The 57671-nt window shown below is 48.6% G+C and carries 50 protein-coding genes and 1 pseudogene (2 of these 51 cut by a window edge); 19 read left to right on the forward strand and 32 right to left on the reverse strand.

The window, feature by feature from the left end:
- Positions 1-19 carry the end of an alpha-amylase family glycosyl hydrolase gene (locus KDW_RS26150; RefSeq protein WP_198925561.1) on the forward strand. 2051 nt of this gene lie to the left of the window's left edge, so 19 of the gene's 2070 nt are visible here — the last part of the coding sequence; the start codon falls outside the window, past its left edge; it ends in the stop codon at positions 17-19.
- Positions 20-65: 46 nt separating this feature from the next.
- On the opposite strand, the gene KDW_RS26155 is transcribed toward KDW_RS26150, so the two are convergent.
- Positions 66-2366 (reverse strand): PAS domain-containing sensor histidine kinase, encoded by a 2301-nt coding sequence (locus tag KDW_RS26155; protein WP_162005622.1) that lies wholly within the window; start codon positions 2364-2366, stop codon positions 66-68.
- A 338-nt stretch (positions 2367-2704) separates the two neighbouring features.
- On the opposite strand from KDW_RS26155, the gene KDW_RS26160 reads away from it, so the two are divergent.
- A complete protein-coding gene (locus KDW_RS26160) occupies positions 2705-4696 on the forward strand; it encodes a YjhG/YagF family D-xylonate dehydratase (protein WP_151758864.1) in 1992 nt (663 codons plus the stop codon).
- A gap of 23 nt (positions 4697-4719) precedes the next feature.
- Here KDW_RS26160 and KDW_RS26165 read toward each other — a convergent pair whose 3' ends face one another.
- The 4 genes from KDW_RS26165 to KDW_RS26180 all read right to left on the reverse strand — a co-directional run bounded on the left by KDW_RS26165 (position 4720) and on the right by KDW_RS26180 (position 8284).
- Entirely contained in the window at positions 4720-5187 is a 468-nt protein-coding gene (locus tag KDW_RS26165) for a hypothetical protein (RefSeq protein WP_151758865.1), read from the reverse strand.
- A gap of 162 nt (positions 5188-5349) precedes the next feature.
- Positions 5350-6864, reverse strand: a complete 1515-nt coding sequence (locus KDW_RS26170; RefSeq protein WP_151758866.1) for a zinc ribbon domain-containing protein — start codon at positions 6862-6864, stop codon at positions 5350-5352.
- A gap of 26 nt (positions 6865-6890) precedes the next feature.
- Positions 6891-7301, reverse strand: a complete 411-nt coding sequence (gene tnpA / locus KDW_RS26175; RefSeq protein ID WP_151755659.1) for an IS200/IS605 family transposase — start codon at positions 7299-7301, stop codon at positions 6891-6893.
- Between the two features lie 344 nt (positions 7302-7645).
- Positions 7646-8284 carry a hypothetical protein gene (locus tag KDW_RS26180; protein WP_151758867.1) on the reverse strand — a complete coding sequence of 213 codons (639 nt, stop codon included), beginning with the start codon at positions 8282-8284 and terminating at the stop codon, positions 7646-7648.
- A 532-nt stretch (positions 8285-8816) separates the two neighbouring features.
- On the opposite strand from KDW_RS26180, the gene KDW_RS26185 reads away from it, so the two are divergent.
- A complete protein-coding gene (locus KDW_RS26185) occupies positions 8817-9962 on the forward strand; it encodes a hypothetical protein (protein ID WP_151758868.1) in 1146 nt (381 codons plus the stop codon).
- Between the two features lie 112 nt (positions 9963-10074).
- On the opposite strand, the gene KDW_RS26190 is transcribed toward KDW_RS26185, so the two are convergent.
- Positions 10075-10581, reverse strand: coding sequence for a nitroreductase family protein (locus KDW_RS26190; protein WP_151758869.1), 507 nt, complete (start codon positions 10579-10581; stop codon positions 10075-10077).
- A 402-nt stretch (positions 10582-10983) separates the two neighbouring features.
- On the opposite strand from KDW_RS26190, the gene KDW_RS26195 reads away from it, so the two are divergent.
- On the forward strand, positions 10984-11256 hold the full coding sequence (locus KDW_RS26195; RefSeq protein WP_151758870.1) for an alpha/beta fold hydrolase: 273 nt from the start codon (positions 10984-10986) through the stop codon (positions 11254-11256).
- A 245-nt stretch (positions 11257-11501) separates the two neighbouring features.
- On the opposite strand, the gene KDW_RS32010 is transcribed toward KDW_RS26195, so the two are convergent.
- Together KDW_RS32010 and KDW_RS26205 are read right to left on the reverse strand one after the other, a co-directional pair.
- Positions 11502-11765 carry a hypothetical protein gene (locus tag KDW_RS32010; protein ID WP_162005623.1) on the reverse strand — a complete coding sequence of 88 codons (264 nt, stop codon included), beginning with the start codon at positions 11763-11765 and terminating at the stop codon, positions 11502-11504.
- A 282-nt stretch (positions 11766-12047) separates the two neighbouring features.
- Positions 12048-12623, reverse strand: coding sequence for a GNAT family N-acetyltransferase (locus tag KDW_RS26205; RefSeq protein WP_151758872.1), 576 nt, complete (start codon positions 12621-12623; stop codon positions 12048-12050).
- 179 nt (positions 12624-12802) lie between these two features.
- Between KDW_RS26205 and KDW_RS26210 the strand changes: the two genes are divergently transcribed.
- The 3 genes from KDW_RS26210 (at position 12803) to KDW_RS26220 (ending at position 17398) form a co-directional block, all read left to right on the forward strand.
- Positions 12803-15769: an ATP-binding protein gene (locus tag KDW_RS26210; protein ID WP_151758873.1), complete on the forward strand. Its 2967-nt coding sequence runs from the start codon at positions 12803-12805 to the stop codon at positions 15767-15769.
- A gap of 176 nt (positions 15770-15945) precedes the next feature.
- A complete protein-coding gene (locus KDW_RS26215) occupies positions 15946-16272 on the forward strand; it encodes a hypothetical protein (RefSeq protein ID WP_151758874.1) in 327 nt (108 codons plus the stop codon).
- A gap of 262 nt (positions 16273-16534) precedes the next feature.
- On the forward strand, positions 16535-17398 hold the full coding sequence (locus KDW_RS26220; protein WP_151758875.1) for an SDR family oxidoreductase: 864 nt from the start codon (positions 16535-16537) through the stop codon (positions 17396-17398).
- A gap of 152 nt (positions 17399-17550) precedes the next feature.
- Here the strand turns inward: KDW_RS26220 and KDW_RS26225 are convergent, their stop codons facing one another.
- On the reverse strand, positions 17551-18507 hold the full coding sequence (locus KDW_RS26225) for a CHAP domain-containing protein (protein WP_151758876.1): 957 nt from the start codon (positions 18505-18507) through the stop codon (positions 17551-17553).
- A gap of 372 nt (positions 18508-18879) precedes the next feature.
- Between KDW_RS26225 and KDW_RS26230 the strand changes: the two genes are divergently transcribed.
- The gene (locus tag KDW_RS26230) at positions 18880-20046 is read left to right on the forward strand and encodes a permease (RefSeq protein ID WP_151758877.1); all 1167 of its coding nucleotides are present in this window, start codon (positions 18880-18882) and stop codon (positions 20044-20046) included.
- Between the two features lie 370 nt (positions 20047-20416).
- The gene (locus tag KDW_RS26235) at positions 20417-21331 is read left to right on the forward strand and encodes an aminoglycoside phosphotransferase family protein (RefSeq protein WP_162005624.1); all 915 of its coding nucleotides are present in this window, start codon (positions 20417-20419) and stop codon (positions 21329-21331) included.
- A 48-nt stretch (positions 21332-21379) separates the two neighbouring features.
- Here KDW_RS26235 and KDW_RS26240 read toward each other — a convergent pair whose 3' ends face one another.
- Positions 21380-23194, reverse strand: coding sequence for an ATP-binding protein (locus tag KDW_RS26240; RefSeq protein WP_151758879.1), 1815 nt, complete (start codon positions 23192-23194; stop codon positions 21380-21382).
- 552 nt (positions 23195-23746) lie between these two features.
- Here KDW_RS26240 and KDW_RS26245 point away from each other — a divergent pair.
- Together KDW_RS26245 and KDW_RS26250 are read left to right on the forward strand one after the other, a co-directional pair.
- Positions 23747-26515 carry a S53 family peptidase gene (locus tag KDW_RS26245; protein WP_151758880.1) on the forward strand — a complete coding sequence of 923 codons (2769 nt, stop codon included), beginning with the start codon at positions 23747-23749 and terminating at the stop codon, positions 26513-26515.
- A 176-nt stretch (positions 26516-26691) separates the two neighbouring features.
- On the forward strand, positions 26692-27225 hold the full coding sequence (locus tag KDW_RS26250; protein ID WP_151758881.1) for a P-loop nucleotide/nucleoside kinase family protein: 534 nt from the start codon (positions 26692-26694) through the stop codon (positions 27223-27225).
- Here KDW_RS26250 and KDW_RS26255 read toward each other — a convergent pair.
- Both KDW_RS26255 and KDW_RS26265 read right to left on the reverse strand, forming a co-directional pair.
- Positions 27213-27758: a phosphotransferase-like protein gene (locus KDW_RS26255; protein ID WP_151758882.1), complete on the reverse strand. Its 546-nt coding sequence runs from the start codon at positions 27756-27758 to the stop codon at positions 27213-27215. The two genes, KDW_RS26250 and KDW_RS26255, sit on opposite strands and share 13 nt — an antisense overlap.
- A 158-nt stretch (positions 27759-27916) precedes the next feature.
- Positions 27917-28335 (reverse strand): annotated as a pseudogene (locus tag KDW_RS26265) (Uma2 family endonuclease).
- 308 nt (positions 28336-28643) lie between these two features.
- Between KDW_RS26265 and KDW_RS26270 the strand changes: the two are divergent.
- Positions 28644-29495 (forward strand): metallophosphoesterase family protein, encoded by an 852-nt coding sequence (locus KDW_RS26270; RefSeq protein ID WP_151758885.1) that lies wholly within the window; start codon positions 28644-28646, stop codon positions 29493-29495.
- Between the two features lie 67 nt (positions 29496-29562).
- Positions 29563-30312: a 4'-phosphopantetheinyl transferase family protein gene (locus KDW_RS26275; RefSeq protein WP_151758886.1), complete on the forward strand. Its 750-nt coding sequence runs from the start codon at positions 29563-29565 to the stop codon at positions 30310-30312.
- A 137-nt stretch (positions 30313-30449) separates the two neighbouring features.
- Here KDW_RS26275 and KDW_RS26280 read toward each other — a convergent pair whose 3' ends face one another.
- The 5 genes from KDW_RS26280 to KDW_RS26300 all read right to left on the reverse strand — a co-directional run bounded on the left by KDW_RS26280 (position 30450) and on the right by KDW_RS26300 (position 38277).
- Positions 30450-30815, reverse strand: coding sequence for a VOC family protein (locus KDW_RS26280; RefSeq protein WP_151758887.1), 366 nt, complete (start codon positions 30813-30815; stop codon positions 30450-30452).
- 26 nt (positions 30816-30841) lie between these two features.
- On the reverse strand, positions 30842-32122 hold the full coding sequence (locus KDW_RS26285) for an MFS transporter (RefSeq protein WP_151758888.1): 1281 nt from the start codon (positions 32120-32122) through the stop codon (positions 30842-30844).
- Positions 32123-32228: 106 nt separating this feature from the next.
- On the reverse strand, positions 32229-35366 hold the full coding sequence (locus KDW_RS26290; protein ID WP_151758889.1) for a winged helix-turn-helix domain-containing protein: 3138 nt from the start codon (positions 35364-35366) through the stop codon (positions 32229-32231).
- Positions 35367-35535: 169 nt separating this feature from the next.
- Positions 35536-35925 (reverse strand): PPOX class F420-dependent oxidoreductase, encoded by a 390-nt coding sequence (locus tag KDW_RS26295; protein WP_151758890.1) that lies wholly within the window; start codon positions 35923-35925, stop codon positions 35536-35538.
- A 171-nt stretch (positions 35926-36096) separates the two neighbouring features.
- Positions 36097-38277, reverse strand: a complete 2181-nt coding sequence (locus KDW_RS26300) for a serine/threonine-protein kinase (RefSeq protein WP_151758891.1) — start codon at positions 38275-38277, stop codon at positions 36097-36099.
- Positions 38278-38509: 232 nt separating this feature from the next.
- On the opposite strand from KDW_RS26300, the gene KDW_RS26305 reads away from it, so the two are divergent.
- Positions 38510-38788, forward strand: a complete 279-nt coding sequence (locus KDW_RS26305) for a hypothetical protein (RefSeq protein WP_151758892.1) — start codon at positions 38510-38512, stop codon at positions 38786-38788.
- Between the two features lie 547 nt (positions 38789-39335).
- Here the strand turns inward: KDW_RS26305 and KDW_RS26310 are convergent.
- The gene (locus tag KDW_RS26310) at positions 39336-40067 is read right to left on the reverse strand and encodes a DUF1361 domain-containing protein (RefSeq protein ID WP_151758893.1); all 732 of its coding nucleotides are present in this window, start codon (positions 40065-40067) and stop codon (positions 39336-39338) included.
- Between the two features lie 441 nt (positions 40068-40508).
- Between KDW_RS26310 and KDW_RS26315 the strand changes: the two genes are divergently transcribed.
- On the forward strand, positions 40509-42497 hold the full coding sequence (locus KDW_RS26315) for an NAD(+) synthase (RefSeq protein WP_233097915.1): 1989 nt from the start codon (positions 40509-40511) through the stop codon (positions 42495-42497).
- A gap of 87 nt (positions 42498-42584) precedes the next feature.
- Positions 42585-43208 (forward strand): Chromate resistance protein ChrB, encoded by a 624-nt coding sequence (locus KDW_RS26320; protein WP_151758895.1) that lies wholly within the window; start codon positions 42585-42587, stop codon positions 43206-43208.
- Between the two features lie 128 nt (positions 43209-43336).
- Here KDW_RS26320 and KDW_RS26325 read toward each other — a convergent pair whose 3' ends face one another.
- From KDW_RS26325 to KDW_RS26340, 4 genes are all read right to left on the reverse strand, one after another.
- Entirely contained in the window at positions 43337-43543 is a 207-nt protein-coding gene (locus KDW_RS26325) for a hypothetical protein (protein ID WP_151758896.1), read from the reverse strand.
- Between the two features lie 29 nt (positions 43544-43572).
- Positions 43573-44352 (reverse strand): COG4280 domain-containing protein, encoded by a 780-nt coding sequence (locus KDW_RS26330; RefSeq protein ID WP_151758897.1) that lies wholly within the window; start codon positions 44350-44352, stop codon positions 43573-43575.
- A gap of 294 nt (positions 44353-44646) precedes the next feature.
- A complete protein-coding gene (locus KDW_RS26335) occupies positions 44647-45183 on the reverse strand; it encodes an NADPH-dependent FMN reductase (protein ID WP_151758898.1) in 537 nt (178 codons plus the stop codon).
- A gap of 253 nt (positions 45184-45436) precedes the next feature.
- Positions 45437-46006, reverse strand: a complete 570-nt coding sequence (locus tag KDW_RS26340) for a DUF1326 domain-containing protein (protein ID WP_151758899.1) — start codon at positions 46004-46006, stop codon at positions 45437-45439.
- Between the two features lie 290 nt (positions 46007-46296).
- Between KDW_RS26340 and KDW_RS26345 the strand changes: the two genes are divergently transcribed.
- On the forward strand, positions 46297-46539 hold the full coding sequence (locus KDW_RS26345) for a heavy-metal-associated domain-containing protein (RefSeq protein WP_151758900.1): 243 nt from the start codon (positions 46297-46299) through the stop codon (positions 46537-46539).
- Positions 46540-46615: 76 nt separating this feature from the next.
- On the opposite strand, the gene KDW_RS26350 is transcribed toward KDW_RS26345, so the two are convergent.
- From KDW_RS26350 to KDW_RS26380, 7 genes are all read right to left on the reverse strand, one after another.
- Positions 46616-47500 carry an RDD family protein gene (locus KDW_RS26350; RefSeq protein WP_162005626.1) on the reverse strand — a complete coding sequence of 295 codons (885 nt, stop codon included), beginning with the start codon at positions 47498-47500 and terminating at the stop codon, positions 46616-46618.
- Between the two features lie 224 nt (positions 47501-47724).
- Entirely contained in the window at positions 47725-48555 is an 831-nt protein-coding gene (locus KDW_RS26355; RefSeq protein ID WP_151758902.1) for a YIP1 family protein, read from the reverse strand.
- Between the two features lie 126 nt (positions 48556-48681).
- Complete coding sequence (gene uvsE, locus KDW_RS26360; RefSeq protein ID WP_162005627.1) at positions 48682-49614, reverse strand: UV DNA damage repair endonuclease UvsE; 933 nt, start codon at positions 49612-49614, stop codon at positions 48682-48684.
- A gap of 87 nt (positions 49615-49701) precedes the next feature.
- Positions 49702-50727 carry an endonuclease/exonuclease/phosphatase family protein gene (locus KDW_RS26365; RefSeq protein ID WP_151758904.1) on the reverse strand — a complete coding sequence of 342 codons (1026 nt, stop codon included), beginning with the start codon at positions 50725-50727 and terminating at the stop codon, positions 49702-49704.
- A gap of 277 nt (positions 50728-51004) precedes the next feature.
- On the reverse strand, positions 51005-51601 hold the full coding sequence (locus KDW_RS26370) for a DNA-3-methyladenine glycosylase I (protein WP_151758905.1): 597 nt from the start codon (positions 51599-51601) through the stop codon (positions 51005-51007).
- A gap of 125 nt (positions 51602-51726) precedes the next feature.
- Positions 51727-52179, reverse strand: a complete 453-nt coding sequence (locus tag KDW_RS26375) for a UPF0158 family protein (RefSeq protein ID WP_151758906.1) — start codon at positions 52177-52179, stop codon at positions 51727-51729.
- A gap of 175 nt (positions 52180-52354) precedes the next feature.
- Positions 52355-54148, reverse strand: coding sequence for an ArnT family glycosyltransferase (locus tag KDW_RS26380; RefSeq protein WP_151758907.1), 1794 nt, complete (start codon positions 54146-54148; stop codon positions 52355-52357).
- A gap of 153 nt (positions 54149-54301) precedes the next feature.
- Between KDW_RS26380 and KDW_RS26385 the strand changes: the two genes are divergently transcribed.
- Positions 54302-54643 (forward strand): GNAT family N-acetyltransferase, encoded by a 342-nt coding sequence (locus KDW_RS26385; protein ID WP_233097916.1) that lies wholly within the window; start codon positions 54302-54304, stop codon positions 54641-54643.
- Here KDW_RS26385 and KDW_RS26390 read toward each other — a convergent pair.
- The 3 genes from KDW_RS26390 to KDW_RS26400 all read right to left on the reverse strand — a co-directional run bounded on the left by KDW_RS26390 (position 54620) and on the right by KDW_RS26400 (position 56710).
- The gene (locus tag KDW_RS26390) at positions 54620-55435 is read right to left on the reverse strand and encodes an SDR family NAD(P)-dependent oxidoreductase (RefSeq protein WP_151758909.1); all 816 of its coding nucleotides are present in this window, start codon (positions 55433-55435) and stop codon (positions 54620-54622) included. The genes KDW_RS26385 and KDW_RS26390 overlap by 24 nt on opposite strands.
- 193 nt (positions 55436-55628) lie before the next feature.
- The gene (locus KDW_RS26395) at positions 55629-56030 is read right to left on the reverse strand and encodes a nitroreductase/quinone reductase family protein (protein ID WP_162005628.1); all 402 of its coding nucleotides are present in this window, start codon (positions 56028-56030) and stop codon (positions 55629-55631) included.
- Positions 56031-56080: 50 nt separating this feature from the next.
- Positions 56081-56710, reverse strand: a complete 630-nt coding sequence (locus KDW_RS26400) for a TetR/AcrR family transcriptional regulator (RefSeq protein WP_151758911.1) — start codon at positions 56708-56710, stop codon at positions 56081-56083.
- 505 nt (positions 56711-57215) lie between these two features.
- On the opposite strand from KDW_RS26400, the gene KDW_RS26405 reads away from it, so the two are divergent.
- Positions 57216-57671, forward strand: the 5' portion of a protein-coding gene (locus tag KDW_RS26405) for a metallophosphoesterase family protein (protein WP_151758912.1). Its footprint extends 303 nt past the window's final position; 456 of the gene's 759 nt are visible here — the first part of the coding sequence; it begins with the start codon at positions 57216-57218; its stop codon lies off the right edge, out of view.

Genomic DNA, 57671 nt, shown 5'->3' on the forward strand with positions numbered 1-57671 from the left:
AGTCTACGCCGTAGTCTAGTAATTGCATGTGTCTCATCCGCGACTATGTGGATGGGACACATTTTTTAGTGAGCCAATGGGAGGGTGAACCAGAAGGTTGATCCTTGCTTTAATACACTCTCAACCCCGATCTGTCCTCCATGGCGAGCAATGATCGTCTGGCAGATGTAGAGCCCGAGCCCTAATCCCACCCCTGAGCCAGTTTGGATACTCACGCCTGGTTCCTGATAGAAGCGCTCCCATACATGCTTTTGAGCTTCAGCAGATAAGCCAGGACCATGATCCTGCACCCAGATGCGTGCTTGCTGATCCTGCACTGTTAAGCCAACGGTGATTAGTTGATCTTTGTTGGAGTATCTGATGGCATTGTTGAGATAGTTGCTAATGACCTGTTCAATGCGCCCCTGATCTGCCCGGACAATGACAGGTTCTGTTACCTGCATTTCCAGTGTGATTGTTCGTGTGGGGGTATTAGTACGCTGATCCTCTACGCTTTCATGTACAAGGTTTTTCAGGTCACATTCTTCGATGGAGAGGGTTAGTTTGTTGGCTGTGATACGTGAGACATCCAATAAATCGTTGATCAAGCGCTGCTGCAGTCCTACTTGATGAAGCGAACGTGCCAACCGTTTCTGAATCGTCTGGAGTTCAGTTCGTACCTGGAGTATGGATGGTTCCTGTCTATCTGACAGAAGTTTGTTTACCTGCCGATCAGCCAGTTGCAGGTTGCCTTTGAGTGCTGTAAGCGGAGTACGCAATTCATGACCCGCGATACTGATAAATGCATCTTTGCGTAACTCCTGTTCTTTAAGCTCTGTAATGTCATAGGTAATCACCAGAATAGAGATCATTTTCTGATCACCGTCATATTCAGGGATTAAATTCGATTGATACTGGCGCATCCGACCATCAATTGGAAAGTTGTATTCCACCGTGAATGGCAGGCCAGCCTCTACTACCTTTGTGAGTTGTTGTTCAAAAAAGAGACACTGTTCTTCTGGTATGCCCAATTTGCGTGAAGTCTTACCAGGAAAAGCCTCTGGTGGTAGGCCGGTGGCGCGTGTAACTGCGGCATTGGCATAGAGGTAGCGGAACGTGGTGGTATCATGGCGAGTGATGATGTCTGGCACATGATCGGCCAGCATTTGAAATGCATGTGCCGCGCGTACCAGCTCATCATTGATCCTTTTCTGCTCCGAGAGATCCATCACGAAGCAGATCCACTGCAAAGGATTTTGCTGTACGGCTGCCGCACCAATAAGAATTGGTATCCGGCTCCCGTCTTTGCGGATGTATTCTTTTTCAAATGGCGCACAAGAGCCTCGCGACTGAAGTTGCTGGAGAGTGTGCTCATCAAGTGAGGCATATTCTGGCGGCGTCATTGTTGCCCAGTCGATGCGCTGCGCCTGTACATCTGCTTGCTGGTAGCCGACTATTTGTAGAAATGCATCATTGGCTTCAATGATGCGGGTGCCTTCTGCAAAAACAATGCCGATAATATTGGCATCGGATAAGCGTTGGCTCCGGGCTTCACTGCGCTTTAGTTTTTCCTGTGTTTGCCGTAGATCTGTCACATCGCGTGCTACAGCCTGTACAGCAACGATGTTACCGGACTGATCTCGCTCTGGCGTTAGCTTTGACTGATACCAGTGCACACCGTCGGGTGTTGGAAAGGAGAATTCAATAGTTCCTACTTCACCGGTGGCAAAGACTGCCTGCAAAGCCTTATCCCAGATCTCAACCTGAGCGTCTGGCATTCCCATCTCGCGATTTGTCTTGCCTATAAAGTCAGCTGCTGCCAGGCCTGTGACTCTGGTTGCAGTATGATTGACAGAGAGATGGCGCAGTTCGTGATCAAAGCGCGCAATGATATCGGGGGCGTTATTGATAATCCGTTGCAAGAGCTCATTCTGCTGCTGAAGGTTTTTTTCCAGGCATTTGCGCTGGCTGATATCCTCAATGACAGAAATGAAATATTGTGGCGTTCCATCGTCGGCGCACACCAGCGAAACCGTCAAATTGATCCAGATGAGAGATCCATTCTGGTGGATATAGCGCTTTTCCATGGTATAGGTTGTGCGTTCACCGGCTAAAAGTTGCTCGACAAAGGCTATATCGACGGATAGGTCGTCTGGATAAGTGATCTCTTGAAAGGTGTGCTGGAGTAATTCTGTGTGTGTATAGCCTACTATCGAGCAGAATTTTTGATTGATCGTCAGAAAATGACCATCAGGAGCCACATGCGCCATGCCGACCGCTGCCTGTTCAAAGGTCGCCTGGAAGCGCCGCTCCATCTCCTGGGGTGTACCGGATAGTCGAGTATTTGGTTCAGCTTGTTCCTCTTGTTCTGGTGGATGTTTTCCCATCGGAGCTCTCTCTTTCTGCAGATATCCTTCTGTTGGTTGTATATTTGTCATGGAGCGGGCTCGCTATATCCAGTAACTGGAGAAAGAAGACCGATGGTATTTACTGCTCAGTATTGCCACACGTTTAGCATACGTGATTCTGCCAGAAAAAACAATCCTGTGCAAGATAGATAGCTATTTTGTAGCATATTGGTAATAAACAGGTTTGTAATAATTCATTGTGAACGCTGCGAAAGCTTCATTCCCTGTAACGTTTGTATATTGATAATGGCGGATCTGCCGGGTATACTTTTTTTATTCAATTATTTGACGAGTGCTCAACCAAAGGCGGTAAAAATATGGATGAACTTGATGCTTTATCAACACTTTTTCGTGTGCAGCAACCCGAGCTATACTATAATATTCCAACTCACGCCCAGGGTCCACAGGGTGAGCTACCGCTAACACCAAAGATGTTACGTGAGTGGGCCAGCGGAGATTTGTTTGGCTTATCGCAAAACGTCGGTATGGGCTGGGAGCCTGCGAAAGTTTTGGGTAAACATATTTTGATGATGAGTACGCAGGGTGGAATTCGCGCGGAAGATGGCTCACCGATTGCTCTGGGTTATCATACCGGACATTGGGAAGTCGGGCGCTTGCTACGTGCTGCTGCCGGTGAGTTTAAGCGTTCTGGTATGGTTCCTTATGCCGCCTATGTGAGTGATCCCTGTGATGGTCGCACGCAGGGGACGACTGGTATGTTTGATTCCTTGCCCTATCGTAATGATGCTTCGATGGTGATGCGCCGCCTGATCCGTTCTTTGCCTACGCGTAAGGCGGTTATGGGCGTAGCTACCTGTGATAAAGGCTTGCCCGCTACCTTGATGGCGCTGGCCTCACTCAGACATCTGCCTGGTATCCTGGTGCCTGGCGGCGTAACTCTACCTGCTGAAAATGGTGAGGATGCGGGAAAAATACAGTCGATTGGAGCGCGTTACACACATGGCGAGATTACATTGCAGCAGGCTGCCGAGATGGGCTGTCGGGCGTGCGCGACCCCTGGTGGTGGTTGTCAATTCCTGGGAACGGCCGCGACCGCGCAGGTTGTGGCTGAGGCGCTCGGGATGGCCATTCCCCACTCGGCTCTTGCTCCCTCTGGCGAACCGATCTGGGAAGCGCTCGCGACCCAATCTGCCCGCGCATTGATGCAGCAGATCCAACTGGGCCGGGGCATGCAGGATATTCTCACTGATGCCTCGATCCGCAACGCTATGGTTGTGCACGCCGCCTTTGGGGGCTCCACCAACCTGCTCCTGCACATTCCCGCTATCGCCTACGCCGCAGGACTGCGTATTCCTGACGTCGCGGATTGGCAGGAAGTGAATCGTCAGGTGCCGCGTCTGGTTAGCGTCCTACCAAACGGACCTGTAGACCATCCGACCGTTCGTGTATTTCTGGCTGGTGGCGTGCCCGAAGTCATGCTCCATCTGCGCCGTAAGGGCTTACTGGATACCAGTGTACATACCTGTAGTGGACAGACCCTCGATCAAGTTCTCAACTGGTGGGAAGAATCTGAGCGCCGCCAGCATGTGCGTGCGCGCTTGTTAGCGGCAGACAATATTCATCCTGACGAAGTCATCATGGATCCAGAGACGGCCCATGCCCGTGGACTTACCTCCACCGTGATGTTTCCGCTGGGCAATCTGGCTCCCGAGGGTGCTGTCATCAAATCCACCGCCATCGACCCATCCGTGGTAGACGAAGATGGTGTTTATCGTCATACGGGACCGGCTCGTGTCTTTACCAGTGAGCACGCTGCTATCGAAGCCATCAAAGGCGGCCAGATCAAGGCTGGCGATATTATGGTTCTGATGGGACGTGGACCAGCTGGCACCGGTATGGAAGAGACCTATGAACTGACTGCTGCCCTGAAGCATTTGCCCTTTGGCAAACATGTTGCCCTCATCACTGACGCCCGCTTTTCTGGCGTCTCAACCGGAGCCTGTATAGGCCATGTTGGTCCTGAAGCCCTCACAGGCGGGCCGATAGGGAAAGTGCGCGATGGTGATATCATCGAGATCATCATTGATCGCATCAACCTGCATGGGCAGCTCAACCTCATCGGTGACGGCGTCAGAAGCTTCACACCTGAAGAAGGAGCTATCCTCCTCAAAGGACGTACTGCCCATCCAGATCTCGCTCCTGATCCTCATCTACCCGATGACACACGTCTCTGGGCCGCATTGCAATCTGCCAGCGGTGGCGTCTGGCGAGGCTCCATCTATGATGTAGACCGTATCATTGCTGTCATCGAAGCTGGTAAAAAAGCTCTCGTTAACGAAAAGCCATAGATACGAGCAGAATATGTGCTTGTTCAAGCAGGTTGCATAATATGATGAGCAGTGGTTTTGTAAGTAGATTTTTTGTGCATGAGGATACGTGAGCCGCAGAAGATATTGCGGCGTGTAAAAGGGGTCGGGGTATCGCGTTCATAGCGTTCACGGACCGCTGGATTGTGCAGAGCGGTTGGCACAAAAAACCAGGGCTCGCTTAAGGCTGTATCGTACATCGGAGCATGCACCCATGCCGGACAGTCCAGTCCGTATTGCTGGCAGAGATATTCGACCGAGGCAGCGCAGAAGAGGGCCCACTGCCAGTGCTCTGGTGGTGGTTGCGCGGCGACAACGATCGGATCAGCGAGCAAGCTCTGGCGCTCATCTGCGTGATAATCAAAGAAATCATTAAGGAAAGCACCCACAGCATAGCGAGGGTCGTCTCCTTGAGAAATCCCTTGATAGATATCTTTGATAGTATGTAGTTCATTTGTGAAAGTAAGTATCATATTCATCCTGGCTCATTACCCGTCCTTAAGAGGCTTTCCTTTTTAGTATACCATTACCACCTTGCAGTAGCAGTAAAGGTGAGAGTGACACTCCGCACGCCCTGAAGGGGCGGCGGCTTCTTCCACTCCTGCGTACGCCACTGTTCGAGATAGATAGCGTTGCTATGACTCACTGAACAGAGGTAATGGGCGAGGAATAGCTGAGGGCGCCACCATCCTGGCGTGATCCTCATGGGTGGTGCCATACCCCTTGCCCGTTCCATGCCTTCGTGCTCGGCGGCGTGATGGGCCACCTTCGCTGTTGGCATCTTGGGAACGAACAACACCTGATGATTTCTCATCCCTCTCTCCTGGATCCAGGAGAGGAGCGCGAGGCTTTTCCTGATGATGAACCCGTGTACGCAAACGCTGACCAATGACCACGCTCGCATTGCGATCGGCATGGCCCTTCATGCCACACGCAGGACACCAGGCCAATGGTGCCCCAGGGGTGTAGCCTGCTGGCTCGGGCCCCTGCTTGGCATGGTAGCGCACAATCAGGCCATGACAACGGGCGCATTCGCGGCTCGTGTTGCGCGGGTTCACCCGACTCGTGATCATGCCCTCGTTCCACGCTTTATATTTGGCATTGGTGAATATACGCCCCTTCATCCAGAAGGCTCGTTTGCTGTTCCCTCGGCGACTGTAGCGGCCTTTTTGCGGCTTCAGCTTGCCCAGATGTTCAAATACCAGCACACTCGCCTGATGCTGACGAGCAAAGTGGACAATGCGCGCACTGATCAGGTGCGCGACCTGCTCGTCCACATGACGGATTTTCTCCCATAATGCCACATTATCGGGTTCGTTTTCGGCCAGGATACCCGTCTTACGACGGTTGCGGGCGATCCGTCCAAGCAGCCACTTCCTACGGCCATTTACGCGTTTGCCGCCACTGAGAAAGGTGGTGGCAACGGTCGAGCCGTCGGCTGTTTGGATGGTACAGACCGCCAGATGATGGTCGAGATTGAGATCAATGGCACAGATGCGTGTCTGGGCATGAGCCAGTTGCACAGCCACCTTCCCCGGACTGGTGAAGGTCTTTTCGACCGGGGTATGCAACCGCCAATGTGAGCCATGGCGAACCAGCGACGGACTCCCCGGCTCATAGCCATCGGGCAAGTCACGGCTCAAGAGCCGAACGTTGACCCAGATCCACCTCGCCCCTGTCCAGAGCTTGAGAAGAATGGAGGACGCAGTGCGCCCTTTCCACTGGCCCTTGTAGAACGTCGGCGACCGATTCCAGGTCCGCGGGGGAACCGGTGGGTGCTCGGTGAAACGCTTCTTTTTGAGGGCCGCTTTCTCTTTGCGCGCACGCCACTTCTGCAAGCTCGTCTCAAAGGCATGGGCGGAGCCAAGAGCTGCGTGAATAGCGGCACGGCGAAAGAGGGCAGGAACCTGAGGAGCAATGGCATCGAGCGGCATCACCGGATCGGGGTTTTCTTCCGTCGCATGGGTCAATGTCTCAAGGGCATGCAAGGCTCTGTGTGAGGAAAGCAACAGCACCTGCTCGTGAGCTGTGATGACCTCAAAGTAGAAGGAAGCCACTGTGTTGAACAATGCCTGGGTGGTCGTAAACCAGGCAGCATACCGGGATGGATACTGCATTGCTTGTGTGATGGTTTTCGTTGCCTTTGCCATGCGATGACTCCCTCCCTTCCTCCCCGCTAGATTCCTTTTTGCGCATTGATATAGTGTTGAATGGTCTCAGCACTCACTGCACCAGCCGTGCTGGCAAAATAGGAACGGGTCCAGGTCGAAGGCATTTTCTTCATGATAGGGGCGAACTCCCTTCGTAAATGAAAGGACGTGATGCCCTTAAGTTCTTTCACCACATCAGCGGCACTTTCAGAAGGCCAGACGCGGATAAAAAGATGAATATGGTCAGGTTGAATCGCCAGGGTGAGAATACTCCACCCTTTTTCCAGACATTTCTCTTCGAGTATCTGTTGACACCGTTCTTTGATGGGACCCGTAAGAATGGCTTTGCGACGACGAGGACACCAGATGAGATGATACACAATAAGATGGACGCGGTGCTCGTCACGCTGATACTGCAATGTACTCGTCTTTTCCATTGTTGCAGTATACAGGAGAAAAGACGATATTGCAACAAGCGAGGGCTAAAGCCCACGAGAAACCCGCCTATCCGCCTGGGTTCAAACCACAGCGGCTTGCGGCGGGTTACGCTTATGTCAAGAGCATGCTGATCAATCGTGTAAGCGGAGCTAGTACATTGTCAAACTTCGTGTGATGAGTTGTGCGCCCGCTACGCGGGCGGCATGAGGGGGGGAGAGATGCCGGGGCACAGCCCCCGATCCCCCAGTCAAGGCTCGCCGCCCCTGGCATCCCCGCCTCCCCATCACATGATGTCTGACAGATTACTAGCCGCGAGGAATGAGGTTTAGGATTGATCGATATCTCATCCAAATAGATCCATCAGTGTCTCATCAACCAGATTTTCTTCCTGCCAGGCAGTGGGAACATAGCGATCAAGGATGGCCTGGGCCTCTTCGGCGCTGGTGACATTGAGGGCCTGACAGAGATGGAGGGTATCATCCATATCTTGTAATGGCCGGAAGGCCGTTAATTTAAGGGCCAGCATACAGGCGAGTTCGGGTAGCCAGATTTCCAGCATCTGGAAGGTCTTCCAACGGACCAACTCACCTTTTTGAATAATCTCTTCGACAAAGAGCGCGCCATCATCATTGATCCAGTTGCGCGGCAGATTGTGACGGGACGCGACGGCATTGCTGGCCTGCTTGAAAATCTTTTGTCGTCTTGTTTCCTGCTGAGGATCAGTGCTGCTTGCGAGCGGAACGATATCTACATCATGGGTTGAGAGGCGATTGCCAATCTGCATCAACATATAGACGCCACCAAACACAATAATCTGGACCGGTGAATCAATGCCGCGCTCGGCCAGTTCGGCTCCTAGCTCCTCCAGCAGCGTCAACACCTCGTCCCGTTGCAGCTTTACTTCGGGCATTTCAGCGCTCTCCTCTTCATACAATAGTATTGATTGTACCACATGTTGATAATACTTTTGCTCGCTATTCATACATACACTATAATCTTTTTCACAGATCATCAAAAATTACTCATAAGATAGTGTTTGATTGCTATGAAACTCGTGATCCGCCTGGCGTTATTTTCGCGCCTTTGGCACTCCAAGGGTTTTAAGTGTGATGTAAATTTTGCGCGAGGCGCAAAATTTACATCACACTTAAAAGAAGTATGGGCGCTTTAGTGCCCGAGTGTGGTCCTGAGCTATCCAGACACCTATTTTTGCTGAAATAAGGGCGTGGAAATATTTATTTATGGTTATGTAACCTAGCAAAAAATTCCCTACTTGTTTACCTCTCATTATGGTTATGATATGCTATTTTATAGCCCACTCATAATATAGCTTTAGAAAAGTATTTGCCCAGAGTTAATCATCTGAAGTGTTTTATCCTATGTATTTGGTTTCCTACATAGTATATCTCCTCTTTGAGCTCTGACAACGTAATCTGGAGCTATGTTATCTCCTGCTTGAAAAATCATTCTGTATTTGGCCCGTTGTATCCAATGAGAAAGGGATATCCATAATTATGTTATTTGGCCAGGGTAAGCCATCATCCAGTAAGCCTTCTGATGTGTTAAAAAGTGCGCAAGAACATGTCCTTTTAATCATTGATACAAATGAGGTTCGTTCACAAAAATTAGCATCCCTGTTGACACTGGCAGGTATGCGAGCCATTGTAACCACCACCAGCTATCAGGCATTTGATCGCTATATAAAGGAACGCTTCTGGCCTCTGGCAATTCTGATTGGTCAGAGTGAAGATATGACCACGCCTTTGTTTGGACGTTTTATGCAACGCCTGAGGCAGGAACTGCAATATGAAACTCCTGTTGTGGAACTCTCTTCATTTTTTCTCAGTGATGGCCTGATCTTGAGCGCGGAAACGCTGGTCTCACCTACGACCCACATTTTTTCGCAGCAAAATAGTGCTGTGCTCAAGCGTATCTGGCAGTTGATGCCCTCGGCCGCTATTTCCTTGAAACAGGCTGAAAAAACAATCGTCATGGATACATTGCCAAAGTATGGATTTCAGCCGCGGGTGACGCGCACGAAGCGCTCGTTTTCTTCGCATTTATATTACCAATTGAAGGCCGCGCGACTGGTAATTCCTGCAGAGCAATGGGATAATCTCTTACGGGACGTGGGTTTAGCCCAATATATCAGGGAAGAGAACTGGCCACCGGCCGTAGATCAATTTACCATTCCGCCCGAATATTTTTCACTATTGATGCGTGCCGTCATGTATTCTAATCCACGTAATCCCATCCAGCAGATCTATCACTGGGCCAACCAGGTTGAAGCAGACGCGCTCCAAAAGGCTGTCTTGATCTTTTTCATGCAACAGATTCCCAAAGTTATTGGGCCAGACCTGACCATGCGTGCTCTGCTCAATATTATGACGAACGAGATTGATAGTCGACGCGGAGAAAAGCTGACTGAGTGGAAGCGGTTACAGGATGGCTCGTTTATCTTTGCCTTCTATAGCAACATCTTTGCCTATAGCGTTATCGGGGCGACCCAGCCTTTATGTGGTACCTGGCAATCCTCCTTTGATCTGATACTCCGGCTGACCAAACAAGAACAGCAGTGGTATATTCGTGAAGTTGAATGTAGTAGTCAGACCCATACTGGACACTGCGTCTTCCAGATCACACCCACCAAACAAAAATAGCCATGGAAGCCTGTAACGTTTAAATGTACCCACATTTAAGCGCCACACGAAAGGGTTATCCCTATTGTCGGGATAACCCTTTCAATATTTCGGCCGAATTCACATGATGTTTTTAGGCGAAAGGCTGATTCCAGCGCTCACTGTGAGCGATCTCACCTAAGGGTTTCCTTTTCTTGGCTCCTTTACTGGTAGCTGAGACAGGATAGCCGAAAGGGAGGACCGCAAGGACATTGATGTCTTCTGGGATATCGAGTAATGGCCGAACCTGTTCCAGATTATCGAAGCCGACCCAGTTGGATCCGATGCCGCGTGCCCAGGCGGTCAGGATCATTGACTGGATCGCTCGGCTGCCATCTGAGATCGCAAACGGACTATGTTCCATCGCAACCACAATTGCCATTGGTGCCTGTGCAATATACGGACCAGTGCGGGCCAGTGGTGCAAGCTGGCGTAATGTCTCTTTATCCTGCACGACAATAAAGTGCCAGGGTTGTCCGTTCATACTGCTGGCGGACAAGTGTCCTGCTTCGACGATTTCGTGAATAATGTCCTCTGGAATCGGCTTGTCCTGAAATTGACGGACAGCCAGAACCGTACGAATCGCGTCAAATACTTCCATGATTGATCACCTTTTATGTATTACTCGCGGAGCTATTTCCTGATAGGATTATCAAGGAATTCATCTATATCTTTAGCATATCATGCAGTTAGATAGCAAGAGAAATAATCTGTATCAAGTGTACTCAGGATCTTTTCTCGATCGCCTGCGATCCATCCTTCAATGTAAGTATGAACGAGTTGATTAATTGAAGTGTTATTCATATGTGCCTCCATAAGAGAAATACTCTTTATCAGATTATCAAAGCTCCTGGCCGATAACAATGAATAGATGTTTATGGCAGGAAAATAAATGTGTAATGATCTATCTGGTAGTAATCTAGTATACTACTTATAAATAGTGTCATAAATAGTAAGTAGCTAGTAGAAGTATCAGATTGATTATGAATAAGGAGTATATCGCATGTCGAGAGCAAGAGATCAATTTTACTCAGGGCTGGCGAATGTAAATGGTACAAGTATCTTTTATGAAGTTGCGGGTCAGGGTCAGCCGCTGGTTTTAATGCATAGTGGTTATTCACATAGAAAACTCTGGGATGATCAATTCGAGGCACTGGCCCAATCTTATAAAGTGGTCCGTTATGACCTGCGTGGTTATGGCAATTCCGCCGTTGTCAAAACCGATACGCCACGCTATGCTGACTGGCAGGATCTCTATGGTTATTACAATTTTTAGAAATTGAGCATGCATACTTGCTTGGCTTATCCGGTGGAGCTCTAACGCGTTGATTTTACCTTTGAAATCCAAAATGGTGGATGCCCTGTCCTCGTTTCGCGGGTGTAAGTGGCTTTGATTTTGGGAGCTGGATACATACGAGTCATTAGAGGAACATTTGTCCCTTAGCGAAGCCTTTGACGCATTGGATGTGCGCGCATTCTGATCTGGTTCTCTATGACAACTCTGCGGCCGATAGTGACAGCTTAACGATCTGGCAACGCGCTTGATCCTGAACAGCGCTGACTATTGTGATCCACATGGATTGCTGTCGGCGCCGGGTGTAGTGTGATTGGGGGTGGATCATCGGCAGGGAACAGTCGCTTGAGGAGCGGCGCAGGATGTGCGCGTTCTTGATCGGTTGGCACTTGGAAGGCTGCAGAACGCCTGAAGTTGTCAGTGCTGAACGGTTGGCGATGTGCCAGCACAATTGGACACTTCCCAACGATCCTGCCGCAGCGCCAGCACAAACAATTGATCCTCCAGCAATCACGCGGCTGACTGAAATTAGTGTACCACACTGATTTGGTCGGCGACAAGATGTACCTGTTGATCCTGGAATAGGTGAGATCCTCGCAGAACAGATCAAAGGAGCCCAAAAGATTGTTCTACCAGAAGTTGCGCACCATTTGAACATGGAGAAACCCGTGGAGTTCAATCAACTGGTGCTGAACTTCTATAAAAGATTGTAACTGCGCACGGGTAGATTGGTTGGCGTCGGCTCAATATTTTTACTGAGGTTGCCGGAACTTCTACTTTTTTGGAATGGGGGCTATTGCGGGGGCCACTCGCTGGCGAGCATACATAGAAAACCATGTCATGGGCTCATGGAGCCGTTCATCGACCTGGCGTAATATCCCTTCCTGCGTGAAGCCCAGGCGCTCGGCTACGGCCCGACTGGGCTTATTGCCTACGGCGGCCCGAATCTCTATTTTGTTGAGACCATATTCCTGGAAACCATAGGTGACGAGTGTTCTACAGGCGCGGGTAATGATGCCACGGCCCTGCATATCCTGGGAGAGCCAGTAGCCAATTTCCCCCACCGACTTCTCGCGAATTATTCTGGGATAGCCAATGGATCCGACCAGTTGTCCACGATACCAGAGATTTGTCGGCAGCGCTGTCCCGTCCACAAATTGTTGCATACTGCCTTTCATATAGGCCTGCATTGACGCGTGCGTTTGCTCAAAAGCAGCCCATGCCATCCATTCTTGTAAATATTCGAGATTACGCAGGGTCAGAGCCAGATATTCGTCCGTATAATGTGCCTCGTTCAGACGTAACTCGATCTCATCATCGACCGGTATCTTTAATGCTACGTTGCTCATATAAACTCCTCTATAATTATGTGCCTATTCTAATTGATGACTGCCTGTTGCGCAACCGTATGTTTCTGTTTGTAGAGAATTAGTATCCGAGTAAAGCTTGTGATCATGTGAGCGATAGTATATTCCAATACTGTGATATTATTTATGAAAGGGAAAAATGACTTTATTGGAGACAAGCGATGAACAAGGCTATGCGGCGATTTCCTAGTGGCATCTTAACACTCCTTTTTACTGATATTGAGGGTTCAACCCGTCTCCTGCAAAGATTGGGGAGCCGTTATGCCGATGTGTTGCGTGAGAGTCGGCGTTTGTTGCGGGCTGCCTTTGCGGAACAGCATGGCTATGAAGTGGATACGCAGGGTGACGCCTTCTTTGTGGTGTTTGAGCGCGCCCAGGATGCGATCAATGCAGCCGCGACCGCCCAGCGATCTCTGCACACTGCGCAATGGCCCGAGGACGTTACTGTGCGCATACGTATGGGGATTCATACTGGAGAGCTACAGGAGGTCGAAGAAGGCTATATTGGACTGGATGTGCATCATGCCGCTCGTATTATGAGTGCGGCCCACGGTGGGCAGGTGCTTCTCTCAGAGAGTACCCGCGACCTGATTGTCAATGATCTTCCCGCTGAATTAAGCGTAGAGGATCTCGGCGAATATCGGCTCAAAGATATTCCTGGCCACAGCCGCCTATTTCAACTTTTGATGCCGCATCTCCCTGCTACTTTTCCTCGTCCTGCTACCCAGGGCCCTCGTCGCTCGCTACAAAATATTCCCCCGATATCTTCCGCATTTGTGGGGCGCGAACAGGAACTGACAGGTCTGACCCAACAATTACAACGTCCAGATATTCACCTGCTGACGTTGATCGGAACCGCTGGCGTGGGCAAGACACGCCTGGCCCTTCAGGTAGCCAGCCAGTTGGAAGACACCTTTGCGGGACAGATCTGCTTTGTCGCTCTTGATCGTGTCAGGAATGCTGATGAGGTGCTTTTCGCGATTGCGCAGGCACTCGGTGTGCAGGAAGATGCTCATCGTACGCTGACTGAACAGCTCAAGCAGGTCCTGCGTGAGCTGTCTTTGCTCCTGCTGCTGGATAACTTTGAGCATGTGTTGCCGGCGCGGTTAATCATTGCTGACCTGCTGGCGAGTTGTCCAAAGCTCAAAATACTGATCACCAGTCGCGTCATGCTGCACCTCCAGGCTGAGCACCTTTTTGAACTCGCGCCATTGTTATTACCTGCCTCAGCACAGGCAGTGGACATAGCATCCTTGCAGCGTTTTGAAGCAATTACCCTGTTTGTGCAGAGAGCGCAAGCGGTACAGTCCACATTTGAACTTAACCAGGATAATGCACCTGCCATTATCAAGATTTGCCGACACCTGGATGGTATTCCCCTGGCGATAGAACTGGCGGCCGCGCAGGCCAGATATTTTACCCCGCAGCATTTACTGTCCCGTTTGGAACAGGGCACCATCTTCTTACGAGGCAAAGCTCACGATGTGCCAGAGCGCCAGCAGACCCTGCGGGCCGCGATTGCGTGGAGTTATAATCTGCTAGAGGCGGATGAGCAGAGCGTCTTTCGTCGGATCGCAGTATGTATGAGTGGTATAACGTTGGAGGCGGCCGAACATATCTGTAGCGCTGTCAGTCCGATTGAGAAGATGGAAATTCTCAATATCCTGGATAGTCTTGTTGATAAAAGTGTGGTGCGGCGTTCAGAGGATGGCCATGCTGGTCCGCGTTACTGGTTGTTGCAGGCGTTGCATGAATATGGATTGGAACGCCTGGCGACAACTGGAGAGCTAGAGGCCACGCAGGCGGCCCAGAGCGAGTATATCTTATCCTGGCTCACAAGAATTTCACCATTATTGACCGGGGCTGAACAGGTTTTCTGGCTGGATCAACTTGATCATGAGTATGAAAATGTACGCGTTGCCCTCAGATGGTTGCTGGGAACAACAGCCCATACTCCTGAGCACATCGAGCAGGCGATGAAACTCTGCTCGACATTGATGCGTTTCTGGGAGATTCGCTGTTATTTTGCCGAAGGCTCGGCCTTTCTGGACCAGGCTCTGGCAGCCAGTGAGGGGATATCGCCAATCCTGAAGGCGCAGACCCTGCATAACGCTGGCTTTATGGCACTCCTACAAAATGAGACCGGGCGTGCCGAAAACTTCTTACGTGAAGGTCAGATACTGTTCCGTGAGAGTGGCGACAAAGAATCTATGGCCAATATTCTACGTCTGCAGGGCAATCTGGCGATGGTCAAGGATAATTATAAAGTGAGCCGTCGTTTACTTGAAGAAGCGCTGACTCTCTATAGTGAACTGGGAAATAAACGCCGCTGTGCCTCGACACGTGAAGCCCTGGTACAGATTGCCTATATTCAAGGAAGCTATCAGCATGCTCTTTCCCTGGCAGAGGAAACGCTAGCTGTCTACGAAGCCTTAGGTGAACACTATGGCACGGCTTATCCATTACTTGATATGGCTACTACCCTCTTTCTGGCTGGACAGGATCCAGCCAGGGCTAAAGAGTTTGCTGAAGAAAGCCTGGCACTTTTCAGTGCCGTAGGCAATAAAAGGCTGGTTGCGCTGGTCATGGTCTTACTTGGACAATTGCATCATGTTGCAGGTAATACGGAACAGGCACTGATCATTCTGGAAGAGGCCAGCCAGATTTTTAAGGATCTCAATGAGCGCCATGGGAGCGCGGAAACCCTGGTTGCCCTGGCGCGTATTAAGACCCGTCAGGGAGATAGAGAAGGGGCGCGCGCCTGCTATCATCAAGCCTGGGAATACATATCTGTCCTCAAAGGCAAAGAACTTGCTGCGCTCTGCCTCGAAGGCTATGGACAGATCCTGGTGACGCAAAAAGAAGTGAGCCACGCTGTCCAGTGTTGGGGTATCGCCGCAACCTGGCGAGCCCAGATCGTAGCTCCGCTACCACCAGTTTATAGAAGTGCTTATCTTAAGGCTTTGGAACAGGCTCGCGCGAAACTGAGTCAGGAAGAATTTCAGGCCGCATGGTTAGCTGGAAGTCAGCTTGTTCCGGAGGCTCTCCAGGCCAGCTCGCTCACGAAACTGGCTACTCTGTTCACAGTTACTCCGGATGCTCCTGATGTTATCATCCACTCTAATTAACCGGTAGGATGAGGCAAATTTCTACTGATATCGTATATGCTTTCTTCAGACGAAACAAGTAGCTTTACTGCTAGTAGTGTGTATAAATTTTATATACAACCTTGCATGATTTTATACGTATCTAAAGTGGATATACAGAACAATATAGCTCCAGCTACCAGGAGGAATAAGCTATTATGATGCCACCAAGAGAAGCCAGCGAATCAGATTCTAGCTCGATATATGATGGATACCCGGGAGAACAAGCATATAGCCAGCAACATTATGAGCGTCCTTATCAACATCAATCCATGGGTGGAGCGGCTGGAAAGCTCTATCCTTCAGCCCCTGATAACAAGAACGTATTGCGCCTGATCGCATTTGGCATGTCCCTGTTGGCCTTGATTGCTCTGGCTTTTATCTGCCTGAGTATTGTTGGCGGAACTGGTGGATGGATCAGTTTTTGTGCAGCTGCGCTGGCCATCTTTATTATTGCTGTAGTCGCCATCGATAAAATTAAATAGCCCTCCTGTTCCGAGACAGCTTTTCTATGCCATATCCATGACTGTTTTTGAGAACCTGTGTTTGATATATACTCTGTTTTTGGCGCAGGCTCAATATAGTTTTGCGTACCAACATTTCCATATAGACTTTTTAGCGATACAGTACGTGTTGAAAGAAACAGCTCTATTTCTGCGCTGTTGATTTGATGCTCTGTGTCAAGTAACCAGGCATTGCTAAACACGACTGGATACCATCCTTGTAAAGGGATAGAAGGATATTGCTATGAGTTCAGAACCGAATGGGAAGGTGGCACTGGTGACCGGGACGTCGTCGGGGATTGGTTTGAGTAGCGCTGTGTTGCTGGCGCAGCATGGTTTTACCGTGGTGGCGACGATGCGGGATATACAAAAGGCCAGTTCGCTGGAAGAGCGTGCTCGTGAAGCCGGCGTGACTATTGATCTGCGTACACTGGATGTACAGGATGCTGCGTCGGTGGCGAATTGTGTGCAGCAGGTGTTACAGACATATGGTCATATTGATCTACTGGTAAATAATGCTGGTGCAGGCTACCTGGGGACATTGGAACAGACTTCAGAGGAAAATTTACGGCGCACGATGGAAGTGAACTTTTTTGGGGTCTGGCGTATGACCCAGGCTGTTTTTCCGGCTATGCGCGCAGCTGGTTCGGGTCGCATCCTGACAGTTTCCAGTGTTGGTGGCATCATCGGGCAGCCATTCAACGATGCCTATTGTGCCGCCAAGTTTGCTGTTGAAGGTTTGATGGAAAGTCTGGCCCCGGTTGCCCAACGTCTGGGGATCGATATCGCCGTGATCGAGCCGGGTCCTGTGAACACGAACTTTGTGGCAGCGGTGAGGGCGACATCAGCAACGCCAACGGCTGAACTGCAAGGAGTCTATGGATCGATGCTTGAAGTCTACATGGGAGGTTCGCAGGAGCGTTTCGCATCTATGGGACAAACCCCAGACCAGATTGCAGACATCATCATCCAGGCCGCAACCGAAGATACCCCGCATTTCCGCTATGCTACATCCGACCTTGTCAAAGGTCTGGTGGCACAAAAATATACAGATCCTACCGGGGACAACATGGTGAAATTATTCGGATCCCGCCTGGGAGAAAACTAAAGTGTCTCCGCGCCTCTGGCGTTTATCATGATGATATGCAGAAAACCTGTGGGAAGTTGAGCAATCATCATTGATCCAATCTATTCTTGCAGGAGCAACTCTCCCGCCTCAAAATGGAGGAGGGAGAGTCAATCAGGATTTATAAAAGGATATTAAGGGTGATAAACAAAGCTGACGCCGGGCCCTGCATGATAGGTATTATATGATAAGACACCAGGAGCTACAACATTCCAGCTAGAAACGTTGAGCGATCCATCAGCATTGATGCCTTCAACGATACCAACGTGGCCGGTTCCTGCACCAGCATTTTGCACTCCAGGTTGCAATACAATAATGGAATGCAATACTGGTGTATATGAATTGATCCATCCGTAGAGGGGAGCCTGATAGGCGTAGGTGGCAGCATTGCCAGACCAGGGTACCTCATAGCCTGTTAACTGCCAGTAGCGATATTGGGCCCAGTAGGTACATTGACCGGGGGTGGCGTGAATGACCAGATTAGCCGCAGACACCTGACCGCCCGCTGCGGCTGTCACGGCCTGTGAGCCACCAGTTGCAATATCCAACGTGCTCTGTCCATTGCTCAACGTATAGTCTCTATTCACGCCGGCATAGGTAACATTACCGCCAGCATCATAGCCATCCTTCATCACCGCGGTCGCAGTTGCTGCTTGTGCCGCAATCAGAGCAGTTTGATTATCATGTACGGAGACCGAGTTCGTTTGAGGCTGGATAAGACGCAAAAGCCCGTTTGCGTTGCCATTTTGCGTGGGTAATACAGCCGCTAATACACCAACCAGCACTATCAGGAGCGTAACAGCGGCGCTAATATTAATGATCAGGCGCCGCCCTTCAGGCGGTCGCATGGTTCCTGTACTCTTTTTACCTGTGGAGGGAATCAAGATGGGGGGCTGTTGAACGTGAGTGGTAGAGTCAGCAGTTGATTCCTGATGTTCATTGGTAGCTGGTACAAGCGCTCCTGCTGTGTGTTCAGTATCTGGTATTGATGGCGTCTCCTGCTTATCCTGAGGGTCTACTTCAGGAGTTAAAGCCGTATTTGTAACTGCTTCTGTCGAAGATATGGAATGGGACTTTTCCTTCAAAAACATGGATGCGACCTTCCCTACGAAATATTGAACATACGTGAGTATGATAGGTGGATTTTAATAGAATAATACAAGTGTATATAAATAAGCTGACGCTGATCAATGAAATGCATAGATAACAGGACCATGTATCTAGTGGTGGTTAAGAAATAATGCCATCCAGCACTTGTTTCTTGAGGATGAATTTGACTGCAGTACCGGTGTAGAAGAAGTGGCAGTGCTGAGTAGTTGTAACACCCCTTTGACAGTTGGTAGCACTATGGATTATACTTTCTACATACCCATACCCAGGGGGTATGGGTATGTAGAAAGTATAATCCTATTGTTTTAATTATTAGCTAGCATGTGTTTTGTCATATGAAAGGTGCATATCAGATGGTTATATTGCAACATCTTGCTGACGCATTAGTTATGGCTTTTAGTATGTTCTGGGAAATACTCTGGCCTCTTATTCTGGGTTTTACGCTTTCGGGTATTGTACAGGCTGTGGTATCACATCAGGCACTGGCAAAAACGTTGGGGGGCGATTCTCCGAAGAATGTCTTGTTTGCGACATTATTTGGAATCGCGTCCAGTTCTTGTTCATATGCGGCGGTCGCGCTGGCGCGCTCTATCTTCCAAAAAGGTGCCAGCTTTACCTCTGGCATGGTTTTTGAGATTGCTTCAACCAACCTGGTTATCGAACTGGGTATTATCCTGTTTGTTCTGATGGGCTGGCAGTTTGCGCTGGCAGAATATGTTGGTGGCCTGTTGATGGTTATCATCATTGCCGTCATTTTTCGGCTTACCCTGACGCCACGGCTGGTCCAACAAGCGAAAACACAGGCTGAGAAGGGGATGATAGGAAAAATGGAAGGGCATGCCGCCATGGACATGAGTGTCTCAGGAGGCACCTTCTGGCAGAAGTTATTCAGTGGGAAAGGATTCACAGCAGTAAGTAACTACTTTGTGATGGATTGGGCATCTGTATGGGTAGATATCCTGCTAGGTCTGTTGATTGCAGGGGCTCTGGCGGCATGGGTCCCAGAGACCTTCTGGCAGGCCTTTTTCTTTTCCAATAATCCGACGCTGGCCAGAATCGAAGGCCCATTACTCGGGCCGCTGGTTGCCATCTTTAGTTTTGTCTGCTCCGTTGGCAATGTCCCGCTGGCGGCCGTGCTCTGGAAGGGTGGAATTAGCTTTGGTGGTGTTGTCAGCTTTATTTTCGCTGACCTGATCATTCTGCCGCTCCTCGATATCTATCGTAAATACTATGGTTGGAAGATGATGGTTTATATTCTGATTACCTTTTATCTCACCATGGCTGCTGCTGGCTATATCGTCGAGTTCCTGTTTGCTGCTCTGGGCATTATTCCCGAGAACCGTAATATAACTGCTATGAGTGAAGGTATCCAGTGGAACTACACCACTATACTTAATATTATCTTTTTGCTTATCGCTGTACTGCTCGTGATCCGCTTCTTGCGCACTGGTGGTCGGATGATGCTCAAAATGATGAATGCATCCAGTGAGCAAGATATGTCTCAGCACGCCCACATGTAAATAGCCACCTGAGCGCTGGCAAATCTGTATACGAACTTGCTTGCATACATATTTTTGAGCTGTTAAAATAGTTGTAGTGATTATGCTATGGAGAAAAGTGTGTACACAAAGTATTGACGCCGCTTCATTGTTCATGTAATTAGTCACGTTTCACTTACCTGTAGTAGTGCGGGTGAGATATGCTGGTGCTGGCTTACATCCACCGTTTTCCTGTTATATGGACAATATGTTTGTTCATATTCCTCTCCACGTGCTCCTCCAGCCCCCTCTATGCAGATTCCTTCTGCCTTTTTCTCAACTTTTTCTGTTCTGATAAAAAATACTCATGATATATGCAGTCAACGCATAGGAGAGAAGAGCTGATATGTTTATGATGCCCGACAATTTTACGTATAGAGCCAGCCAGAGCTGTGATGCGACTGGCAATGGTGGGATTGAGCGTCTGTATGCTGCGTTGAAAAATAGTGAAGCACGCTGGAATCTGACGATCGAGCAGCCATTCAATCTATCATTTAATTATGTCGCACCTGCTCGGCGTGCAGATGGTACAGCCGTTGTGATCAAGGTGTGTTTACCCAGTGATGAGTTCGCACTGCAGCATGCAGCTCTGCGAATCTGTAATGGACATGGGATGGTACGCCTGCTTGATTATCATGAAGAGGATGAAACGATGCTGCTTGAGCGCCTGGAGCCTGGTGTAATGTTGAGTACAGTAGAGGATGATGAAGAGGCCTTCTCGCAGGCTGCTGCTGTGATGCGTCAGATTCGACATCCAGTGCCAGCACAGCATCCATTCCCTACCATTCAGGATTGGGGACGTGCGTTGGCGACTGCGCGTGCATCCTATGCTCAGAATAGCAGTCCAATCCCATCGAAATTGCTTGACGAAGCCTGTGTTCTCTTTGCCGAGCTTGCTGCCAGTCAGACGGAACTGGTAGTACTTCACGGGGATCTCCATCAGGAAAATATCTTGTCCGCTGAACGTGCTCCATGGCTGGCGATTGATCCCAAGGGAGTGATTGGTGAACCCGCCTATGAGACTGGCTCACTGCTGCGCAACGAACTTCAGCGTGTGTTTGATGCCCCTCAACCATTGCGGGTAATGGCACGCCGTGTGGATCAGCTCGCTGCTGAGCTTGACTGTAAGCGCGAACGCATTCGCGGCTGGGCCCTGTCCCAGGCAGTTCTTTCTGTCCTGTGGGACGCTAAAGAACCGGGTTTCCCTACGGCCTTTGATCGGCAAATCATCGCTGCCGCTGAGCTGCTAGCCCAACTCAAAGGCTGAGCAACGTAAGGTTATCGAGGATAGCGGCGTGATATATTGGCGTGGCGATCAGAAATCGGTCCAGGAAAAATGAGCGAGTTCTTGCGTGACCATGGGAATGGTGAACCAGAAGGTTGCTCCCTGCTGTGGATGGCTGACCACGCCAACCATGCCATGGTGGAATTCAACGAAGGCGCGACAGAGGTAAAGTCCAAGTCCCAGGCTCAGGTCCAGTTCATTCTGGACGGTGACACCGGTTGAGCGATAGAAGCGTTCCCAGATCAACTCCTGTTCCTCTTCAGGAATACCCCAGCCCTGATCCTGGACAGCTACCTGAGCCATTGAGCCTTCGATACTCAGACGGATCGTAACTGGTCGATCCGCCGGCGAATACGCATGGGCCTGGCGCAAAAAGGTATTCACCACGCGCCGGATACGTGCCGGATCGGCTACGACTTTGTAGGGATAATCAGGATTTGCCGTCTTGAATTTATAGACACGCTCGGGGGTAACTATTTGTTGCTCTGCTATGGCTGCCGATACCAACTCCTGAAGATCACAGTGACGCATATTTAAGGTCAGTGTATTGGTTTGAATGCGCGAATCATCCAGCATATCATGGATCATGCGCTCCTGGATACGTGCGCCTTGCAGTGCGTTTTCTAATGTTTGTTGAATATTTGTTTGATAGATATCCCATTGCTCATTGCTGGTAGGCATCGTACCTCGTTGCAGGCGGCGTTGAGCTAGCTGTAGATTTCCCATCAAAATTGTCAACGGAGTACACAACTCGTGACTGGCTAAATCCAAAAATTCGTTCATGCGCTGATAGGTTTCGTTCAATGCCTGTTCCCGAGCTTGTGTATGCGAGAGTTGTGTATATAAATGGAACTGCTTCAGGATCAGTGTAATCAGCATGGACATGGCCTTGACGAGTTCAATCTCACCCTCAGAGTAATTGATGTCATTGCCACTTTTGGCCAGTACCAGGCAGCCAATCACATGATTAAACACAAATAGCGGCAAGCAGAGAAATGTCTCGGGTCCAGTATCAGACTGCAACGCTGTCTGAATATGAATATCTTTACGCGGTAGGACCAGGATTTCTTGCATCATGAGCTGAGCTAAAAACTGTGGGCCAATGAAGTCAGAAATGGACGTGGTGGTGGTTGATTGCTGGGGTAGCATTGCCTGCTCAGGCGTAGATCCGCTCATCGCGATAAACTGGACTTGATCATGCGCGGCATCTATCGTCAGGAGCCACGCATGATCAGATGCGAGTTGCGAGCGCAGGAGGTCAATGATCGATTGCGTAATCATCTGCATATCAGGTGAAATAAGCATCTCTGCCGCCAATTGTGTCTCTTCATTTCTCTCATCGTTAATTGGAAACAAACCCATTAAAGCCAGGAGCGCTTGAATAATTTGTTGCGGCTTTTTATTTCCTGCCTCTGAGAGAGGAGCCTGGTGAATAATGCAGATTGCTGTGTGTGGTGATTCTTGATTATCAGGTATCAGTGCACAATACACATCTACCCGGAGCATCTGGCCGTCTGGCTGTTGGAGAAGCACCCCATGCGCTTCTATTGGAGCGGTTGCCGTGCCTCGTAGTGCTTCAGCCAGAGGATCTGCATGACCTGCCAGGGGAAATGGTTGGCCGGATACCTCATCAAACAAGTGGATATACTCGGAGTAAGGATGGCTGACCCTCGTAGTCGTGGAACTTAAACCTAGCAGACTGATCGCGACCGGATTCGCTAAAACAATCTGACCGTACTCGTTGTAGATGAATGCGCATTCATTAATAGAACCAAAAACGCTACAAAAATCTTTTTTCCTTCTGACAATCTTCTGTGTTTCTGGTGTTTTTTGCTCTGGCATCATTCTTTATATCCTCGGCCAATGGGTATGCTGCATACATAATAAGTAGAAATTATTTAATTGCCATAGTATAGAATATCGTGACCTTATACAGCAAGCAGAGCCATATATTAAATATAAAAACTGTTTTTGTATTTAATGAATTATTTTACCGATTATACTACAAGTTAGCAGGCGACTCTCAGTATATTGATCTGGCATAACGCATAGCTTCTCGCCATAAAAGTTTTTTTATGACGTGATCTGTTCCAGCTATCTCCTTACTCCTCTCCTCTCTCTACCCGCTCCTTGATAAAAGGTCGTCTTCATTAAATTTTTTATATTTGTATGATCTATTTTTTCGGCGTTGTAAGCTTAAAGTAAGATAATTTCATCATGAAACGCAGGCCTGCTTTGCTGTGTAAATAGTTAACTTTTATGAACATAGTGGTGAATACAAAATTTACAATTGATCAACATGGATCACCGAATATTCTCCTATAGGGATGTAGCAAGGATGGCAGGTGGGATTAGATTGTTGTTCCTGACAATTTACTACATCTCCTGGAGGTACACTTGAAAAACATACAACAACGTTTTCTTCACTGTGCGCTGGTACTGTTAGTCGTTATACTGGCAGTAATGACAGCAGGCACAGTCCATAACACAACACCCACGCTTGCCGCAAGCCGGAACACACGTGCCACATACCACATCCTACCGGGCCATATGATTCCAACTTTAAAGAATGCTCTCAGCGGACATGTGACCGCTGAGAGCAATATCCTTCGTTTATCAATTGGCCTTACCTTACGCAATCAGGCGGCTTTGAAGACACTGCTGACAAACCAAACCGATCCTACCTCTCCCTACTATCAACAGTATCTGACGCCCCAGGAATTTGCCAGCCAGTTTGGTCAGACCCAGCCTGCTGTGGATGCGGTAATTGTCTTCTTGCAAAGTCAGGGGTTCACGATTAACTCAATCTCTCCCAATCACTTATTTATTAACATTACTGGAACTGTGGGACAGGCGCAGAAAACTTTTAAGGCCATGATCCATGATTTTGCCTACCTTAACCGCACAGTTTTCGCACCTACCAATGAGCCTTCCATACCTGATTATCTTGCTCCTATCATCCAGAGTATTGGGGGACTGAACAATATTCCTCAGGACCACCATCGTCCTGCGCTCCACAAAACCATCAAGCCGCTGGTTGGTCCTGGTGGAGGCTATACGCCCAATGAACTCCGCACTGCCTATAACGTTACCCCGTTAATCAGCGCCGGCTACTCTGGTGCCGGTCAGACCGTCGCCATCTTTGAATTAGATGGTTATAAACCTTCTGATATCGACACATACCTCAGCAATTACAGTCTGGGACCAGCAAGATACTCGGATGTGCTGGTGGATGGGGCCACGAACACTCCGGATGGTTCTGCCACTGAAGTAGCATTGGATATGGAGGTTGTGTCAGCGCTCGCGCCAAATGCTGACCAGAAGATTTATATCGGGCCTAATTCTTTTATTGGCGTTAATGATACCTATAATCGGATTGTAACTGATGACATTGCCAGAGTCACCTCGACCAGCTGGGGGTTATGTGAACCATCGATTGGGAACGCGGAATTGGGGGCGCTCAGTAATATTTTTGCGGAAGGGGCCGTACAAGGACAGGCCTTTTTTGCCGCCAGCGGTGATACTGGAGCATTTGACTGTCGTGGTAACCCTACGCTCCTGGCTGTAGATTCACCGGCCAGCGATCCATATGTGGTTGGCGTTGGTGGGACTCGTCTGACTACGGGTACAGGAGGAACGTACTTGAGTGAGTCAGCCTGGAGCAGCGCTAATGCTAGCCTGGGTGGTGGTGGTGGTATCAGCTCGTTCTTTACTCGACCGAGCTATCAGACCGGTATCAACCTGACCAATGCCAACCGCATGGTGCCTGATATCTCAGGCAATGCTGATCCAGCTACAGGCTACTCTGTCTATTGTACAGCCGTTGGTGATCCCTATTGTTCGGGTTGGTTATCGGTAGGTGGGACCAGCGCGTCTGCTCCCCTCTGGGCTGGCATCGCGACTGATATTAATCAATATCTGGATGATCATAACAAGCCTGTGCTGGGCAATGCTCACGTGCCATTGTATAAACTCTACAATAATCCACAAACATTTCCGCCATTCCACGATATTACCACAGGTGATAACCTGTATTATCCGGCTGCCCCTAACTATGATCTCCCTACCGGTATCGGTACACCAAATGTCTGGAATATTGCTCGCGACCTGGCCGGTATAGTAACGCCAACACCAAGTCCAACACCGACACCAAGTCCAACGCCGACACCAAGTCCAACGCCGACACCAAGTCCAACACCGAGGTTAAGTCCAACGCCAACCTCACCGACCCCACAGCCATTGCCTGATCTGTTTATTCAGCAAATACATGCAGGCGGTACAACGCTCGGTATTGGACAAACATTCAATGAGCAGATTCGGATTTCAAGTCTGCTGACCTCGGGGCCTGTAGCAGCCTCTAACCGCATTAGTATGGAGGCGGTACTACCAGTTGGTCTTAAAAATGTGACGGTGAGCGGCACCAATTGGTCAATCATAACGACAGGATCGGTCAGTCCGGTCTTGATTTTTGCAACGTATGTGGGTACCTATCCAGTGCTTCCAGGGACCACGCTACCGCAGATTCTGCTGACGGGTACCGTGACTGGAGCTGTAGGCGTTGCTATTACTGATACAGCCGTGATACTGACTCCAGCTGATCGGCAGGCAGCTAATAATCTGGCCACCGATACATTCGTGACAACTGCAGCACCTGCACCCATTACACCTCTACCAGTGCAGACGCTTATTCCTGTCACGTTGATTCCATTGACAATCCAGCCATTACCACCGGGTTTACCGAATCTGCAGTTTCAATTAGCGCATGCCGGAAACATCTTTCATGTTGGTCAGTCGGTAACCTCAACGCTGACCGTTAGCAATGTGGGAACCCAGCCTTTTAATACTGGTAGCCAATTGTTGCACCTGACTGGTGTCCTCCCCATCGGGTATAGTAACCTGAGCATTACTGGCACCAACTGGCAGGTCACCACTACTTCAAGCACTAGTCCGATCATCTTTTTCGCGACCTATACCGGTATTACACAACTCGCAGTAGGACAAAGCCTGCCAACCATCTTTATTACTGGTACTCTGAGCAGTGGAGGATTGCCATCAATTACCAGTGCTATCTATCTGAATGTGGATAAAGATAATTATCCCTTGAACAATCTCACCATCGATACCATCAATGTCTTGCCAGTAGCTAATGTCCGCAGAGAGGATTAAAGCCACACGCAGGATAATTTCTTTGCTATGTGAGATTGGTGGGTAGTCATCAATCTTATATAGCACGTTAGCATTATGTTGTCTGTACTTGTTTCTGTGTGTTATGCTTTCATTGCAGCAGAGGATTTTTTTGTCGACGCGATGTATGTTAAGATGCTAAAAAGAGGTATATTTATATGTTGTTGATTGCGCTGAAAGGTTTTTCTGGTTGTGGGAAAAGCACCATCAGCCGTGCTTTGAGCCAAAAACTTGGCTGGCCTCTCATTGATAAAGATGATATTAGAGATCTGCTAGATGATACTATCCCGTTAGTTGGTGGCCTGGCATATGAGGTTATGTTCAATGTCGCTCGCCGTCAACTGCAGCAGGGATTGAGTGTGATCTGTGATAGTCCATTAACAGGGAGCATTTCATATGAACGTGCTCAAGCGATAAGCAGAGAAGCACATGCCTCCCTTGCTATCCTGGAATGTGTTTGCTCGGATTCGTCCAATTGGGAGCAACGTATCAATGCCCGCAAGACACTCCAACTGCCTGTACACCATCAGACTGATTGGCATTCCTTCCAGCATTTTCTACAGCAACCAGCCACTCAAGAATCCTACACTATCACGCATCCCCACCTTATCATCGACACCAGCCAGCCGCTCGATGTATGCCTGACAGAGATTATGGCATGGCTAGAACGCCTTGTTCATTATTCGGCTTGAAGGCTTTGAAGAATCTCTGTGACGGTTTCTTCTGGCGTTTGTTCTGTGTTGTCAATCCACAGACCGATGCCTGCCATAGAGGTTCTAAGCTCACGGTCAAGGTAGGTTGCCCAGGCAGAACCCCGGGCGGGTTTTGAGCGCTGTCGATCTCTCTGTTGAGTAACAATATCAACATGCGGAGCCAGCACTACCAGCGAAAAAGGAACACCATTTAGCTCTTCCTGTAAATGCTGCCAGCGGTCTCCCAGGATTATGTCATCAAGCACCACTATGAAGCCTGCCTCAAAGAATGATTTTCCCAGCAAGCACATATTCTTGAGACGCAAGCGAAGTTGTTGTGCCGCCTCGCCATGCGGTTCGCCTGGATCACGCTGGCTGACCCATTTTCCTCCGGCCACGATCATGCGTTGCAACATATCAGCTTCTATATGGACGCCGCGCTGAAAGCGTTGTGCGAGTAAATGGGCAATGGTGGACTTGCCGGCCGCCATAATCCCAGTTACTACAATGATTGCTGGCTGTTGATTATTCAAGGGACATTACTCTTCTTCTAACTCCAGATAGATCTTTAGATAGATATCCTGAAGTGTTAGTGACATATCAAGGCTTTCGAGCATAAATGCATCACTTTTTTTTGATACAAACTGTCTTCCCACTTATAAGCATTGACACGGTGAAAATGCTTCACATACTAGCGCTGTGAATCGACAAGCAAAATCTCTTGGATAGTGGGATATTTCTGATAGGCCTCTAGTTTCTCGCCCTTATCTATATGTTGAGTGGAAGGGGACATAACTTCTACTACCACTGTTGGTGAATCCATAACTTTTTTGTCCAATCGGCAGGATCGCATGATACCGATAAATCTGGACAGTAATAATGATCCTCAGATAAACGCAGAATAGCACCAGGTCCATACGTAACACATTCACTATCCAGGAGAGCATTCCCGAACAGACGCGCCAGATTCACCTCAATCTGAGCGTGGGCTAGTGAGCCACCAGTCATCATACGAATATATCCATCAATATATTTATACTTACGATCCTGGAAAGCCTCAATCATTTTCCAATAGTCATCTACTGTATAGCTACGCTGAGGATCGAACATCACTCCCCTCCTACGCCATCAAAAACAACTCCACTTATGTACGATATACGATATCCTAAAAGGAACATAATTAGCAACAAACGACCACTAATTATATAGAGTTCAAAGAAATTACGTCATCTGTTTCTAATGTGATTACAGGCCTAATCAGAAGTAATTATTCTTATGAATCTTCATTGCTTGACATAAGTGACAAGAGTCTAGTATTCTCACAGACAGCGAAGCATCAATCCAAATATTTTTGCTATAAGCGAAAATATAGCAGTTATACATTTTGAAGCCATAAAAGAGCCAGTAAAGAGTTTACTATGAAAGTTTATGCAATCAGCGATTTGCATCTTGGTGTTCCCAGTAATCGGCTGGCATTAGCCGAGTTACCCTATTATCTTGATGATTGGTTGATCGTGGCGGGTGATGTTGGCGAGACGGCAGAGCATCTCCATTACGCGCTCTCCATTTTAACCAGACGCTTTGCTAAAGTTCTGTGGGTGCCAGGAAACCATGATCTCTGGACAGTTCCGGGCACCAAAGATAGCGCGTTAGAAGGTGACGAGCGCTATCGTTTCCTGGTCAATATTTGTCGCTCCTATGGGGTCAGTACTCCGGAAGATCCATATCCAATCTGGAAAGAAGCTTTTGTGCTGGCACCGCTGTTTCTGCTCTATGACTATAGTTTTCGACCGGCTGATGTCTCTGAAGAGGGAGCCGTGGCCTGGGCGCAGGAGACTGATGTTCTGTGTTCCGATGAATATCTTTTGCATCCAACCCCTTATCCAAGTAGACAAGCCTGGTGTCAGGCACGGCTGGCGTATACTGAAAAGCGCCTGGCGGAGATTCCAGCCGCTTATTCGCTGGTTTTAATTAACCATTTTCCACTGCGCCAGGAATTTGCTCGTGTCTATAATATTCCACGTTTCTCAATCTGGTGTGGTACGACACAAACAGAGGATTGGCATACACGCTTTCCGGTTTCTGTCGTTGTCTCTGGCCATATTCATGTACGTACGACCGATTACCGCGATGGCGTACGCTTTGAAGAGGTCTCGCTTGGCTATCAGCGTAACTGGAAGTCAGAAAAAGGCGTGCAGGGATATCTACGCGAAATTCTCCCGGGACCACCGCTACCGGAGCAGCAGCCCGCGACCCAATGGTATCGATGAGTATGTATTTATTGTCATCATTCAGGAAAAAAGTGCTTGATCCTATTATTTATGGAAAGTATGCGTGATGATTGAAGATATATGGCAGCCGCCTCCTTCTACATTGAAACTAGAACAAAGTGCTGTGCATGTCTGGCGTGCAGACCTGCGTGCTTCACAGGAGAGTGTGGAACGTTTCAGACACATCCTATCTCCTGAAGAACAGGCCAGAGCACAGCGTTTCTATTTTGAACGTGACCGTTATCGTTGGACCATTGCCCACGGTATCTTGCGGATTTTGCTGGCCAGGTACACTGGACAAGATCCCCGAGCACTGCGTTTCCAGGTGAACGCTTATGGCAAACCGAGTCTGGTACAGCCTGATCAGCAACCGCGGCTAGAATTTAATCTGTCGCATTCCCACGAAATGGCACTCTATGCGTTCACCTGGCAGCGACAAATCGGTGTAGATGTCGAATATATGCGTGACGACATTGGCTATGAAGAACTGGCCCGGCATAGCTTCTCTCCAACTGAGCAAGCGGTATTGCTATCGCTTGCGACTTCGCAGCAGAAAGCAGCATTTTTTAAGTGCTGGAGCAGCAAGGAAGCGTACATCAAAGGCCGGGGTATGGGATTATCACTAGAACTCAATCTCTTTGATGTTGCGCTGGCACCGGACAAGCCAGTAGCCCTGCTGGCCAGCCGCGAAGATCCTGCTGAAGTACAGCGCTGGAGTATGGCGAAGCTGGAACCAGGCGCTGATTATGCTGGAGCCCTCGCCGTTGAAGGCCCACTCCCCGACATATCTTGTTGGCAATGGAACGGCACACTATAAGCGTGGCTGAAACCGTATCAAAGAAGGAAGCCTGCACCATAAAACAAAGCGCATTTCCTTCTTTGAGCCAGATATATTTTGATAACATCAGGTAGTACCATGCTACATAGAGAGCCAGGATTATTGATCGTAAGCCGCTAATGTGGGCAGCTTACCTCAAAGAGAATATTATTGAGTGCTTTGAAGTAGAAGCCGTAGCTTCCTCTCATGTTCCTGGGCCCTTGCGTGAGCTGAATCTCTGTGGCTTCCAGACGGCTATAAGTCTGGTCTACCTGTGCGCATGTTTCTAGAATAAATCCAACGTGAAAATCTTTAGGATATGCTGGTGGTTCCTTCTCGATGTCTCGATATTGACTCAGGACAAGTGTGAAATGGTGTCGGTCTGTCATGACAGCGATAGCATTCCCTTTCTGTTCCAGGAACTGGAAATCGAAGCGGTCCTGGAAGAAGGCACGCGCCTGTGCGAGATCGTCTACACAGAGATTGAGATGGTTGAGTTGCATGAGATTCTCCTGATAAACGTGTTGAGCTAAATTTGTTGTGGCATGTTTTTTGTGCCTGCCTGGTGTACTCGCAAGGCTGGTAGGGCCAATATTATTGCCAGGATGGCCAGAGCGATGATCAAGGCTCCCGACCAATAAGGACTGGCGTGTCCAAATTGAGCGTAGAGGATACCGCCGAAGATTGGTCCAATGATCATGGCCAGGGATTGCATGGATTGGCTGGCACCACCAACCAGTCCTTGTTGCTGGGGGCCAACTGCCTGGGATGTCAGGCCGCGTAGAGCGTTTTCAACCAGCCCACCGGCGCCAGCAAACAGGATGACACCAGCGATCATCAGGAGCGGTGAGGCGACGATGGCTACCGCTCCCAGCAGGATGTAGCTAATGGCAACCAGGATCAGCGAGCCGATGCTGAGTTTGACGTACCCAAAGAACGGCAGCAATTTGCCGACTAATACGCCCTGTGCCACGATATCGACGATACCAACCAATGTGGCAACCAGTCCAGCCTGGGTCGGATTCCAGCCCAGACTATCCTTCATCAGAATAGTCAGGTTGGCCTGGAGGCTGGCGAACGGAAAGGCATAGAAGAATCCTGCCAGTAGCAGCCAGCGCAGGTTGGCGATACGGAAGACGGTTCCTAACTGCGCCAGCGGATTCAGGTCGCGCAGACGAATGCTGCTGATGCGATGTGCTTTTTGCAGGCTTTCCGGTAAGAAGAAGAAACCCCAGAGCAGGTTGAGAAGTGTGATCGCAGCCGCAACCAGGAACGGTGTGCTATAACTGACGTTTGCCAGCAAGCCACCAATGGCGGGTCCAAGAATAAATCCAACCCCTGAGATCCCACCCAGGAGACCAAAGTAAGAGCCACGCTCTTCTGGCTCGGTTATATCTGCGACATAGGCAAAGAGAATGCTGAAGTTGCCGCCAGTCAAGCCATCAATGATACGCCCCAGGAAAAGAATCCAGAGCGCACCACCCAATCCAAAGATCAGGTATCCAAGCGCTGAACCGAGTAGGCAGATAAACAGGACAGGTCGACGACCATAGCGATCACTCAGCAAACCCAGTCCAGGGGCGGCAATCAGCTGGCAGATACCGTAGATTGAGAGCATCCAGGCCACTACCAGGGCCAGATCATTGCCATTGCTGATATACTGGCGGGTCATAAAAGGCGTTACAGGACCAACAATGGTGAAGCCAACCGTATTTAGGAAGGCAACGATAGCCAGAAAAATGATCGCCTTGCGTTTAGGCGTGGGCTTCTTTTCTCCTTGTTGGACTGGTGGGGCTTCCGTTGTACTCATATGATATATTCTCCTATCTGACTCTTTTTGTGTGTGTAACAGTCCCTACTATAAAAGTCAGATGGATGAACTGGCATCATATTTGTGGATGAAGGAAGGATGATTGTTAGCCGTTTATATTGAGTTGTCTGGCGCGTTCGCTCGCCTGGATACGGTTGTTGACATCCAATTTGCGGTAGATGCTCTGGACCTGGGAACGTATCGTATTGACCGACACTACCAGTTCGCTTGCAATCTCGGCATTAGAGTTGCCCATAGCCAGCAGGCGCAGCACTTTTTGTTCTTGCTGACTTAACGGCTCAGAGAGCAACGTTTGCGCTGAGGTTGAACGCTGGCGGCCCTGTGGCTCAAAGGCGGTGAGCAATTTCCGGACATAGGTATGTAACACTTTGCTCTGAACCTGCGGTAAGTGGTTGCGTAGCAAGGTAGCCATCTCCTCACCTTCATCCAGGAAGAGGCGCAGATAGCCTTCGCCCTGGGTTAATTGCAACAACTGGTGTAGTTGCTCATGTGCCTTTTGGTATGTACCTTGCCGCGCATGGGCCAGCACAAGCACCACCAGGACCTCCAGACTGAGCAGGACATGTCCTGTTTGCTGCGCACTGGTGTAAAGTTCTTCGAGTTGTACGAGTGCTGGAGTTAATGCTCCCTGTGACAACAAAAAGCGGACACTCATCAGCTGTTCACGCCTGCGTTGGAGTAATGGTAAAGTCTCCTGAGCCTGCTCAACCGAGGCAAACCAGCGCTCCACGGCCATCTGATTAGCGCTGGCAAGCTGGAAACGAGCCAGCATGCTACGTACCTCGCGTGAGAGTTGATTGCTCTGGGCTGTTGTGGGTGTTTGCATGCGTACTAACCAGGCCGTGAGACGCTGCTGAGCCTGTTCAGTCTGTCCCTGAGCCTGCTCAATACTGGCCAGACACATCGTTGTGTGGGCTAAGGTATCTTCAGTATGTGTCTGTTCACTCAGTTCAAACGCTTCCTGAGCGGCCTGCCTGGCCTCCTCAAGCTGATTCCATTGATAGTAAATGTTTGCCAATCCTAATTGCATGCGTGTAATATCATCGCGATCTTCCTGGATTCTGGCCTCATGGAGAATCTGCCGAAGTTGTTCAGCTGTATGTCGCAATTCTCCAAGTTCAAAACTGGCCCCACTGAGCATTCCCCTGGTTGCGCGTGCATACAGAAGGTTCCCCTGCTGCTCACTCAGTGTCAGTGCTTCCAGCAGAATCCTGCGCGCAGCCATAAGATCGCCGGTCAAGATCTCGCCAACACCTACCACCGTCAGAGCCAGATTGCGCCAGGTACGTTCGGTGGCCGGAAGCCAGGCCAACGCCTGTCTGGCCCAGGTTACTGCCGGCAGAATATTTCCTTCCTGCCGCGCCAGAAGTGCTCGAAACGCAAACACCTCTGCCAGTTTCTCTATATTATTCGCGTCCCGCCAGTATTGTTCAGCCATCTGTAGCAAGCGCTGGATTTGCGGCAAGCCATGTGTTGTGCCGGGATCCTCCAGCAGTAAAAAAAGTAATGACATGGCATAGCGTACACAGATATCTGGATGGTGGATCAGTTCTTCTTCCGGTAGACCTTGTAGCCAGCGTCTCAGGCTATATATTTTTTGCGCGGCCGGCGTGTGGTCCTGTTGTTGACTTGCGATCAATTGTTCAATGATCTTGATTGCCCGTGGAAATGCCTTTGCCTCGAGCGCGGCCTCAATCGCTTCTGTTTGCAAGCCATGTTCTTCATACCAGATACTGGCCCGCGCGGATAACAGGCGCAGAGCGTTATCGCCTAGTTTGCGTTGTGCCTCCTGGCGCATTACCTCAGCAAAGAGTGGATGATAGCGCGCCCATTGATTTGATCCATAGAGCGGAATCAAAAACATGTCGCCAGCCTGTAATGCCTGGATGAACTGCTCGCTATCCTGGCTTTCCCGAAGCGCATCACACAGTGGAGCCGTAAGGAGAGGCAGTACACTGGTCTGTAAGAGGAATTCCTGCAGTTTTTCTGATAATGTAAGGAAGACTTCATTCAATAAATATTCGCGAATACTCCAATAGTTCTGGCTGAAGTTGGTCAGTATTTGTTGAATGGTGTGTGTATTCGCTGTATCAGCCAGGGCGCGCGCCAGTAATCGCAGACCAGTAGCCCAACCTTGAAGTTGCTCATGAATATGGCGTAGATCTTTTAAAGAGAGTTTGAATGGTAACTCCTGCTCAAAGAACGCGCATGTCTCTTCGAAGGAGAAAGCTAGTGCAGGCGGATAAATATCTAGCAGTTCATTGCGGCCGAGCAGGCGAGCTACCGAGAACATGGGATCGCCGCGTAGAATGATAAAGCAGTGGAGAGATCCCGGGAGGTGATCAAAAAAGAAGTTGAGCGACTCAATCACCTGTGGCGAGTTGATGACATGGCAATCATCCAGGATCAGTATGGCGGGATATGTAAATTGGCTTAATTCATTGATTAAGGAGGTCAACATCATCTGCAACGGCTTAAAGGGAGGCAGGCGATGGGCCCTCAATAATTCCAATGCTTCCTCCCCACAGCCGGGGTGTAGGGTCTGGCAAGCCGCGATCAGATAGCGCCAGAAGCGTACCACATCATTATCTTCATCATCCAAGGTGACACTGCCAACACGTGGAAAATCAGCACGTGTACTATTATGGGCGATCCACTGGCTGACTGTGGTTGTCTTGCCATAACCAGCAGGTCCCGATACAACTGTCAGCTTATGTTCCAGTCCTCGATCTAGCAATTGCCATAACTGCTCACGGGGCAGCAACGATTTTTGTAACTGTGGTAATTGTAGTTTGGGGAGCAGTAATGGCTCGAAAGATACTGCGTGCGTTATTGTCGCATTACCTACATTATTTAAGCTGGCGATATTGTTGAATGGTTGTGGAGTTGTGGCAATGTCCTGCTCATGCAGCAGGTCCGCCATCTCTTCGAGACGATCTATACTCAATTGTGAACTTAAGCCGAGATAGCGTTTACGCATGCGGCCCTGGTGGCGTCGATAGGCATACCAGTAGCCTTCATCCTTGTTGCGCCGCCGTTCTTTTAAGAGATTGATGCGCCCATTGCGTCCAGCAAAAGCAAATGCATCATGGGTCTCAAGCCAGCGCAACCAATCATCACTACTGTCCATCAAGGCAGGTGATGGCTCGTCTGTGGGCCCGATAAAACTGTAGGCTGCCTGTTCAGGCAACCAGCGAAGGATATAGCGTGCGCTTTTGGGCATGAATCATCCTGGCTCTCTGCTTTTGTTCCCCAACAACTCGTGGGGATGATTATACGTTGTTGGGGAGCAAAAAGCAATTGTTCCCCAACAACGTATACATGTGAATGTAGCAATTAAAGGCCAGGATACTTATGAGAGTGTATGGATAGTGTTAAGCGTAATCCGTTGCTTACAGGCTTTGGCCTACGACATGTTCAACCTTCACATGTAAGATCACACGCTCATCACCGGGATAGCGGCTTTTTGAGCCATAGCGCTTGGCCAGGGTATCATAGAAGGCTCCCTCTGGATCCTCCTCAATCCGCTCAACGACGCCGCGAAACTCGGCGTAGATATAGGGATCACGCTCATCGGTGATAGATACAGAGACGCGTGGGTCGCGCTTGATGTTCTCATACTTGGTGCGCGACGTCGTATGGGTGAACTTAATATGTTCGCCATCCCACAAAAACCACATTGGCGACGTTTGTGGATCGCCATTCACCCCAATGGTGGCCAGGTGCGCAAAGCTTTTACCTTGCAGTATTTGTTGCACTGTTTGATTATTAAGTCCTGCCATAAGAAAAGCCTCTTTCTATTATCCGCTCTGGAATATCCAGACGAGTGATGCTCTTTAAACAAGTAATAAGGCGTTCATTAAATCCTTACCATTATAGTAATACGGACAATAACGAAATAAAGATGATCAACCAGATGGTAAAGATGTTATATCTCTGTAGTATCTAGCGTATTACCAGCCGGGATTCCAGAGATAAAGTCTGGCTGGATCCCGCCCCATGGTGGCGATGTGTTGGCTATCGGGTGACCAGGCAGGAAACGAGGCTGTATAGGTGTTTTCTTCTGAATCATGGCTCTGGCCCAGCAGTTGTCCTGTTCTGGCATCCCAACACTGTAAATTTTCATAATGGTCGGTTATACGACCTCTGCTAAATCCTATCCGCATCCATGGTTTAATCTCGTAATAACTGCACGCCACAATGTATTTGCCATTGGGTGACCAGGCGACCTCCGCCAGATTATTGTCCACGGAATCCAGGGATGAGAGTTTGCTACCAGTGTTCGCGTCAAATATCGAGACACATTGCTTGCCGGGCTGATCCCCGCTGCCTGGAATATAATCGGCGATAGCCACACGATGACCATCGGGGGCCCATGCCAATGGAACAGGTATAGTCATATAGGAGTAACTCTGACTTATGCCATCCTCGATTGGCGCTTTATTTGCATTTAGTGAGGATAATTTTTTTCCTTGCTTGATATCCCAGATGATGGCATTGTCTTCTAGATCGTTGAATGCCAGCTTATCGCCGGTTGGTGACCAGGAGATCCATGTGTCATAAATATAATGCTTAACGAGAGAAGGTTGGTTGTTGCTGCTAATTTTCTGTAACACATTGTTACCCTTGCTAGCCGTGATATCCCATATTTTTATCTGACCCGTGTAATCATGGGTTGCCAGGTGTTGGCTATCAGGTGCCCAGGAAAAAGCAAAGCAAGAGCGATAATTGCCTACAATGGCTAATTTATATGAGGTGATAGTTAGTGGCGTTAGAGGTTTCCAGCTTGAAGTGTCATAGATCAGGATTGAAGCAGGTTCTTTTAAATAAGTGTTATTATGGTGATCGATGGCCAGATAACGACCATTGTGCGACCAGTTGATCTGACGGCTGGCTTGAGATTTTGCATTCAAACTGTGCTCCAAAACCTCACGTGCGATATCCCAGATAAAGATTCCTCCGCCGCTGGTTGTGGTGGCGATAAAGCGACTATCAGGTGACCATGCAGGTGTATTTGTTATGGTACCTGGCATCAGATTAATGGTGGCGGCCGCTTGAATACTTTTGTGGTTGATCTCATCAACATGAAAGAGTAGATCACGGCGCCACGGTTGATCAGCGTTGGCCTTCCAGGCCAGCCCACTGGCCAGCAAGCCAGCGGTGGTAAGTCCACCAATAACGAAATTTCTTCTTTTGATGACCTTCTGTTGAGCGGGCGAAATAACAGGTTGCTTCAGCTTTTGTAGCTCGCTCATCACTGTGCGTATGCTATCTGGCCGCTTGTCAGCTGGCAGCGAGACCATGTGCATCACCAGTTGTTCCAGGCGTGCTTGTTGTGGGTCTGGCGAATTGAGGGGGGCAAAATGCAGTGGTGAGTCAATGGGATCATTGCCGGAAAGCAGATAATGCAGTAGCGCGCCCAGGCTATAAATGTCTGACCGTTCATCAGTTTGAGCCTTGCCATATTGCTCAGGAGCCGCATAGCCAGGCGAGCCAAAGGGGATCGTATCCTTCTGCTGAGCCTGTTTAAAATTGCGTGCGATGCCAAAATCGATCAAATAGAGCTTACCGGGTCCCGAGCGAATAATATTGTCCGGTTTCAAATCGCGATAAATAATCGGTGGTTCATGTTCATGCAGATAAGTCAGCACCTCACAGAGCTCATTGGCTACAGCTAAGATCTCTTTTAATGGTAATGGATGATAGTCCGGGGAGCCAGGATTGGTATAGCGCTGTTTGAGATAGGTTTCAAATGATTCACCCCCGAAATAGGTCATGGCCAGATACCAATGTTCCGCATCAGAGAATGCTTCGCGTAGGCGAGGCAACTGTGGGTGCCTGAATTGTGAAAGCAACTGTACTTCGCGATTATAGGTATCGGTGGCTTCAATAATCTGTTGCGCAGACAACCCTTTAAGGTTAATCTGTTTCAATGCGACCAGTGAATTGGCTGAGTGATGGGTATCTCGCGCCAGATAAACCGCGCCAAAGCCACCATCGCCCAGTTTGCGCAGCACCTCATAGCGCCCATGGATCAGTGAAGTTTGTTGCGTTGATGTATAGAGCATAGATTGTTGTTGTGATGAATCACCTGGATTATTATTCGCTCCCACAAGCTTCTGTGTTTTACGCATATTTAAACTCCTGCTCCTATCTCTATTAAATATACGTATGCACACTCTATTATTTCACAAGCTAAATGTCGTCTCCATTATGTTGTGGTTGATAGGTGATAATCTGCTAATAGATGGCGTAATTATATATTGATATATAAAGCCTGGATTAATGGATATAAGTATGAGTTTTATTCTGTAATGATGTGCAGATGAATGCATATCTATCTGAGATTTCATGGAGGAGCAACTGATGGGTAGAAAGCCGCAACTCTTATGGCCTGGCATAGTATTATGTTTTGCGCTGCTATGTATATTACAGGCCTGTGGATCAACGCCACAGGCGCCCGAGACCAAATCCGTGAGGAGTGCGCAACCAGTGGCAACTCCAACACCGACTGTGCCAGTCGTGCCGCGGAAAGATGTAACCTTCACGACTGCGGACCACATTAAGTTAACTGGCTGGCTCTATGGCAGTGGCACGAACGTCATTGTATTGAGTCTCGTACCAACGTCGGGAAAATCCTCCTGAAAATCTAGGATTAAGCTAAACATGAATGCCAGGCATCGGTATTCAGTGATACCTGGCTGTGGTGACACTCCGCACGCCCTGAAGGGGCGGCGGCTTCTTGCACTCCTACGTAGTCGGCCCCCTGAGTCGGTGCCTCGTTGAGGCAACTCGTTGAAGACCGTAGTGGGTGAGGAATACACTCAAGCACAGATCCACACATCTGCTCGCTTGAAGGGCGGTGCCATGCCTGTTCACCGTTTCATGCCGTACCCGACGGGTGTGCAGCCAACGTCGGGTGTTTGGCGACCTGGAAAGGGTGAACACCTTTCTCTTTCGAAAACTGATGCATGCATCAGTGGGAGGCTTTTCTTGAACGATTTTGCCTGGCAACACTTCCTAAGGCCGTACAGCCTGTGCTGTCGTGCCTTCGTTGCACCTATGCAGTATAATCCAACCATGCATTCTATGCAACAAGCAAGGGCTAAAGCCCACGAGAAACCCGCCTATCCGCCTGGGTTTAAACCACAGCGGCTTGCGGCGGGTTACGCTTTTGTCATTGTGTACCTGTTTAGCGAGGAAGGCTTGGATAGTGCTTGATCAGTGTTTCCAGGATCCAGATAATAGGGGTGACAGTGCTGTACAGGAAGAGGTAAAAGGTGAGCAGGAAAACGGTGAAGAGGATTGAGAAGAGTAGCAGGCTGCGTGCTTTCTGTCGATCTTTGAGCACACCCAGTACGTTTTTGACCAGTCCCAGCGGGTTGGTCAGCACATCCCAGCTATTGAAGCGTAGGAAGCGCCCGATGTAGATACCTACGTTTGAAACGAAGAGGTAGATGATGATCAGTAGCCAGCTAAAGACTGGCGGTACAGAGAGGTCCAGCATGCGATGAATCAGGAGCAGTGAAAAGCCTCCTAGCAGCACGCCGCAGAGAGCGAGGGACAGAATGACAATGGTATCAAACCAGAAAGGGACTGTGTTGACTTCTTCCTTGAGATGGTGGAACTCCGTGACCAGGTACGTTGAATTGGGAAAGAAGACGAACCAGATACATAGGAGCAGGATGACGAGCCAGAGTTGTGAGGTCACGGAAGTTAAAAAGAAAAAGAGGGCGATGCTGACGCAAACGATAGGAATCCAGGCCAGAAAAAGGTTGAGCAGCATTGGTTTATAGAGTGGGTAAGGGTAGATTCTGGCGCGTGCAAATAGGAGGCCGACAGTTAAAATGGAAAAAAGGATTGTACTTCCGAGCATCGGCAAAAGCAGTGCTGTTGTGATAAGCAACTCAAAATGCTGATTCATGATAAAATTTTCTCTGTTTACTACACTAAAGACACATCAAATACAAAGCTATTATAACATGCATATGCTTGCATAGTATAGATGATGGATGAGCTTTCCAGAGCTATGTGATTTTTCTTTTTGGCGCCTGCGGCGCCAGATTAGGATATGTGGGATGTGTCAGGTGTGCGGCCGCGGCCGCACACCTGACACATCCCACATATAGAAAAATTGTTTGATTCTGATCTCAACGCGACTGTTACCTGAAAATGGAATAGCCCTGTGAGCATTTCAGGATGATTTTATGGTCGAGGAGCCCAAATATGGTATACTCAAAACTACTTTAGCCGGAACGGGTGGGAGGTGCGTGTTTTCCAGTCTTTGAGCCAATCAAGGCCTGGACGGGCGCGAGATAGAAAGCAGATGGGTAACTGGCCAGATCAACAAAGAAGAGGAATAAGTGTGAGTCAAGATATAATCTCCCCAGCTTCGCTAGGTTTTCTGCGGGTCGCGGTGGTCGCACCAGAGTTGCAGGTGGCAAATGTTCCCTATAATACCCGGGCTATTAGTGATGCTTTGCATGATGCCGCGGCCAGGGGATGTCAGTTGGCGCTCTTTCCTGAACTTTCCATTACCGGATATACCTGCGCTGATTTGTTTTATCAGGCAGCGTTGCAGCAGCAGGCCATTGAGGCTTTGCTCACGATTGCACGGGTAGCAGGAGAGGCTAACGTGGCCGCTGTAGTTGGCCTGCCTGTAGAAATTGGTGGCAAACTGTATAATTGTGCCGCCTATGTCAACGCAGGAGCGGTACTGGGTATCGTGCCGAAAACATATCTGCCCAATACCAACGAATACTACGAAGAGCGCTGGTTTACCTCATCCAGGAATAGCTCTGTAGATGTTGTGCAGCTGGGTGGAAAGGTCATTCCTTTCGGGACGGATCTACTGTTCGCGGCCACTAATTTTCCTGGCTGTGTGCTGGGTATCGAGATCTGTGAGGATCTGTGGGCAGTTCAACCTCCCAGTGGTGATCAGGCCCAGGCCGGTGCCACGGTCCTGCTCAATCCTTCGGCCAGTGATGAAGTTCTGGGTAAGGCTCCATACCGTCTGTCATTGGTGCAGCAACAATCTGCACGCTGTCTGGCGGCCTATCTCTATGCTGGCGCAGGTCCCGGTGAGTCAACAACCGATGTTATTTTTTCGGGCCATGCCTTTATCAGCGAAAACGGCAAGATGCTGGCCGAGACCGAGCGTTTCCATTTCTCGACCCAGATGGCGGTTGCTGATGTCGATGTACAACGCATGACACATGAACGCTTACGCAATAGTAGTTTCTCAGCGGCCCGGCCGTCCCGGACATACCGAACTATTCAATTTGAGATGCCTGTTTCGACACGGACCAGCGAGCAGAACGCGCTGATCCGTCCCGACCTGACGCCAACCCCTTTTGTTCCAGCAGATCCAAACCAGCGAGCCAATCATTGTCAGGAGATCTTCCAATTGCAGGCCATTGGACTGGCCAAACGACTCAAGCATACCGGTGTCAGGCATATCACCCTTGGACTCTCCGGAGGTCTGGATTCAACGCTGGGCCTGCTGGTTACGCAGCAAGCCTTTGAGATGTTGTCTTTGCCGCTCGAAGGTATTGTGGCAATTACCATGCCGGGTTTTGGCACCAGCAAACGCACGCGGAATAACGCCGAACTACTGGCGAAGGCGCTGGGTATCACCCTGAAGGAGATCCCGATCCGCGAAGCCGTACTGCAACACTTCCGGGACATCGGACATGACAGCAATGACCATGACATCACCTATGAAAATGCTCAGGCCAGAGAACGCACCCAGATCCTGATGGATGTGGCCAATCAGATTGGTGGATTTATGGTTGGAACCGGAGATCTCTCAGAGCTAGCGCTCGGCTGGTGTACATACAATGCCGACCATATGTCCATGTATCATGTCAATTCCGGCGTGCCTAAGACCCTGGTGCGCTATTTGATCGAATGGTGCGCCGAAAGCGTCTACAGTGGTCAGACCTCGGATGTATTACAGGATATTTGTGCCACCCCGATCAGTCCTGAATTGTTGCCATTGGGTGAAAATGAGGCGATCCTGCAAGAGACCGAAGTCACCATCGGACCCTATGTCCTGCATGATTTCTTCCTCTTTTATACCGTACGCCATTCATTTACGCCACGCAAAATCTACTGGCTGGCCTGCCAGGTCTTCGCGGGACACCATACGCCTGCTGAACTGCTTCGCTGGTTGCGCCTGTTTTATCAGCGCTTCTTTGCTGCTCAATTCAAACGTTCAGCCATGCCTGATGGACCAAAAGTAGGATCGGTCGCCCTCTCACCACGTGGCGACTGGCGTATGCCCAGCGATGCCAGCAGCGCCCTCTGGCTCCAGGAGTTAGACGCCATAGAGCACACCCTACCCAAAGAGTAGTTTCGACCCTCGCGGTCGATTGTCTCTTGTACTATTATTAGACTGGAAGATGAGAACAACCAATCATCAAAGGATGAGGCATAATAGATGGACCTTCGTCGTTATCTTCTTTTAATTTATCAGGTGCCAAGCCAGCCATCGGGAATCCGTGTAGGTATCTGGCGCGAGCTGAAGAAAATGGGCGCGCTCTACTTGCAACAAAGTGTCTGTATTTTTCCTGAAATAGCGACACTGCGTACAATGCTACAGAAGATTACTGAACGGATCACAGAGCAGGGAGGAACTTACCACTTGTTGCCCCTGAATGAACTACCTCAGGAAGAAGAAAATAAAATCGTTGATGGTTTCATTGCTCAGAGTAATCTGCAATATGATGAGATCATTGAGAATTGCGATGTGAATTTCAGCAAAGAGATTGAGTTTGAAACCTTTCGTCAGAATTTCACCTACGCAGAAGCGGAAGAGATTGGACAAGAGCTCGATAAGATCCGTCGCTGGTATGATCGTGTGGTCGAGCGTGACTGGTTTGGGGCGGCCCGACGAGAGATCGCGCAACAACGTATCGAGCGCTGCGCAAAAATGCTTGAAGAGTTTGAGGAAAAGGTTTTTCTTAAGCAAGAGGATGATGAGTCGCAAACAACCCTGTTCACTCAGGAGAATAAACAACTTCATCCCCGCCGTACCGAGCGGAGCCATCCACACAAAAGTTGAATAGTGACTGCCAATCTAACTGGATAGATGCAGCTATTTTTACTTGAACCGAAAAGAAAGAGGGACCATCTAGTAGCCTGTATAGAGCTATAGATGGTCCCTCTTTCGTCCGCGAGCAGGACTCGGACTTATTTTCTGCCACGCAGTTCTCGACCAAGCGTCAAGCTCAGTACGACCAGGATGACCACGATCAGAATGGCTCCCGAATAAGGTCGGATCGGTGTCAGTGAGGCCACATTATTGATCAGGGCCAGTAAGAGAAACACTAGTAAGCTACCAATGAGAATAATCATATCCCCAACGATGAAATTATAGACCGCTTTTAGAGGTTTCATCAGCAAATACGCTCCCTTTCTTTTCCTATTTATTCTTCCAAACTACCAACGGCTGATGCTGCGATTGAGCGCTTCTGGCTTTTCAGCCATGTAACCAGCACAAATGAGGCCAGTAGATAGATGGCAGCAAGAATAGGAATGAATGCATCCGCAAAAGGCCAGTCAACCTTAAAGCCTTCGATCATCCAGAAGGTACCAAATGATGTGAGCATAATGCCAACCACAAACTTCAGCGTGTTTTCAGGCACCTGTTTGAGTGGGGCGCGTACCAGTGCTCCCAATATGATTACCAGGATGCCTGCCACGATAGCGCCGATCGCAGCTGAGGCGATACCACCGATACCACTATGAGATGAGGTGGCATTACTGCCAAACGTAATCACGATGAAGGCGACTTCCAGTCCTTCAAGCAAGACAGATTTGAATGAGAGCGCCACCGCTGTCGGTTGAATCTGGGTGATATCTTCACCACGCGCACGCATCTCCGCCATCGTCTCCTCAAAAATAGCTTCCTCATCATGGAGTGCTTTCAGACCGCTATAGCGCAGAATAGCTTTTTTGAGCCATTTTAAACCAAAGAGAATAAGAATAAATCCAACGATCAAGCGTAAAAGCTCGATGGGAACATAATAAACAATCGCCGTACCAAAGACTGCTACAATAACAGCCAGGGCCACGGCTGCCGCCAGGGCGCCAATCATCGCACTACGCCAGTTTATCGTGATGCCAACGACCAGAACAATCGTAAAGGCTTCGACAAATTCTACGGCTGATGCGAGAAATGCCGCAACGGTCACTGCCCATTCCATAAGAGCAAACTCCTTTTTCACAATTACAACGAGACGGCCATGCTTTATCTACTTACCAAACTGTTTGTGATACGCACAAAGAAGAACACTGTGTGTCTCTTTACCTATTGTAACATATATTTTTTGTAACATATGTTGCTAGCAACAGGTTTTACACCATTTTTAACAGGCGAATAATTGTAAGTTAACTTCTTTCAACGATAAAAGTTCTCCAATGTAGATTGTACGATTGGAGAACTTTTATTATCTTTTTTTCATAGTAAGAAGATGGAGTGATTGAATATAAGTATGAGCTTAAAGATGCTCAATAGTCTGTGCCAGAGCCTCAAGAACCGTGATCAATTTTTGTGTGACTTCAGCATCCACAAGCTCACCAGCAGGATCCAGTTTCTTGTTGATATGAGGGATGGAGAGTGTACCTGCTTCGGGAACATTTGCGCCTAAAGCTTGCAGGGTCAGCATCAGCGATGCATGGGCTTTATCTCCTCCTCCCCATAGTGGAGATGCACTGATGGCCACGACCGGCTTGCCCGAGAAATCGCCGCTAGAAACAGTCCAGTCGAGCGCATTCTTCAGCACACCAGGAACCCCGAAGGCATATTCAGGAGTACAGATCAGTACCCCATCTGCATCGGTCAGCAATTGCCGGAATGTTTGTACCGCCGCAGGCGATTTGTCATCATCAATATCTGGAGAGAAATGAGGGAGATCTCCCAGACCTTCATAAAGTGTGAAATCCATCGTTGCGGGTGCCAGTTTGATGATCGCACGCACAAGTCTGGTATTAGTTGAACTGGTACGCAAACTGCCAGAAATAGCCAGGATACGCATAGATATATTCCTTTCGCGCTCTGTCCAAAAGAAAGAGTTGGTAGGTATAGGTTAGTGTCGACCATAATGGTAGTGGTCTGGTAGCAAGTGTACACGTTCAAGTGGACTTGAAGTCAAGGGGGAATGTTCGCTCTTTGTAGATATCCGTTTTTGTGTGAGTTACAAAGAAGAAGTAAAAATACCGCGTATGAAAGAGTAAAAGAGGCTGGACCACGTATGTGTCCAGCCTCTTTTATTGTAGAGATCGAGCTTGCTATTTTTTAAAGACAAAGGTATTTCTTAGCGCCATTGGCCCATCATAGCTCCATGAGCGGGCTTGATATGCTTCTGGATCGCTGGCTGCTCGTAATAAAGATGTTTGAGCAGGGGTGAATATTGCATGGAAGGTTGGATTTCCTTTTTCGGCAGGCAGATACGCAAGTTGAGCCTTATAGATTGCTCGTTGTGTGTGGGGAAGAGGAGCCACTTCTGCCGGAACACTATCTAAATGGTGTTCAAATATACTCAGTAATGCCGTACTTTGTTCAGTTGTAGCTCTGGCATCAATGAGAAATACCTCTTGCCAGAGTTCATTGTTATTGGCATAGACCGGCTGTGTCATGCTCATAATGGTCAATTTTGAGACATCCAGATCCTGAATTGTTCCAGCCTCGATATAATAACCGTTGACGCGCCAGAACGGATAGTTGGGTCCAGTCCCTCCATTGACGCCGTCCGCACATTTACAAGGATTACAGTCGCAAGGATTGCAGGAGCAAGAATCCCCACGAGCCCCGAAGACGGATCCTTTGAGTAGATAATTTTGTTGGATCACGGTAATCATATGTCATTCTCCTGAAAACAAGCCAGACTTTCAGACGCTAGCGCAGCGCCAATGTGCCTGATCCAGCATCACCAGTGTAAAGAAAAGTTTTTACAGAGACACAGTAGAGGCATACTATTTTATACTTCTGGAATGAGTATAGCATAAAATACATGAGTATACACATATTGATCTTGATAAATTAATACTGATTCTTTGCCTGAAACATTGTATCCAGGGTGCTCGCGGAGATTTTTGGTCTGACCGGTAAAATTATTATTGTATGAGTAGGAGATGAAAAGGAGCGTAAGATGATACAGATATGTTGTTTGATGATGGGGAAGATGAATTGTAATGGATGTGTGGGTAATATCACCAGAGTATTACAATCTTTTCCTGGTGTTGAGGTGCTCAGTAGCGATCTCGCCACAAAAAAGATCTCAGTGCGTTATGATCCTGAACTGGTCAATTTTCAAGAGGTAGAGCAAGCGTTGGTAGATGCTCGCTATCCTGTCATCAGCATTGCTGTATCTACAGAACTGACAACAGGATAGCTATCCCGGCTAACTCGTTGAAATATCACCACTGGTAAGACGTACCTGTAAGGGGGAGTGGGCCTTACAGGTACGTTTATGGTGTGCAGTGGCTATAACCGCCGTCGCTGGTCCATCCTGAAGGGAAGTTTTCCCAGTGTAATGTCAACTTGCCATCACAGGTTTGCATTTTTCCGTGATAAATCTCCTTGAATTGAATAGGATAAGTGACGATACTTCTGTTATTTTTATCGGTACCCCAGGCGGGAGTGCCGAGTTGATAGGATTGGATGTTGCTACCCAATAGTTGGTGCGTATTGTACAGGCTCTCAATGACCAGCGGTGGGCGACCATAGTAATAGAAAGCACTGCAACCTGCAAGCAAGCTAGCCAGGACGACCAGCAGGATGGCTGTGCGTAGATGTGGTTGAGAAGCCGGATAAGGTGGGTTGGGGAGAGACTTCTTATCGACCACGAGAGTGTGTGCCAGCAGATCACCTAAGTGCTGATGCTGTTTTGTGCGTTCGATACAAATGAGCGTCAGTAAACCTGCGCCAAGCGCATAGAAGAGCTGAAGAGCTTCTATGGGACGTAAGATATTGCGTAGAAATGCCTGCCAGGGCGTGATACGCCAGCTTTTTCGCTCGTTAGCCGCCGGAATTACATATAATCCCAGGCCCGTTTTGCCAATAGTTGTACTGAAGAGAGTTTCCAGCACAAAAAAGTAGCTAAAGGCAAGCAACGCGAGCCACCACCAATCAACGCTTGTCGTAGCCGTATATGGATACCAACCAGTTTGTCCGGCTTGCGGTAATGTACCACTTATGATACGTACAACGCCAAAAGTCGTATTAACAATCAAGGCCAGAATATTCAGACAGAGAAAGTCTAATATGCCAGCAATAACTCGCTGCCTGACAACTGAGACATCAGGTGCAGGATTGGCAGAGATTGATGCAGCGGCATCAGCATGATCTGTCAACAAGGGAGCCCCTATTCTCTATTATCTATCTTGACAATAGTATTTGATATAGATATCTGCAAAAACACCAAAAATGGTCTTAATTTTAATACGTTATCATTGCATAATTCGATTTATAAAATAAATGTTTTAGCAATAAAATCTTTCCAGAACGAAAAAATTCTTCTGATGATAAAGCTAGAATAATAATGTATTGCCTGAACATAAGACCGATGCGGCATTGATCAGGAAAGTGGTTGGCCGCACCTGGGACAGATGTGGGTGGGTGTATCGTGGAGTCGATCATATACCTGTAGCGAGAAGCCACAGTGTGGACAATATCTGGCATGCCAGTTCTTTGGTTTTTTAAAGCTGCGCCCCCCACCTCCTCCGTCAGAAGTATTATGGCTCGAAAATAGATCAGTGAAGAAAACCAGGAGTAACGCTACGGTCAGAACGGTGACCAGACAGATGATAGCCTTGCCACGACTCAATTGCTGCACGCCCATCAGTGAAGGTAAGCAGAGCAGGAAACTGTATAGTGTCAGGAGTATGGCCATGGCAGTTAGCGGAAGGCGTAGCTGTGTTGCCATGTTTGGAGCAATCGAGAGCAACAGTGTGGTGGCAATCAGCAGTAGAACAGGAGGCGTAGCAATGACCAGTACACTGTACAACTGTGTATGGTAGCTGCCTCGGCCCTGTTGCGTATGGGCAAGGAAATGCAGGGCCAGAGTCCAACCCAGGATCAATAAAGGGGCCAGCAGCGTCAGCGTTATCACCACTGCAGGTGCCAGGGGCTGTGGAATCAGATGATTGAAGCTTATGTCCTTGAGACCCTGGTTTAACGCAGGCAACCGTCCCCAGATGCAGGCGCCCAGGCCGGTCGTCAATGCGAAGCAGCCGAGCCAAACAGTCAGGATACTCCATCGAGCATGCTCTTTATGTCGAGCGAAAGTAGCAGGTACTGGCCAGAGATATGTTATCAGCACCTGCAAAGGAAAAAAGACCAGGGCCTGGAGATGTCCATCTGCCGGTAGCACAAGAGCGTTATCATTGAGATACGGGCTAGCGTTCATTACCTCATCCTTTTCGTGGGAATGTACCTGTCTGTCTTATCACCTCATAAGCATACCTCTACCTATGTTCCCACGCTATGAACCGGATCTCGCTGTGATTGTGAATATATTCACTCTGGATAAAGTTCAGATCGACCTCACAGAGAAGCCTTCGATCTTTTTTTCGTTGATCAGACGGGCGATTTCAGGTGGGCCAGCAGTTGTGATGGCTGCGAGTTCCTGGCGTAGCTTGAGAAGCGTCTGTTCTTTGCCTTTGCATTCAAGCATGACATCATAAGCGCATCCAGATACGCTGGCAAGAAATGTGATAAAGGCGTTGACATCGACATACATACTATGTGCGCCTGAACGTTTGGCGGGATCCTGTTCGGAATAGTGCAACTTGGGCTTGCGATCCCGCCAGGTGGCGAAAATGCTGGTCCAGGGGAGATCCGTCAGTGGAGTATTGCCATTGATCTGATGATGTAACGAATCAACAATCAGTGGTACGCCTGTTTTCTCGCAGATTGGCAAGAGATCAAGGACTGACCAGGAGCGCTCATCATTCTCCAGGCGGATGCGCCGCTGGCTCTCAACTGGTAGCGAGAGCAAATTACGCTGAATACGCTCCGCGGTCGCGCTCCGATCCCCATAGACTCCGCCACCATGTAAAACGATATCTCCATCGATGCCCAGAATATCCATTAGATAGCAGTGGTATTGTAGATCCTTAATGCTTCTCTCCCAGATCTCACCCGCGGCAGAAGGCAGCGTAAATTGACCTGGATGGGTAGATAACCGCATTCCTTGCGTCAGGCTCTTGATTTCATCCTGTAAAGGGAATGCAATTTTTGTAAGCTCAACCTCAGCATGTGAACCAAATGGTATGAGGTCAGAAGAGAGGCGATACATCATGATGTCATGCTCGCGATTCCAGCGCAAGATAGCCGCAAGTAAAGCCATATTTGCATCTACCAGCGTCTGCAAATATGGCAATCCCTGCGTACGTAGCGTCGCCAGCCGTAATGTGCGGAACGTGTTGGCCATTGAAAGATTAATACAGGCGTATCCCAGTTTCATACCATGCTCCATCTTATAGTCATTATGTCATACTAATGTATGAAGAGAAGACGCCTCAAGCAGATCTTTTGTGTCATCTTCTATTATTCAGACAGAGAATGTACCAATCAAAATGCAGTGCTGGCTGCCACGGGCCGTGCAATCGGTATCAAGTTTGAGTGGTTTGACCGTGGGGCTTGCAAAAATGTAGTCAATACGAAACACAGCCCAGACCTGATTAAGGACACGCATTCCCCAGGAATATCCAGTGCCGGTCCCGACTGTTGTCTGAGTATCCTGCATTCCCATAGAGAGATCCTGATAGGCTTGTTCGCGTTCACTGGTATTCATATCACCCAGCAAGAGCAAGCGCTCATTGTGTTTGAGCAGCGGTTGTAAAAACTGCTGGAGTTCTTTGATCTGATTATCGCGGCGTTGTGGACAATAAAGGCAGTTATAAACGGTCTGCACCGCCGAGATCGGATGGGCATTCACGACGATAAGGGTTTTTCCATTCCCCAGATCTAGTCGTGCCCACATGACGCGTGGAATGTCCCAGACCGCGCGCGAATCATCGGGTGCCTGAAGTATGCCATGTTCCAGAATAGGATACTGGCTTAGCAACGCCTCTCCTGGTGGTACTTCGTCCTGTTGATACAAATGATATGGATACTTTTGCTGGATGTCCGTGGCCAGATCTAGTCCGTTCGCATCGGCCTCCTGCAAGGCAACGATGTTTGGATCCTTTAGATTAATGATACCGCGCAAATAGCCATCGCGCCTGTTACGCCCACGGAAATTCCAGGTAAGCGCGCGCACCTGTTGAGCACCCGCCGTTTGATCCGTGCTCGGTCCGCTAAAGCGGGGAGGGCACCAGAGACTAAAAAGAACCAGGCCAAACACAAATACAACCCTTAAGATGGCTGTAAAGCGCCAGAGCAAAAATGGTAGCAGTAATAGCAGTGGAACGAACAGGTAGGGGGCAAAGATGTTAGCCAGGGCCAATATTCCTTCACGTTGAGGAGAAATAGTATTACTGAGCAACAAGACATCAATCACCAGAAGATAGAAAAGGGTGATTATAATCAAGGCTTTAAAACGTTGTTTGCCCCAGATACGTAAAAACCAATTCATTGTATTCCTTCAATACCAATCTTTTATGATTATATTATAACAATACTCTTCTTTAATATATATCGCAAGATTAGCTGGAAATATCTCTCTAGAAGATAAGCTCTTGTGCGTACTGGGGCACTAAAGCGCCATATCTCATTTAGTATGTTGTGAAAAGGATGTGCTCAGCACATCCTTTTCACAACATACTAAACCTTTTTGAGTGCCTAAGGCGCGAAAATCGGGATGGAGAGATTCGCGGAAAGCATGGCAAGCAAGTGCTAACAGAGAGCATGCGTTATTGCTGTGAAATCATCCGGGCTCGAAAGCATTCAGGGGAGTGATCATTGACCATGCCAATTGCTTGCATAAAGGCATAGCAAATCGTGGCACCAACGAATCTGAAGCCACGTTTTTTTAAGTCCTTGCTCATCACTACACTTCTGGCAACCGCATCCTGTTGCTGTGCATCGACCAGGGGTTGCCCATCGACGAACTGCCAGATGTAGCTATCGAAGCTACCAAACTCACGTTGGACCGCTAGAAAAGCGCTGGCGTTTTCAATGACGGCATTTATTTTGAGGCGATTACGAATGATGCCTTCGTTGGCCAGAAGGTGGGCTTTTTTTTCGTCATCGTAGTGTACAATCTTTTCAGCGACAAAATCATCGAAAGCGCGACGATAATTCTCGCGTTTCTTGAGCACCGTAAGCCAGCTTAATCCGGCCTGTGCCCCTTCTAGATTGAGCATCTCAAACAGCAAGCGGTCATCATGAACCGGCACGCCCCATTCTTCATCGTGATAAGGAAAGAACAACTCATGGGTCTGGGCCCATGCACAACGCACCTTACTGGTTTCATCAGGACGAGAATCAATTCTAATTTCTTCTATCATTTTGCCAACACAATCTAGCGATATCATGACCGTTGTTGGTGAGGTGGTGCTGATATCGCATTATAGTATGCTTTTCATGTTTGTTAGAAGGATATTACCACAAGAAGGTGAGCTTAAAATGCTCTTCAGGCATTTTGGGTCGCCACATCATCAATCCATTGTTGTATTGATCTATTGCGCTGCTCTTCTTCCCAGGTATACCAGGCTTTTAGCCACTGTTCATCAACCATACGGAGCACATCTTTAAAACGCCGAAATGCTCCTTTCCCCCGTATTGCGATCGACAGTTTTTCTGCTGCCTGTGTATCCCCGGGTTCTACAATCTCGTTGATAAAATCTTCCATCCATGAGTATGATTCACGGGAAGAAATCGGCTTAATCAGTACATATGAATCATTGCCGATTACATCATCTAATGTGACCCCTTGATTTTGTTGTGCTGCAATTTCTTCGTCGTCTGTAAAGTAGACAATGGCCCCGGTTTCGATATTCAAGTAAGCGGTAGACTCGTCTGTAGTTGATAATGCAATCTCTAGCATCCCATCATCGATGGGTTTGCCATTAGGAAGTTTAAACATGCTGAGCGTCTCCTGATCTGATATCTCGCACCTTGATTTTCCTGTTTCAAGCGCGTGCCTTAAAGATGTAATAATTATTATGGTATAACAACGGCCTACAGTTTTCAAAAAAACAAGCACCTGTACTGTAAATTACCATGGTACAGGTGCTTGTTTGCTCGGGTGAAAGGTGTTTTTAATGCTTTGGTGGCCTCTTTTCGGATCGATAGAGGACATATCCATCTAATTTATGTGGGACAAAGTAGTTGCCACCCGAGTCATTGATGATTTTGACCCAGGCTTTGAGCGCTGGCAAACAGTTATATTTTTGTGTGGTCAGGCTCAGATCTGTCGCGCACATAAAGGGAGGTCGGCTAGATTTATTGACCGCATCTTCAAATGCCTGGATGCGTTTATGATTGTCACTGATGCCCTTACTGGCATCAGTCAGATTTTTATATGTCTGACCGGGCACATAATCGCCACCGATTGTTGAGCACATAATTGGATGTTTGGTGTTTATCGTCGCTGCAATCAGGCTGTAACAGGTCCAGTGATCGGTGAAGAGGTAGGAGACATGTAATGCTTCGAGTTGTTGGATCAGGTGTTGACGCCGATTACTGGCAGCCTGTGCTCTGGGAACTTCGATGAAGGCAATACATGTTCCTGCGATCAAAATGACTGCAAGCGCTGCAAGAATGAAGCGGCTGGCATACAATCGGAATCTGGCCCATGAGAGTTCGGGGCGAAGGTGCCAGGCTGCCTGCCACAATGGTGCCAGAATGACTGGAGTAATTGCCACCAGGCTAACAATATAGCGTGCGTGATAGCCCGGTTGATCAATGGGACCTGAACTATTAATATAGGTAACTATGGCCAGAATGCCAGCGCCAAGCATACACAGGCGAGCTACACAGATGGTCCGTGTTCTACGTACTTCTTCGTCACTCAAGCCTTCCTGGTTGTGCCTGAGCTTTTTGAGGAGCAGTATAGTGATAGTTACGGACGCGATAATCAAGAGAATATAGCCGATACTCCAACTGGATTGGATGATGCCACAACTCAAAGAGCGACGCGTATTATCGCCCATAAAAGGATACTCAATCACCGGACAAAAAGGAGAACTGGTCGCGGTTGGCAGGCTGACCTGAAAGGTTTCGACGATCTTATGCCAGAGCGTTAATTGTTCCGCGGGAGCGTTGCGAGGTGTACTACCAGCCATGCCAAACAAGGTATTTAAAGGGTTGGTATTATTGATGATCGCATAGCTAATGCTTGGCAGTAAACCAATTGCCCCTCCTAATAGTCCTGCAAACCAGCCACCCCAGATGAAGATCTCACGCCAACAGATGATGACAAGCAGTAGTGTTGACATGGCATAAAGAGGCAGTCCAACCATATCGCTCCAGATGCCGAGTCCTACGACAATCCCAAACAGCATGTATCCTGTCAGACGTTTAAGTCTGGTGCGCAGGGGGGCCTGTGGTTGGTAGGAGAGCGAGAGCAAGGTCGCAATGAGAAAAGAGAGCGAACCAAACAGTAACGTTTCAGCGGATCCGCCCGTGCCCAGGGTCTGGCGACTCAAATAAGGAATAGAGCCGACACTCATCATAGCAATAGTCACCAGAGCCATTTTCCTGGAATAGATTACGCTGGTAAGTTTATAGATAACATAAAAGAAAAGACCGATCAGTAAAATAACTCCCAGTCGTAATGCCGTAATAGATGGGCCGCCGGTGAGGTGATAAAAGATGGCACCCAGGTAAGCTTCCAGGATACCCATATAGTCCTGCCCATAGAACATCAGGGGGAATTTTCCCTTGTAGGCGATATCATTGGTAATGATCGCCATAATCCCTTCGTCGCTATTGGTAGGAGGCCAATGTAAGACGACCAGCAAGATGCGTAAGCCAACAGCAAACGCAATAATTGCAGCCGCAATGAGGCCATATGAACTTACTTTCCTATTTAATACCCGAACATCTGGCAACTTGTGCCTCCTCTATTTTGTGCCATAGACAACCTCGTCAATATCTATCTGTCATAGATCTATAGCTATTCTACTAATTGCACACCACAAGGTCAAGAAACAAGTTCTATCGGGTCAATATTTCATGCTTTCTTACAGATTTTGACCTGACTGGTGCCATACATTGTATATTTGCTATTCATTGATGGCGAGGTAGCTGGTTATGTTTCAAGCTACCAGGACAAAGAGCCAGGAAAACCAGAAGTGACTTACTGGATTGGTAAGTCCTACTGGGGCAAAGGGGTTGCCACCAGAGGACTGACTGCGTTCCTTCTGCATTATACGGTGCGCCCTATTTATGCGCGTGCTGCTAAAGACAACATAGCATCCCTGCGCGTACTAGAAAAATGTGGCTTTATCAGAGTTGGTGAAAACCGCGATTTTGCCAGTGGACGTGGACAGGAGACAGAAGAACTTATCCTCCAACTGCCGCTACGGGGTATGTTGGGGATATAATTTCCTCATGTTGTCGCCAAATATTTTGATTGCTTGCTTGCGTGGTAGCAGGCGTGAAGTCAGGAATGCGGCTGCTCGATTGGATTTCCCGGCGATTTTACTGGGTGTCGTGCCAAGGGCATTGATGGCTTCTGTGATTGTTGGGCCTGCCTCCATATAAGGCATGGGGATTTCCTTATAGTGTGGCTGGGCATGATGGAAGCCAGGGGTATTAGTTGCTCCTGGGGCAAAGCCGAGTACATCGATTCCCGCGCCACGTAATTCATCCCATAAGCCTTCGGCGAGGATCAAATTGTAGGCTTTAGTGGCGGCATAGTTTGTCACGAGGGCGGTACCCTGTAATGCCGATGCCGATGAGAAGAAGATGATGCCGCCATGGCCGCGTTCCCTCATCAAGCGTCCGAAGTGATGAGATAATTTCAATGGAGCCAGACAATTAATCATAATCTGACGTTGAAGCGTCTCCAATGCCACATCCAGCAAGGGACCGACAGAAGAGAGTCCTGCGATATTGGCGACAAGTCCTATTTCCAGATTACTGGTTGCTTGTTTGACTTCGGTAAGAAACGTGGGGTCAGACAGATCCACGACTAGAGCTCTGGCTTGCACGTTATAGGCTTGTTGCAAAAAGAGTACCTGTTCTTGCAATTTTTCGGCATTAACATCAACGGCCAGAATGTTAAGCTGGCGTGCGGCAAGCTGATTCGTACATTCTTTGCCCAGGCCAGAGGCGGCTCCCGTAACCAATGCCCAGGGGCCATAACGTTGTTCAAATGGCAATACTGCTGGCATGAGGAATCCTTCCTGGTTTTGTGAGGTGATGAAGACATGTTTTCAATAGAATAAGCAGTTTTATATGCTTTTTTCTATTCTACCTCATAAATAGGAAGATCGCTATAGTGTTTTGACATCTGAGCTCAATACTGAACCGCGTTTAGTCCAGAATCGAGCCCAGAAAATCCTATTCCAATAGCATTTTAGCGCGTTAAGCACTGGTGGGCAGAGCGATGCTGGATTTTACGCGTACAAAATCCTGTACACCCGATCGCTGCAAGATGAAGCGTTCAAAGGCAGGAAACAGCGGCAAAGCGACAGCTTGATCCAGTGACTCTGGTTTCCCGATTTCATATGTCTTCTTTTGCCAGAGCAGCGTCCCATGTTCGGCTGTCACAAGATTGCGGTACCAATCTACTTTGGGTCCATAGGTTAAGGCGATGACAAAAGCATCGCCTTGCGCTAAGACAATGATTGGTGTCTCATAAGCCTTACCACTACGTCGTCCTACATGGCGAACAACCGCGAACTGGCTGCGTGAAGAGCCAGCAAACTTCAGCATCACGCGATTAAAAACGTACTTATTAAAGTAGCGTATGCGATTAGCAAACATTTTTTTTCCTCCTTGAAAAGGTAGAAACGTAGGAAAAGACAGAAACATAGCTATGGTGGTGTTAAGGCACGCATGACGATCTCAACCAGCGCATCCGCACGGTCCAGACCTGGCGGCTGCGCCTGCTCACCTGTGAATACCAGACTGGTGAGCGCATACGTTAATAGCCCACCAAGCAGTGCGCGAGCTAGCGCATCAAAGTCAACTTCAGCGATTATCTGTTGCTCTCGGGCACCTTGTAACAGGTCCATAATAATAGCGATACCACGCTGTGGTACGGTCGAGAAAAACATGGCACCAAGTTGTGGGAAGCGCGGCTGTTCGGCAATAATGATCCGTAACATGGCCAGATAATCAGGTTGGCTCATCATGATCAGGATCTCATGAGCAAAGCGGGTAAGCGCCTGACGCAGCGCCGGGAGATCCTGTGCAGTTGGCAGGGTTGAAAACTGTGCTGCAAAGCCTGGTTGCTTTAGTGTCAGGTGACTCAAGACATCTACAAAAAGTTCTTCTTTCGTCGCATAGTGACGATAGAGCGTCTCCTTCGAGGAAACGCCTGCCTCCGCTAGAATTGCATCGGTACTTGTTCCAAGATAACCTTGCTGAAGAAACAGACGATGGGCGGCATTTCTGAGCCGTTCGCGTGTCTGTTGAACACGGGTGTTGGGTTTGCGTTCCATAGCTGCTCCTTTCTTCTTTAAAGTAACGTACCTTACGGTACGATATAGAATCTTATACGTCGATTGTCAAGGAATGGCAACAGGCGTGATCCATAGTGCTGAGTTTGAACTCAAGGCTATGGATCATGCCTGCTTGAAGTTTAATGATCTTCTTTGTGTTGTGATTTATTTGTTTAATTCTATTAATTTACCGTCTTGAGACAATATTAACTTATTTCTTATAAAGTTTCTAGTGTAAATTAGCTATGCATAGGATTTTCTATCCGGGGCAACTTTGAGTATTTAGAAAAGGTAGTAAATGTTATACCTGTTCAGTTGTGTTTCTATAAAGTAAGATCATGATCATTTTTATCCGGTCTCGATCTCTCATATCAGTGATATGAACAGGTAAACTATGCTATGAGCATAGAAAACATCTTTCACGGGACCTTATTTTTCTGGTACGGTACACGTATACGTATACGTTTTCTGTTTTGATGAGACTGCACAAAAAGGAGTTTTCAGAATGAAGATTGCTGCACTCTATGATATCCATGGAAACCTGCCAGCGCTAAATGCTGTGTTAGAGGAACTTGAAGAGGTGCAACCGGACCTGATTGTTATTGGTGGAGACACGGTATCCGGCCCTATGCCCGGACAGGTTCTGGAGCGACTGATGCAGTTTGGTGAGCGGATTCGCTTTATTAGTGGCAATGGCGATCGTGAAGTTGTGACGGTTTTTGATGGTCTGCCAATTCGATCGGTTATTTCAGCAGAAGGGCAGGCAGTAACTAACTGGGTTGCTCAGCAGTTAACGAGGTCGCAGCGAGATTTTCTGGCCCGGTTACCTGAACATGTAACATTCAGTGTTACAGGATTGGGCGAGATCTTATTTTGCCATGCCACGCCGCGTAGCGATGAGGAGCTTTTCACTCAGCTTACCCCCGAGGAACGCCTGGCAAGCATCTTTGCTGGTATTGAG

The sequence above is a fragment of the Dictyobacter vulcani genome (genome assembly GCF_008974265.1).
GTDB classification, from domain to species: domain Bacteria; phylum Chloroflexota; class Ktedonobacteria; order Ktedonobacterales; family Ktedonobacteraceae; genus Dictyobacter; species Dictyobacter vulcani.

Coding starts and splice junctions, on each gene's coding strand:
- KDW_RS26155 (WP_162005622.1), bottom strand. CDS start 2,366: ATGGGAAAACATCCACCAGAACAAGAGGAACAAGCTGAACCAAATACT.
- KDW_RS26160 (WP_151758864.1), top strand. CDS start 2,705: ATGGATGAACTTGATGCTTTATCAACACTTTTTCGTGTGCAGCAACCC.
- KDW_RS26165 (WP_151758865.1), bottom strand. CDS start 5,187: ATGATACTTACTTTCACAAATGAACTACATACTATCAAAGATATCTAT.
- KDW_RS26170 (WP_151758866.1), bottom strand. CDS start 6,864: ATGGCAAAGGCAACGAAAACCATCACACAAGCAATGCAGTATCCATCC.
- tnpA (WP_151755659.1), bottom strand. CDS start 7,301: ATGGAAAAGACGAGTACATTGCAGTATCAGCGTGACGAGCACCGCGTC.
- KDW_RS26180 (WP_151758867.1), bottom strand. CDS start 8,284: ATGAATAGCGAGCAAAAGTATTATCAACATGTGGTACAATCAATACTA.
- KDW_RS26185 (WP_151758868.1), top strand. CDS start 8,817: ATGTTATTTGGCCAGGGTAAGCCATCATCCAGTAAGCCTTCTGATGTG.
- KDW_RS26190 (WP_151758869.1), bottom strand. CDS start 10,581: ATGGAAGTATTTGACGCGATTCGTACGGTTCTGGCTGTCCGTCAATTT.
- KDW_RS26195 (WP_151758870.1), top strand. CDS start 10,984: ATGTCGAGAGCAAGAGATCAATTTTACTCAGGGCTGGCGAATGTAAAT.
- KDW_RS26205 (WP_151758872.1), bottom strand. CDS start 12,623: ATGAGCAACGTAGCATTAAAGATACCGGTCGATGATGAGATCGAGTTA.
- KDW_RS26210 (WP_151758873.1), top strand. CDS start 12,803: ATGAACAAGGCTATGCGGCGATTTCCTAGTGGCATCTTAACACTCCTT.
- KDW_RS26215 (WP_151758874.1), top strand. CDS start 15,946: ATGATGCCACCAAGAGAAGCCAGCGAATCAGATTCTAGCTCGATATAT.
- KDW_RS26220 (WP_151758875.1), top strand. CDS start 16,535: ATGAGTTCAGAACCGAATGGGAAGGTGGCACTGGTGACCGGGACGTCG.
- KDW_RS26225 (WP_151758876.1), bottom strand. CDS start 18,507: ATGTTTTTGAAGGAAAAGTCCCATTCCATATCTTCGACAGAAGCAGTT.
- KDW_RS26230 (WP_151758877.1), top strand. CDS start 18,880: ATGGTTATATTGCAACATCTTGCTGACGCATTAGTTATGGCTTTTAGT.
- KDW_RS26235 (WP_162005624.1), top strand. CDS start 20,417: ATGATGCCCGACAATTTTACGTATAGAGCCAGCCAGAGCTGTGATGCG.
- KDW_RS26240 (WP_151758879.1), bottom strand. CDS start 23,194: ATGATGCCAGAGCAAAAAACACCAGAAACACAGAAGATTGTCAGAAGG.
- KDW_RS26250 (WP_151758881.1), top strand. CDS start 26,692: ATGTTGTTGATTGCGCTGAAAGGTTTTTCTGGTTGTGGGAAAAGCACC.
- KDW_RS26270 (WP_151758885.1), top strand. CDS start 28,644: ATGAAAGTTTATGCAATCAGCGATTTGCATCTTGGTGTTCCCAGTAAT.
- KDW_RS26275 (WP_151758886.1), top strand. CDS start 29,563: ATGATTGAAGATATATGGCAGCCGCCTCCTTCTACATTGAAACTAGAA.
- KDW_RS26280 (WP_151758887.1), bottom strand. CDS start 30,815: ATGCAACTCAACCATCTCAATCTCTGTGTAGACGATCTCGCACAGGCG.
- KDW_RS26285 (WP_151758888.1), bottom strand. CDS start 32,122: ATGAGTACAACGGAAGCCCCACCAGTCCAACAAGGAGAAAAGAAGCCC.
- KDW_RS26290 (WP_151758889.1), bottom strand. CDS start 35,366: ATGCCCAAAAGCGCACGCTATATCCTTCGCTGGTTGCCTGAACAGGCA.
- KDW_RS26295 (WP_151758890.1), bottom strand. CDS start 35,925: ATGGCAGGACTTAATAATCAAACAGTGCAACAAATACTGCAAGGTAAA.
- KDW_RS26300 (WP_151758891.1), bottom strand. CDS start 38,277: ATGCGTAAAACACAGAAGCTTGTGGGAGCGAATAATAATCCAGGTGAT.
- KDW_RS26305 (WP_151758892.1), top strand. CDS start 38,510: ATGGGTAGAAAGCCGCAACTCTTATGGCCTGGCATAGTATTATGTTTT.
- KDW_RS26310 (WP_151758893.1), bottom strand. CDS start 40,067: ATGAATCAGCATTTTGAGTTGCTTATCACAACAGCACTGCTTTTGCCG.
- KDW_RS26320 (WP_151758895.1), top strand. CDS start 42,585: ATGGACCTTCGTCGTTATCTTCTTTTAATTTATCAGGTGCCAAGCCAG.
- KDW_RS26325 (WP_151758896.1), bottom strand. CDS start 43,543: ATGAAACCTCTAAAAGCGGTCTATAATTTCATCGTTGGGGATATGATT.
- KDW_RS26330 (WP_151758897.1), bottom strand. CDS start 44,352: ATGGAATGGGCAGTGACCGTTGCGGCATTTCTCGCATCAGCCGTAGAA.
- KDW_RS26335 (WP_151758898.1), bottom strand. CDS start 45,183: ATGCGTATCCTGGCTATTTCTGGCAGTTTGCGTACCAGTTCAACTAAT.
- KDW_RS26340 (WP_151758899.1), bottom strand. CDS start 46,006: ATGATTACCGTGATCCAACAAAATTATCTACTCAAAGGATCCGTCTTC.
- KDW_RS26345 (WP_151758900.1), top strand. CDS start 46,297: ATGATACAGATATGTTGTTTGATGATGGGGAAGATGAATTGTAATGGA.
- KDW_RS26355 (WP_151758902.1), bottom strand. CDS start 48,555: ATGAACGCTAGCCCGTATCTCAATGATAACGCTCTTGTGCTACCGGCA.
- uvsE (WP_162005627.1), bottom strand. CDS start 49,614: ATGAAACTGGGATACGCCTGTATTAATCTTTCAATGGCCAACACGTTC.
- KDW_RS26365 (WP_151758904.1), bottom strand. CDS start 50,727: ATGAATTGGTTTTTACGTATCTGGGGCAAACAACGTTTTAAAGCCTTG.
- KDW_RS26370 (WP_151758905.1), bottom strand. CDS start 51,601: ATGATAGAAGAAATTAGAATTGATTCTCGTCCTGATGAAACCAGTAAG.
- KDW_RS26375 (WP_151758906.1), bottom strand. CDS start 52,179: ATGTTTAAACTTCCTAATGGCAAACCCATCGATGATGGGATGCTAGAG.
- KDW_RS26390 (WP_151758909.1), bottom strand. CDS start 55,435: ATGCCAGCAGTATTGCCATTTGAACAACGTTATGGCCCCTGGGCATTG.
- KDW_RS26395 (WP_162005628.1), bottom strand. CDS start 56,030: ATGTTTGCTAATCGCATACGCTACTTTAATAAGTACGTTTTTAATCGC.
- KDW_RS26400 (WP_151758911.1), bottom strand. CDS start 56,710: ATGGAACGCAAACCCAACACCCGTGTTCAACAGACACGCGAACGGCTC.